The sequence below is a fragment of the Pseudomonas sp. PDM04 genome (assembly GCF_014851765.1).
GTDB lineage: Bacteria > Pseudomonadota > Gammaproteobacteria > Pseudomonadales > Pseudomonadaceae > Aquipseudomonas.
In genome coordinates this window covers 572,485-629,666 of the sequence record NZ_JACVAI010000003.1, presented here as the reverse complement: position 1 = coordinate 629,666, position 57,182 = coordinate 572,485, and the positions used below count along the sequence as shown (strand labels likewise).

Below are 57,182 nucleotides of genomic sequence, written 5' to 3'. Positions count from 1 at the left end.
CAGAACCCGCTTGATCCTGCTGGACCTGCCGAGCCTCGACTGGCGTCTGCAGGAGGACCTGGGCCCGGCGACGCTGGTGCTGCGCATCAGCCGCCTGCAGGCCCGTCAGCGACTGGGAACAACGCAACCGCCACGCTTGAGTCTGCTATGGAGCGACCCACCGCCGCAGCGGCAGTTGCACCTGATCCGCCGCCTGCTGCCTCAAGCCCGGCGGGTCGGCGTGCTGTACGACCATCACAGCGAATTTCTCCTGAACGAACTGCGTCAGGCCGCCCAAGCGCTGAACCTGGATATCGTCACCCAGCGCTGGGACAACACCCATGACAGCCGCCCGTTGCAGGCCCTGCTGAAAAACAGCGACGTGCTGCTGGGCCTCGACGACCCCGACCTGTACAACCCCAGGACCGCGAAAAACCTGCTGCTCAGCAGCTACGCGCGACAAACCGCACTGATCGGCCCGAACGCCGGCTTCGTCAGGGCCGGCAGCCTGGCCAGCAGCTACAGCGACCAGAGCGACTGGCTGGCCATTCTCGACGAATTGCTCGACCGGCCAACGGCCACCTGGCCACGCACGCATTACGCCAATCACTTCAAAGTCTTGAGTAACCCGCAAGTGGCTCGTTCATTAGGTATTGAACAGATCGATGAAGCGCTGGTCGCAACACAGTTGGCTGCAGGAGAAAGCCGCCCATGACTTTCCGTCGTCGTTGGGACATCAACACCCGTACGCAGATCATCAGCCTCGGCCCGGCCCTGTTGCTGACCTTGCTGCTGATCAGCTTCTTCACCTTCGTGCGAATCCAGGACTTGCGCCAGGAGCTGAACCACACCGGTCAACTGATCGCCAATCAACTGGCCCCTGCGGCGGAATACGGGGTGATTTCCGGCAACAACGAAGTGCTCGACAGCTTGCTCAAGGCCACCCTGGCCACACCGAACGTACGCTTTCTGGAGGTCCAGGACAGCGCCAACCGGATTCTGGTGTACGTCGAGCATCCCTCGGAAACCCACACCCGCTCGCAACAGGTCGAAGTGTTCCAGGCACCGGTACGGCTGCAGCGGATCGCGTTGCACAATGATTTCTTCCAGGGCAGCAAGGTCGCCAGCGCGGCGCCCGGCGAGGACTACCTGGGCCGGGTGATCGTCGGCCTGTCCAGCGACGCGTTCAGCAAACGCCAGCAGGAGATCCTGTTCAAGGCCGGCATCCTGGCGCTGTTTGCCCTGCTGTTCACCTACCTGATCGCCCGGCGCCTGGCCGGCAGCCTGTCGCAGCCGATCCGCGACATCGGCAACGCGGTGAAGGCGATCCAGAGCGGCGACTACACGACCCCGTTGCCGATTGTCGACGACACCGAACTGGGCGCGCTGTCGCAGCACATCAACAACCTGGCCAGCGGCCTCGAACAGGCCAGCCGTGAACAGCACCAGGCCATGGCGCAGTTGATCCAGACCCGCGAAGAAGCGGAAAAGGCCAACAACGCCAAATCCGATTTCCTCGCGATGATGAGCCACGAACTGCGCACGCCGATGAATGGCGTGCTCGGTATGTTGCAGTTGCTGGAAACCACCGAGATGACCGAGGAGCAGGTCGAGTATGCGGCGCTGGCCTCGGAGTCCACCGAACACCTGCTCAAAGTCATCAACGACATTCTCGATTTCTCGCGCATCGAACGCTCGGAACTGGAGCTGGAGCACATTGCGTTCAACCTGGCCGACCTGATCAGCAGTTGCGCCCAGTCGTTCCAGCACAGCGCGGCCCAGCGCGGGCTCGACCTGGCGTTGCGGATCCCCGAGGACATGCACGCCTTGCAGGTTCAGGGCGACCCGACGCGCATCCGGCAGATCCTGGTGAACCTGGTGGGCAATGCGCTGAAGTTCACCGAACAGGGCCGGGTGAGCATCGAACCGCAGTGGCAATCGCTGGACCACGAACTGCTGTGGTTCACCTGCACCGTGCGCGACAGCGGCATTGGCATCCCGGCCGACAGCCTGGAGTCGATGTTCAATGCCTTCCAGCAAGCGGACAGCTCGATTTCCAGGCGTTACGGCGGCACCGGGCTCGGATTGCCGATTGCCCGCACCCTGGCCGAACGCATGGGCGGCACGTTGCGTGCCCAGAGTGAAGAAGGTCTCGGCTCGGCGTTCACCCTGGAAATCCCGCTGGCGCTGTATAAACAGTCGTTGCCGGTGCTGACGCCCCGGGCGCAAACCGGCAGCGGCGATGGCGCAGGTCGCAATGTGCTGCTGGTCGAGGACAATCCAGTCAACCAGACCGTCATCGAAGCCATGTTGCGCAGCCTGGGCTTTACCGTGAGCGTCGCCACCGACGGTGCCCAGGCCGTGCGCAGTGCCGAGAGCCTGATTTTCGAAGCCATCCTGATGGACTGCCGGCTGCCGATCATCGATGGCTACGAAGCCACCCGCCAGATTCGCCAACTGCCCGGTTGCGCCGATCTGCCGATCATCGCGTTGACCGCAAACGCCTTGCAGGGCGACCGGGAAACCTGCCTGTCGGCAGGAATGAACGATTACCTGGCCAAGCCGTTCAAACGTGCGGATTTGCAGCAGATTCTCCAACGATGGGTGCAGTAATACAGGCCTTTCGAGCATATGCGACTGGCGTGGAAAGCGAAATTGCGGCAGTCTTAGGCACCCGAACAGGCCCGAAAAGGGGCTTGTATAATAATTTCAGTGCACAAGTGTACTTTCATGTCCTTGGTGCTGTGACTTTCACCACAACGCAATAGTCTATGAGTAGGCTGCCGGCTCGAGGCATGAACGCTTCGATCGGCCGGGAAGATTTGCCCCACCTGCCGCATGGGATTATTGAGGAGCTCGCATGACCAAACAAAACGCCTTTACCCGGGAAGACCTGCTGCGCTGCAGTCGCGGTGAGCTGTTCGGCCCAGGTAACGCGCAACTGCCCGCCCCGAACATGCTGATGGTTGATCGCATCACCCTGATCAGCGAAGAGGGTGGCAAGTACGGCAAAGGTGAATTGGTCGCCGAGCTGGATATCAATCCGGACCTGTGGTTCTTCGCCTGTCACTTCGAAGGTGATCCGGTGATGCCAGGTTGCCTGGGCCTCGACGCCATGTGGCAACTGGTCGGTTTCTTCCTCGGCTGGCAAGGTCTGCCAGGCCGCGGCCGCGCCCTGGGCTCGGGCGAAGTGAAGTTCTTCGGTCAGGTCCTGCCGACCGCCAAGAAAGTCACCTATAACATTCATATCAAGCGCGTCCTGAAGGGCAAGCTGAACCTGGCCATCGCCGACGGTTCGGTGACTGTCGACGGTCGCGAAATCTACACCGCCGAAGGCCTCCGGGTCGGCGTTTTCACCTCCACTGACAACTTCTAAGGGTTATCCGCATGCGCCGCGTCGTTATCACTGGTCTGGGCATCGTTTCGTGCCTGGGCAATGACAAAGAGACCGTCTCCGCTAACCTGCGTGCAAGTCGCCCGGGCATCCGGTTCAACCCGGAATATGCCGAAATGGGTCTGCGTAGCCAGGTTTCCGGCTCCATCGACCTCAACCTTGAAGAACTGATCGATCGCAAGATCTATCGTTTCGTCGGCCACGCGGCGGCTTACGCCTACCTGGCCATGAAAGACGCCATCGCCGACTCCGGCCTGACCGAAGAGCAAGTGTCCAACCCGCGTACCGGCCTGATCGCCGGCTCCGGCGGCGCGTCCACGCTCAACCAGATGGAAGCGCTGGACATCCTGCGCGAGAAAGGCGTGAAGCGCGTTGGCCCATACCGCGTCACGCGGACCATGAGCAGCACCGTTTCCGCCTGCCTGGCCACGCCGTTCAAGATCAAGGGCCTGAACTACTCCATCGCTTCCGCCTGCGCCACCAGTGCTCACTGCATCGGTACCGCCATGGAACAGATCCAGATGGGCAAGCAGGACATCGTGTTCGCTGGCGGCGGTGAAGAAGAACACTGGAGCCAGTCGTTCCTGTTCGACGCCATGGGCGCCCTGTCCAGCAAGCGCAACGACACGCCGGAACAAGCCTCCCGCGCCTACGACGCCGACCGTGACGGTTTCGTCATCGCCGGTGGCGGCGGCATGGTCGTGGTCGAGGAGCTGGAACACGCCCTGGCCCGTGGCGCGAAGATCTACGCGGAAATCGTTGGCTACGGCGCGACGTCCGACGGCTACGACATGGTTGCCCCAAGTGGCGAAGGTGCGATCCGCTGCATGCAGCAGGCGCTGTCCACCGTCGACACCCCGATCGACTACCTGAACACCCACGGCACGTCGACCCCGGTCGGCGACGTCGCGGAAATGAAAGGTGTGCGTGAAGTGTTCGGCGACAAGGCACCGGCCATCAGCTCCACCAAGAGCCTGTCGGGTCACTCCCTGGGCGCCGCCGGCGTTCACGAAGCGATCTACTGCATGCTGATGATGGAAGGCAACTTCATCGCCGGCTCCGCCAACATCGACGAGCTGGACCCGGAAGTGGCTGACTTGCCCGTTCTGACCAAGACCCGCGAAAACGCCAAGATCGACACCGTGATGAGCAACAGCTTCGGTTTCGGTGGCACCAACGCGACGCTGGTCCTCAAGCGCTGGGAAGGCAAGTAATTTCCCGCTGCTGAGCCGTACCTGAAAACGCCCCGACTGGTTCGGGGCGTTTTTTTGCCCGGGAGAAAACTCGAGCCCTGCCCTCCCCGTTGCGCTTCACAAACATGAAGCTTTTGTCATGCAACCAACCGCCCTGCGACCGAATGTCGCGTAATTGGCGGGCTGTAGCACTGTTGCGGTTTTGGCAACAAATCATTACCAAATTCGTCGATTTACTTAGCTCGCTATCAAACTCTATAACAGAGACCTGCACACGCCTTGCTGCAGATAACAGAGATTGGAGCTAGCAGATGACTGTAAAAGTGACTGAACGCGACGATTCACACATGTCCCATGAAGGCGTAGCCGCCGGCGTACGGATCTGGGATGTGCATCAACAGGACTTGCTGGTCGGGATGTTCCATAACGAGATCGATGCTCATAACTACAAGGCCGAGCTGGAACTCCAGGAACGGCAACGGGAATTACGATCAGCCTGAGCCAACGACAGCATTGAAACGACAAACCCCGCCATGAGCGGGGTTTGTCGTTGGACGCGACCGATTACCACATCAGGTCGTCAGGGATCTTGTAGGCCGCGTACGGATCGTCCTCGGCCGCCGCTTCTTCGGTCTGCACGTTCAGCTGCACGATGCGCTGTGGATCGCGCTCCTGGATCTTCAGGGCCGCTTCACGGGGGATCACTTCGTAGCCGCCGGCATGGTGCACGATGGCCAGCGAACCGTTGCTGAGCTTGTTGCGCATCAGCGTGTTGACGCACAGGCGCTTGACCTTCTTGTCGTCGACGAAGTTGTAGTAGTCCTCGGTGGTCAGCTTCGGCAGGCGCGAGACTTCGATCAATTGCTTGACCTGCGCGGCACGGGCCTTGGCCTCTGCCTTCTCCTGCTGCTGACGGTTCAACTCCTGGTCGCGCTTGACCTTCTCGGCCTTGGCTTCCAGGGCAGCGCGCTGCTGCGAGTCATCGAGTTCGATCTGCCCCTTGTGGGCCAGACGCTGCTGTTTCTGCTTCTCTTTGCCGACCTGTTTGGCCTGCTTTTGATTGACCAGCCCTGCTTTGAGCAACTGGTCGCGAAGGGAAATGCTCATGGTGCTTGTTTCTCGCTTGGGCCACTGCTCAACCGCAGTTGGGCAAATTCTTTTCCTGACGTTTGGCTTCGCCCCACAGGGCGTCCAACTCTTCGAGGGTGCAATCTTCCATGGGTCGGTGGGTGTCGCGCAATGCCTGTTCGATAAAACGGAAGCGTCTTTCGAACTTGCCGTTGGCGCCGCGCAAGGCGGCTTCCGGATCGACCTTCAGATGCCGCGCCAGATTGACCACGGAAAACAGCAGATCGCCCACTTCATCGGCAATCGCCGCCGGGTCGTTGTCGGCCATCGCCTCGAGGATTTCGTCGAGCTCTTCGCGCACCTTGTCCAGCACCGGCAACGCATCGGGCCAATCGAACCCCACCTGCCCCGCGCGCTTTTGCAGCTTGGCCGAACGCGACAGGGCCGGCAGTGCGGCAGGCACGTCGTCGAGCAATGACAACTGCTGCGGCGCCTCGGACTTCTCGGCGCGCTCCTCGGCCTTGATCGCTTCCCAGCGCTGCTTGACCTGTTCCTCGCTCAGGCGCGGAACATCCAGCGGCGCATACAGGTCCCCGGTGGGGAACACGTGCGGGTGGCGGCGGATCAGCTTGCGGGTGATGCTGTCGATGACGCCGGCAAATTCGAAGCGCCCCTCCTCGCGGGCCAGCTGGCTGTAGTAAACCACCTGGAACAGCAAATCACCCAGCTCGCCCTGCAGGTGATCGAAATCGCCGCGCTCGATGGCATCGGCCACCTCGTAGGCTTCCTCGAGGGTGTGCGGGACGATGCTGGCGTAGGTTTGCTTGATATCCCAGGGACAGCCGAATTGCGGGTCACGCAGACGGCTCATCAGGTGCAGCAGGTCATCGAGGCTGTACATCATGTATGTCTCACCACAAAAGCCTGTGGGAGCGGGCCTGCTCGCGATGAGGGTGTGTCAGTCAACATTGACAGGACTGACACGCCTTCATCGCGAGCAGGCTCGCTCCCACAGGATGGCCATCTTCAAGGGGTACGGTTACGCCGGGTTTCAATGATGTTCGGCAACTGGGAAATCCTTCCCAGCAACCGCCCCAGCGCATCCAGTCCCGGAATCTCGATGGTCAGGGACATCAACGCCGTGTTGTCCTCCTTGTTCGAGCGGGTATTGACCGCGAGCACGTTGATCCGCTCGTTGAGCAGGACCTGCGAGACGTCACGCAGCAACCCGGAACGGTCGTAGGCACGGATGATGATGTCCACCGGATAGGTGAGCACCGGCACCGGGCCCCAACTGACCTGGATGATCCGCTCAGGCTCGCGCCCGGCCAGTTGCAGCACCGAGGCGCAGTCCTGGCGGTGGATGCTGACGCCGCGACCCTGGGTGATGTAGCCGACGATGGCATCCCCCGGCAGCGGCTGGCAGCAGCCGGCCATCTGCGTCATCAGGTTGCCGACGCCCTGGATCTGGATGTCGCCGCGCTTGCCCGGCTTGTAGCCGCTGGCCTTGCGCGGGATCAGTTCCAGCTGCTCGTTGCCGCGTTCCGGCTCGACCAGTTGCTGCGCCAGGTTCACCAGTTGCGCCAGACGCAAGTCACCAGCGCCCAACGCCGCGTACATGTCTTCAGCCGTCTTCATGTTGGCCTTGTCGGCCAGCTTGTCGAAGTCCACGGCCGGCAGGCCGAGGCGACTGAGTTCACGTTCGAGCAGGGTTTTACCGGCCGCGACGTTCTGGTCGCGCGCCTGGAGTTTGAACCAGTGGACAATCTTCGCCCGTGCCCGCGAGGTGGTGATGTAACCCAGGTTCGGGTTCAACCAGTCGCGGCTCGGCGTGCCGTGCTTGCTGGTGATGATCTCGACCTGCTCACCGGTTTGCAGGCTGTAGTTGAGCGGTACGATACGCCCGTTGATTTTCGCGCCACGGCAGTTGTGACCGATTTCGGTATGCACGCGATAGGCGAAGTCCAGCGGCGTCGCGCCCTTGGGCAGGTCGATGGCGTGTCCGTCCGGGGTGAAAATGTAGACCCGGTCCGGTTCGATATCGACACGCAGCTGTTCGGCCAGCCCGCCGATATCGCCCAACTCTTCATGCCACTCGAGCACCTGACGCAGCCAGGATATTTTCTCTTCGTAATGGTTGGAACTGGACTTGACGTCGGTGCCCTTGTAGCGCCAGTGCGCGCAAACGCCCAGCTCGGCTTCCTCGTGCATGGCGTGGGTGCGGATCTGCACTTCCAGCACTTTGCCTTCGGGACCGATCACGGCGGTGTGCAGCGAGCGGTAGCCGTTCTCTTTCGGGTTGGCGATGTAGTCGTCGAATTCTTTCGGGATGTGTCGCCACAAGGTGTGGACGATGCCGAGTGCGGTGTAGCAATCGCGCATTTCCGGCACCAGCACGCGAACCGCACGCACATCGTAGATCTGGCTGAATTCCAGGCCTTTGCGCTGCATTTTGCGCCAGATCGAATAGATGTGCTTGGCCCGGCCGCTGATATCGGCTTCAACGCCGGTGGCCTGCAATTCGCTCTTGAGCTGGCTCATCACGTCGCTGATGAACCGCTCGCGATCCAGGCGTCGCTCGTGGAGCAGCTTGGCGATCTGCTTGTATTGATCGGGCTCGAGGTAGCGGAAGGACAAGTCCTCCAGCTCCCACTTGATGTGACCGATGCCCAGGCGGTGTGCCAGGGGGGCGTAGATGTCGAAGACTTCACGGGCCACGCGGTTGCGCTTCTCGTCATCGGCATTTTTCACCGCACGGATCGCGCAGGTGCGCTCGGCCAGCTTGATCAGCGCGACACGCACGTCATCGACCATGGCCACGAGCATCTTGCGCAGGTTTTCCACCTGGCCCTGGGTGCCCATCACCATGGATTTGCGCGGGCTCAGGCTGTCGCTGATCGCCGCCATGCGCAACACGCCGTCGATGAGTTTGGCGACCACCGGACCGAAGCGCTGGCTCACGGCGGGCAGCGGGATCTGGCCTTCGCGCACGCCGCGGTACAGGACCGCAGCGACCAGGGAGTCCTGATCGAGTTTGAGGTCGGCGAGAATCTCGGCGATCTCAAGGCCGGTGCTGAAACTCGAGGTCCCTTCGGACCAGAGGTTTTTCGCCGCATTGGCCTGTTGTTCTGACGTGCGAGCGAACTCGCATGCCTCTTTCAAGGCTTCGCGATCCAGTGCCAGATCGACACTGACCGCATGATCGAGCCAAGCCTCGAGATTGATACTGCCGTCGGTGTTGATCGGCTGGTGTGCTCTCACCTGTACCATCTTGCTTTACCTTCCCTACGACGCAGATTCAATGCGTCAAATCGCTGACCTTCGTTGCCGGGTGCACTCGCGGGGCCATGACGAGTGCTGCACGGGCGGGTCAGTCGGACCAGACGAGCCGTCCTAGCTCGCTTCAAATAACGCCATGGCCTCGACATGTGCCGTCTGAGGAAACATATCGAGAATCCCGGCACGTTTTAACCGGTAGCCCTGCTTGATCAATTCGACCGTATCGCGCGCCAGAGTTGCAGGGTTGCACGACACATACACCAACCGTTCGGCGCCTAGCGTCCTGAGCTTGCGCACCACCTCGAAAGCGCCGTCACGCGGTGGGTCCAAGAGTACCGCACAAAAGCCTTCGCGCGCCCATTCGGCATCGGTCAAAGGCTGGGATAAATCGGCCTGAAAAAACGACGCGTTATGCAGATTGTTCCCAGCGGCGTTCGCGGCCGCCCGCTCCACCATCGCCTGCACACCTTCGACCGCCACCACTTCGCGAACGGTTTTGGCCAGCGGCAAGGCGAAGTTGCCCAAACCACAGAATAGATCGAGAACGCGCTCATCCGCTGTTGGTTTCAACCACGCCAGCGCCTGGGCGACCATCGCCTCGTTGACCGCGGCGTTGACCTGGATGAAATCACCCGGCCGGTAGGCCAGCTCCAGGTCCCACTGTTCGAGGCGATAGCCCAGGGGCTGATCGGCGTCTACCGGCTGCGGTTCGCCCTCGCCATGCAGCCACAACTGCGCCTCATGGAACGCGCAGAACTCCTTGAGAATCGTCATGTCGGCGTCGGACAACGGTGCCATGTGCCGCAGCAGGACCGCCAGCTTCGAACCGCTGAACAACTCCACATGCCCCAATGCCTGAGGCTTGCTCAAGCGCCGCAACATCTCCGGCAGGCGCGTCATGATCGGTTGCAAGGGCTGTACCAGCACCGGGCATTCGTCGATCGCCACGATGTCCTGGCTGCCAGCGGCGCGAAAACCGACCTCGAGTTGCTTCGTCTTGATGTCCCAGCGCACCGCCACCCGGGCGCGTCGGCGGTAGGCCAGTTCCGGCCCGCTCAATGGCGCAGCCCACTCTTCGGGCTCGACGCCGGCGACCTTGGACAATTGCTCGGCAAGCATGCGCTGTTTCAGGGCAAGCTGTTCGCCGTGAGGCAGATGCTGAACACTGCAACCACCGCAGCGACCGGCATGGGCGCACGGTGCCGGGCGACGCAGCTCGCTGGCCTGGAACACGCGCTCGGTGCGCGCCTCGACCACCTTGCCATGGGCACCCAACACCCGCGCCTCGACCTCCTCGCCGGCCAGGGCGCCGAGGACGAACCAGGTACGCCCTTCGAAAAACGCGATGCCGCGACCGTCATTGGCCAGGCGCTCGATACGCAGGCGCTGCTTTTTGCCGGTCGGGATTTGCGCGGCCTTGCTGCCACCCGTGGGCTGGAAGCGCAGGCCTCTCTCGTGTCTGGCCATCAGTTGGGCGCGTCGAAAATGCCGGTCGACAGGTAACGGTCGCCACGGTCGCAGATGATCGCGACGATCACCGCGTTTTCAACTTCTTTGGACAGACGCAGCATCCCGGCCACGGCACCGCCGGAGGACACGCCACAGAAGATGCCCTCTTCGCGGGCCAGGCGACGGGTCACGTCCTCGGCCTCGCTTTGCGCCATGTCGATGATGCGATCCACGCGATCGGCCTGGTAGATCTTCGGCAGGTATTCCTGCGGCCAGCGACGGATGCCCGGGATCGATGCGCCTTCCATCGGCTGCAGGCCGAGGATCTGCACGTTGTCATTCTGTTCTTTGAGGTAGCGCGACACGCCCATGATGGTGCCGGTGGTGCCCATCGAGCTGACGAAGTGAGTGATGGTGCCCTCGGTCTGGCGCCAGATTTCCGGGCCGGTGGTGGTGTAGTGCGCTTCGGGGTTGTCACCGTTGGCGAACTGGTCCAGCACCTTGCCGCGACCTTCGGCTTCCATTCGCTGGGCGAGGTCGCGGGCGCCTTCCATGCCTTCTTCCTGAGTGACCAGGATCAGTTCGGCACCATAGGCGGTCATGGCCGCCTTGCGCTCGGCGCTGGAGTTGTCCGGCATGATCAGGATCATCTTGTAACCCTTGATCGCGGCCGCCATCGCCAAAGCGATCCCGGTGTTGCCCGAGGTCGCTTCGATCAGCGTATCGCCGGCGTGAATCTGCCCGCGCAGTTCCGCGCGGGTGATCATCGACAGCGCCGGACGGTCCTTGACCGAACCCGCCGGGTTGTTCCCTTCAAGCTTGAGCAATAGGGTGTTGCTGGTGGCGCCAGGCAGGCGCTGCAAACGGACCAGCGGAGTGTTGCCGACGCAATCGGCGATGGTTGGGTACTGCAAGGTCATGGCGTATTCGCAATCCAGACTGCGGGGGCGCCTATCATACCGGCAAACGTTGACGGGCCATATCACGCAAAGTGCGGTGCTTATGGCTTATGGGAATAAGCGAGGTTCAGAGTCTCCCGAAGGCACTCTCGCTCCCACAGGGATCCGGGTTGATCACACCCATTTTGGGTGGCCCATGTCCAGAGTGGGAGCGATGCTCGCGACAGCGTCATCAGGCACGTCATCGACCTCCGCCACCAGCCGCAGATTCACCCGCAACCCAACCCCGGTGTTCTCGGCCCAAATCTGCCCGCCCTGCCGCTGTACCGCGTTTCGCGCGATGCTCAGGCCCAGGCCGAATCCGCCGTTGCCCGGTCGCGAGCCGTCGAGGCGAATGAACGGTGAGAAGATCCGTTCCAGATCCTTGTCGGCCACCCCGCCCCCTTCATCTTCCAGCCACAGGTGCCAGAAGTGGCCTTCACGTCGCCCGTCCAGTCGCACGATGCCGCCTGTCGGGGAATGCCGGATGGCATTGCGCAGGATGTTTTCCAAGGCCTGGGCCAGTGTGTTGAGGTTGCCGCGAACCCAGCAGGTGGAATCCACCAGGCACTGCAAGCGCCCCACCGGGCAAGCGCTTTCATAGCAGGCGTTTTCCGTGAGCATTTCCCACAGCGCCTGGATCTGGATCGCTTCGTCGGGCAACGGCGCGCGCTCGGTGTCGAGCCAGGCCAGTTGCAGCGTATCTTCGACCAGGCGCTGCATGCCGTCGACTTCGCGGCCGATGCGCTCGCGCAGTTGCGTCAGGTTTTGCTCGCCTTCACTGGCCACGCGCAGACGACTCAGGGGCGTGCGCAGTTCATGGGACAAGTCGCGCAACAGCTGTTGTTGCAGCGCAACGGTGCTTTGCAGACGTTCGGACATGTGGTCGAACGCACGGCCCAGCTCACCCAGTTCATCGGAGCGGTTGGTGGTGCGGCTGGACAGGCGCACGCCCAGTTGATCGGCACGCCAGGCGTTCGCCTGTTCGCGCAGCTGATTGAGGGGCACCACCAGCAGGCGATACAGCCCGACGCACAGCAGCAGGGTGAACAGCCCGGGGATGACGACATTGGTGATCACGCGCCAGAACACCTGATAGCGCCCAGGCTGGAAACGCTGGGGCAGTTGGATCACCAGGCTGCCGGCGGAGGGATCGCCGGGAAACGGCACGCGCATCCACGGCAGGTTTTTCTTGTGGATCGGCCAGTCGAGGCCGCGCAGGAAAGTCAGGCGCTCGATTTGCGAGTCGGTCAGCGCCTCACTGCTCAACGACTGCAAATCGCCGCTGATGACCACCGACCAACCCTGTTCGCGCTGACGCATCACCTGCAGCCAGGCATCGACGCCGGGGCGCTGGCGCTGCCGCCACGCCTGTTCGGCTTCGGCGGCGTAACGGGTCAGGGTGCCCCGGGCTTCATCCGAGAGAAACTGGTTGCGCTCTTCCATGTAGCGCCCCCAGGACCAGCTCAGCCAGATCATCAGCAGACAGAACGCCACCAGCAGGCAGGCAAGTTTCCAGAACAGCGAATGCCGCCCCGGCAGGTCAGCCCACTTCATGGTCGGCCCCCAGGACGTAGCCTTTGCCCCACACCGTGCGCACTTCCCGCTCGGTGTAGCCGATGGCCTTGAGCTTGCGGCGGATCTGGCTGATGTGCATGTCGAGGCTGCGGTCGTGGGCCGCGTACCCGCGCTGCAGCACGTGCTGATAAAGGAAGGCCTTGCTCAACACTTCGTCGCCGTTGCGGTTGAGGGTGTCGAGCAAGCGGTATTCGCTGCGGGTCAGTCCGGCAGCCTGTTCGCCATAGAACACCTCGAAGCGCTCCTCGTCGAATCGCAGGCTGTCCACCGCCGGCACCGGCGGTTCGACCGACGGCCGGCGGTCCAGCGCGACGCGACGCAGGATCGCTTCGATGCGCACGTGCAATTCAGCCATGCTGAAGGGCTTGGGCAGGTAATCATCGGCACCGAGACGAAAACCGCTGATGCGATCCGCCTCGGCCCCCAGCGCCGACATCAGCAGCACCGGGGTGGAATGGTTCTGGCGCAACTCGGTCAACACCGACAAGCCATTCAGGCCCGGCAGCAGGATGTCCATCAGCACCACGTCGAAGGTATTCTCGCGGGCCATCGCCAGGCCTTCCTGCCCGTTCTGGCACCAAGTGACCTGGAAACCGCTGCGCCCCAGTTGCTCGTGCACGTAGGCACCCAGCACCAGGTCGTCTTCGATGGAGAGGATTCGGGGATGGCCAACAGCATTGGGAGTCATGACTATCTGCAAATAATTCTCAGTTGGCGATTATTCAAGATTGCCTCGCCAGGGGCAAGCCGAGCGTTGCCCGCGACCTCCAGACCCCGAGCGGCCCGACGAATGGCGACATCAATTTTACGAGGATTGCCCGCAAGCAAATCGCTACACTGCGCAGGTGGCGCGTGCCGGATGTACGCGCCGGTTCCTAAATGGCTGGATGCAGGAGAGTGGCGTGCTCAAGAAACTGGGAATTAAAGGCCGCGTGCTGTTGCTGACCTTGCTTCCAACCAGCCTGATGGCCCTGGTGCTGGGCGGCTATTTCACCTGGATGCAGCAATCGGACCTGCAAGCCCAACTCATGCAGCGCGGCGAAATGATCGCCGAACAGCTCGCCCCTCTCGTCGCCCCGGCCATGAGCCACAACGACGCCGAACTGCTCGAACGCATCGCGACCCAATCCCTGGAAACCCCTGACGTGCGCGCGGTGACCTTCCTCGCCCCGGACCGCACGCCACTCGCCCATGCCGGCCCGACCATGCTCAATCAGGCCCCCCTGGGCAACGGCTCGCAGATGCTGCGACGCAGCGGCAACGACGCGACCCGTTACCTGCTGCCGGTGTTCGGCAAGCACCGCAACCTCGCCGGCGACCTGATTCCCGAGGAAACCGAGCGCATGCTGGGCTGGGTCGAACTGGAAATCTCGCACAACGGCATGCTACTGCGCGGCTATCGCAGCCTGTTCGCCAGCCTGCTGCTGATCGGCGCAGGCCTGGCAGCCACGGCGCTGCTGGCATTGCGCATGGGCCGCACGATCAACCGGCCGCTGAACCAGATCCAGCAAGCGGTGGCGCAGCTCAAGGACGGTCACCTGGAAACCCGCCTGCCGCCCCTCGGCAGCCAGGAGCTGGATGAACTGGCCTCCGGCATCAACCGCATGGCCGGCACCCTGCAAAACGCCCAGGAAGAGTTGCAGCACAGCATCGACCAGGCCACCGAGGACGTGCGCCAGAACCTGGAAACCATTGAAATCCAGAACATCGAGCTGGACCTGGCGCGCAAGGAAGCCCTGGAGGCGAGCCGGATCAAATCCGAATTCCTGGCCAACATGAGCCATGAGATCCGTACGCCGCTCAATGGCATTCTCGGTTTCACCCACCTGTTGCAGAAAAGCGAACTGACACCGCGCCAGCTCGATTACCTGGGCACCATCGAAAAATCCGCCGACAGCCTGCTGGGCATCATCAACGAGATCCTCGACTTCTCGAAAATCGAGGCCGGCAAGCTGGTGCTCGATCATATTCCGTTCAACCTGCGCGACCTGCTCCAGGACACCCTGACCATCCTCGCTCCCGCCGCCCATGCCAAACAGCTGGAGCTGGTGAGCCTAGTGTATCGCGACACGCCGTTGTCGCTGGTGGGGGATCCGTTGCGGCTCAAGCAGATCCTCACCAACCTGGTGAGCAATGCGATCAAGTTCACCCGCGAAGGCACCATCGTCGCCCGCGCCATGCTCGAAGACGAACACGAAGACAGCGTGCAATTGCGCATCAGCATCCAGGACACCGGCATCGGCTTGTCCAACGAGGATGTGCGCGCCCTTTTCCAGGCCTTCAGCCAGGCCGACAACTCGCTGTCCCGGCAGCCGGGCGGCACGGGCCTGGGTCTGGTGATTTCCAAGCGCCTGATCGAGCAGATGGGCGGCGAGATTGGCGTCGACAGCACGCCCGGCGAAGGTTCGGAGTTCTGGATCAGCCTGAGCCTGCCCAAAACCCGTGACGATGCCGAGGACATGCCCGGTGCGCCGCTGCTCGGACGGCGGGTCGCGGTCCTGGAAAACCACGAACTGGCGCGCCAGGCATTGCAGCATCAACTGGAGGATTGTGGCCTGGAGGTCACGCCGTTCAATACCCTGGAAAGGCTGACCAATGGCGTGATGGGCGCGCACCAGACCGACCAGGCCATCGACCTCGCCGTGCTCGGCATCACCAGCAACGACATGCCGCCGGAGCGCCTCAACCAGCATATCTGGGACCTCGAGCACCTCGGCTGCAAGGTGCTGGTTTTGTGCCCGACCACCGAACAGACGTTGTTCCACCTGTCGGTGCCCAACCCGCACAGTCAGCTTCAGGCCAAACCGGCCTGCACGCGCAAGCTGCGCCGGTCCCTGTCCGACCTGGTCAACCCGCGCCAGCAACGCAGCGAGCCCGGCGAGCCGGTGGCCAGCCGGGCCCCCAAAGTGCTGTGTGTCGACGACAACCCGGCCAACCTGTTGCTGGTGCAAACCCTGCTCGAAGACCTCGGGGCCAAGGTTCTCGCCGTGGAAAGCGGTTATGCCGCGGTCAAGGCCGTGCAGAGCGAGACCTTTGATCTGGTGCTGATGGATGTGCAGATGCCCGGCATGGACGGACGCCAGAGTACCGAGAGCATCCGCCAGTGGGAAAGTGAACGGCACAGCACGCCGATGCCGATCGTGGCCCTCACGGCCCACGCCATGGCCAACGAAAAACGCGCCTTGCTGCAAAGTGGCATGGACGACTACCTGACCAAACCGATCAGTGAAAGACAACTGGCCCAGGTGGTGTTGAAGTGGACCGGCCTGGCGCTGCGCAATCAGGTTCCGGAGCGTTCCAGCGACAGCCACGGCAGCGGCCATGAACTGCAGGTGCTGGATCACGAAGAAGGCTTGCGCCTGGCCGCCGGCAAGCAGGATCTGGCGGCGGACATGCTGGCAATGCTGCTGGCGTCGCTGGAGGCCGACCGCGAAGCGATCCGTGTGGCCCGCGAAACCCAGGATCACACGGCGTTGATCGAACGGGTGCATCGCCTGCATGGCGCGACCCGCTACTGCGGGGTGCCGCAGCTCAGAGCGGCCTGCCAACGCAGCGAAACCCTGCTCAAGCAACAGGACCCGAAAGCCTCCGGCGCCCTGGAAGAACTCGATCGGGCCATCAATCGACTGGCGGCTCAGGCCCGCATAAATGCCTGATGCAGCGCAATGGCGTTGACCACGCTCGGCGCTAGGATAAAAGCGCGAGACCCGCTTTGCGGTGATCGTGGCGTATCAGCCGACATTGCTCGACTGGCACACCCTCGTGGCGAGCGGGCTCGCTCCCACCTCGATCGGCCGAACCGTTTTTGAGTTTCCAGGAGGATGCCATGCGTACGATTCTTTTCAGCAGCCAGACTTACGACCGCGACAGCTTTCTCGGCGCCGACCTCCCCGCCGGCATCGAACTGCACTTCCAGTCGGCACGACTGAGCCTGGACACCGTGGCGTTGGCCGAACACCACGAAGTGGTCTGCGCGTTCATCAACGATGACCTCGGCGCGCCCGTGCTCGAACACCTGGCAGCAGGCGGCACTCGCCTGATCGCCTTGCGCTCGGCCGGCTACAACCATGTCGACCTGGCCGTGGCCAAGCGCCTGGGGCTGACGATCGTACGGGTTCCGGCCTACTCGCCCCATGCGGTGGCCGAACACGCAGTGGCGCTGATCCTGGCGCTCAACCGTCGCTTGCACCGTGCCTACAACCGCACCCGCGAAGGGGATTTCAGCCTGCATGGGCTGACCGGTTTCGACCTGGTGGGCAAGACCGTCGGCGTGGTCGGCACCGGACAGATCGGCGCGACCTTTGCCAAAATCATGAACGGCTTCGGCTGCCAGCTCCTGGCCTACGACCCCTATCCCAATCCGCAGGTGGAAGCGCTGGGCGCGCGCTACCTGGACTTGCCGCAGTTGCTCGCGCAATCGCAGATCATCAGCCTGCACTGCCCGCTCAACGCGCACAGCAAACACCTGATCAACCGCGATTCGCTGGCGCACATGCAACCCGGCGCCATGCTGATCAACACCGGGCGCGGTGGCCTGGTGGACACGCCGGCGCTGATCGATGCCTTGAAGGAGGGCCAATTGGGTTACCTGGGGCTGGACGTGTACGAGGAAGAAGCCCAGCTGTTCTTCGAAGACCGCTCCGACCTGCCGTTGCAGGACGACGTGCTGGCCCGCCTGCTGACCTTCCCCAACGTGATCGTCACCGCGCACCAGGCCTTCCTGACCCGTGAAGCCCTGGGCGCCATCGCCGCGACAACATTGCAGAATATTGCCGCGTGGGCGGCCGGCGACCCGCAAAACCAGGTGGATGTCGGCTGAACCGGATCGAAGGTCGCTTCTGTGCGCAGTGCGGCACCGATGTCCGTGCTAGCATTCCGCGCAGATTTGGAGGACCCATGGTCGAACACGATTTCCGCTATAACCTGATGAACCCGCAACACACCCTCACCGAATGCCGCGCCCTGGTGCCGGGGCGTTATCAAGTCACCGGCAACGGCGGCTCGATTCGCAACAATGACGTGCTGGTCGTCACCCTCAAGGGCGCCAAGGACTTGTCCATGCGCCTGACCGTCGAAACGGTACGCCACCTGATCAACCCGCCCGGTCAATGGGTCGCGGTGGCCAGTGGCCCGGTGTTCGGCGAACTGGCGATCCACACCTGGAAAGTCAATTGCGACAGCTGCGCCAGGGAACTGAGCTTCGAGTTCGCCGTCGACGCCAAGCTGGGCAACAAGGCTGAAAAGCCTGCGGCCACGGCGCGGATCGCCGAACTTGGCTGGCGCAGCGTTGGCGAGAAACACCTGTGCCCGAAATGCCAGGAGCCTGCGTGATGAAACGCCTCGCTCTGAGCGCACTGGTCGGTGCCAGCCTGCTGGGCTGCGCCGCCGAGCCGGTCCAACTGCAACAGAACCGCAGCTACATTCTGGAGTGGATTGGCGAGCGCCCATTGATGGATTACAGCCACCTGACCATCACCCTCGGTGAAGACGGCCGGGCCTATGGCAATGCCGGCTGCAACCACTGGTTTGCGCCCTACACGCTGGACGGCGACAAGCTGAGTTTCGGCAAGGTCGGCAGCACCCGCAAATTGTGTGCACCTGCGCTCATGGAACAGGAAAAGCGTTTCCTCCAGGCGCTGGAAGGCGTGCAGCGCTGGGACGTGTCATCGATCGAGCAGATGCGCTTCTGGCCTGCCGAAGGCAAGCCACTGCGCTGGTGGCTCGAAGAGGGTTGAGCCCTGTGTGAGTATCGGTCCCGCGCTCGCACGCGGGATCGATCATCGCGCTCAGTGGATCGCCTGCAATGCTTGCAGCTTGGCCATGACGCCCGCCGCCGTCTGTTCGCCCATCAGTTGTTCACGCACCTTGCCCTTGTTGTCGATGATGTACGTCACCGGCAACGCCTCGCTGCGCGGCAAGTCGAAAATCTCGCTGGGGTCCTGTGCCAGCACGGTGAACTTGATGCCCAGCTTTTCGCTGGCGCTTTTCAGTTCTTCACCCTGCACGTTGTCGAAGTTGACCCCGAATACGCCGATGTTCTTGCCTTTCAATTGATCGGCCAGGGTGTTCAGCTCCGGGATCTCGGTACGGCACGGCCCACACCACTCCGCCCAGTAATTGAGCACCAGCCACTGCTTGTCCAGACGTTCGGCCGCGACTTTCTGGCCGTTCTGGTCGATCCCGTAATCGTTGCCGCAGCCCCCCAGCATCAGCGCTGCGAAAATCGCGAATGCCGCTGCCAATCGCCTTGTCATGTCGTAATCCTTGTTCAAAATTGAATGCGCCTGCGACCCATCGCCTCCCAAGGTTCTGGATTACGCGCAGCACAGTTAGAATAGCCGCCACCTTACGCCAAATGCGACCCGCACATGACCGATCTGACGCTTTATCACAACCCGCGCTGCTCGAAATCCCGCGGCGCGCTGGAGCTGCTCGAAGCCCGTGGCCTGACCCCGACCGTGGTCCGCTACCTGGATGAACCGCTGGACGCCGCGCAGATCCGGGGCTTGCTGAAAAAGCTCGGCCTCAGCGCCCGACAACTCCTGCGCACCGGCGAAGAGGACTACAAAACCCTCCACCTGGCCGACGCCAGCCTGAGCGAGGCGCAGTTGATCGCGGCAATCGCCGCGCACCCGAAACTGATGGAGCGGCCGATTCTCGAGGTCGGCGACAAAGCCGTGATCGGCCGCCCACCCGAGCAGATCCTGGAACTGTTGCCATGAGTGCGCCGTACATTCTGGTGCTGTATTACAGCCGCAGCGGCTCGACCAACGAAATGGCCCGGCAGATTGCCCGGGGTGTCGAGCAGGCCGGGATGGAAGCGCGCCTGCGCACCGTGCCGGCGATCTCGGCCGAATGTGAAGCCGTGTCGCCGGACATTCCCGACGAAGGTGCGTTGTATGCCAGCCTCGATGACCTGAAAAACTGCGCGGGCCTGGCCCTCGGCAGCCCCACGCGCTTCGGCAACATGGCGGCGCCGCTCAAATACTTCCTCGACGGCACCAGCAACCTGTGGCTGACCGGAGCCCTGGTGGGCAAACCGGCGGGTGTGTTCACCTCCACCGCCAGCCTGCACGGCGGCCAGGAAACCACCCTGCTGTCGATGATGCTGCCCTTGTTGCACCACGGCATGCTGATCACCGGCCTGCCGTACAGCGAATCGGCCCTCCTGGAAACCCAGGGCGGTGGCACGCCGTACGGCGCCAGCCATCACGCCGGTGCCGATGGCAAAAGCGCCCTGGATAGCCACGAAGTGGCGCTGTGCCGCGCCCTGGGCCTGCGCCTGGCCAAGACCGCACAGAAACTGGAGGGCTGAGGGTGGCCAAGAAGCCGAAAGTCCTGCCCGCCATCGAATGGCTCGAGCCGCGCGTGCGGGCCATGCGCGTGATCAGCCTGCTGTGTTTTTTCGGCCTGGTGGGGCTGCTGTGCGTCTACTACCTGTGGGTGGCGGACCTGCACGGCGCCCGACCCTGGGTGATTCTGCTGATCGAGCTGGTGCCGCTGCTGTTATTGGCGCCCGGCATGCTGGTCGGCAGCCCCCGCGGGCATTCGTGGATGTGTTTTGCGGTGAATCTGTATTTCATCAAGGGCGCGTTGGCCGCGTATGACCCGAACCGTCAGGTGTTCGGGTTGCTGGAGATGGGCGCGAGCCTGGCGGTGTTCTGCTCGGCATTGCTGTATGTGCGCTGGCGGCATCAGTTGAACCGCAGGCTGGCGGGCGAAGGCGCAATCGCCGCCGCCTGATCAACCGCTATTGTCGCAACGCGGTCCGGAGCAGGCTCGCTCCCACACCGGACCAGGGTCGCTGCCCTGTGGGAGCGAGATCGGCTTGCCGCCGACGAACTCAACTCGGTGTCAGTGATTGGCGGTGTAAGCCAGCATCATCGAGATCTGGCTCATCGGCCGTCCACCGCTCTCTTCGTGCCACTGGTTGAACACGTCTTGCACCAGGGCCAGGTCGCGCAGGCTGGTCGGCACCTTGTCGATGATCTTCTGCGCATTCAATGCCGCCACCACGTCATAGCTCGGCACGAAGGTGTCCTTGCCGACCATCCGCAGGAACCGGGGCGCCGACAGCCCGCCCAATTGACTGCCGCGCTTTTTCAGGTACGTCCACAAGCCGACGATATCGGTCACCGGCCAATCGGCGATCAACGTGCCGAAGCTACCCTTCTCATGGGCCACGTCCAACACGAACTGCGCGTTGCGCGGCACGCTCTTGAGCTTGCCCAGGTGACGGATGATTCGCGCTTCCTGCATCAGGCGCTCAAGGTGTTCGGCACTCATCAGCACGACCTTTTCCGGGTCGAAGCGGAAAAACACTTCCTCGAAGGCCGGCCACTTGGCGTCCACCAGACTGTGCTTGAGCCCGGCGCGGAAGACACGCAGGGCCATGGTCGAGAGGTAGCGGTCGTCGGTGATGTCGCGCAATTGCGCCGGGGTCTTGGGAACGGGCAGATGGGCTTGCAGTTCAGCCGCCGAACCGAAGCGGTTCAGGCAGTACTCGTTCAGCCACTTGTAATCGCGCATGCCCTCTCCTGGTATCGAAAAACAGAACCTGTTTACAGGTTGACTACGTTGACGAAGCGCGAAGCCGCGGTTTCGTCGATCTTCAGGCTGGTGAAATCGAACAGGTTGCGGTCCGCCAGCTGCGACGGGATCACGTTCTGCAAGCTGCGGAAGATGCTCTCGGTGCGGCCCGGAGTCTTGCGCTCCCAGTCCTGAAGCATTTCCTTGACCACCTGACGTTGCAGGTTTTCCTGCGACCCGCAGAGGTTGCACGGGATGATCGGGAACTGCTTGAAGTCCGAGTAGGCCTGGATGTCTTTTTCGTTGCAGTAGGCCAACGGCCGAATCACCACGTTACGGCCGTCGTCGGCACGCAACTTTGGCGGCATGGCCTTGAGCGAGCCATTGAAGAACATGTTGAGGAAGAAGGTTTCGACGATGTCGTCGCGGTGATGACCGAGGGCCATCTTGGTCGCGCCGATTTCGTCGGCAAAGGTGTAGAGCGTGCCGCGACGCAGGCGCGAGCACAGCGAGCAGGTGGTCTTGCCTTCCGGAATCAGTTCCTTGACCACCGAATAGGTGTCTTTCTCGACGATGTGATACTCGATGCCCAGCGTTTTCAGGTACGCCGGCAGCACGTCCTCGGGAAAGCCCGGCTGCTTCTGGTCCATGTTCACGGCGACGATCTCGAACTTGATCGGCGCTACCTTCTGCAAATGCATCAGCACGTCGAGCATGGTGTAGCTGTCCTTGCCACCGGACAGGCAGACCATGACCTTGTCGCCGTCTTCAATCATGTTGAAATCGGTAACGGCCTCACCGGCCAGTCGGCGAAGGCGCTTTTGCAGTTTGTTCTGGTTGACCGTGAGAGTGCCCATGACGCGAAATCCGTGAGGTGTGACGAAAGGCCGGCATTTTACGCATAAACGCCGGGCTGGCGAAGCGCTCTCTGTCTGCCGGAGGGCTGGCGTTTGACAGAGCTTGCGGCGATTAACAGGCATGTTTACAGCGCGATTTGCTCTAACACCCCTGCACCAACGCCGGTAAGACCTTTCTATACTGCGACATAAGGTCGCAGACATATAAAGACCTTTCTTACCTGGCCACTTTGGCCCGTAAGCGCTCCACTGGGGGGCGACGGTAAAAACAAGAGGAGTGACTGGCATGATCCATCACGTAGTGGGGCTCTTCACCCACCCCGACCAGGAATGGAAAGAAATCCGTGGCGATCAGGAGGAAAGCATCAGCCACATGTACCTGACCCACACGCTGATTCTTGCGGCGATCCCCGCCGTGTCGGCGTTTATCGGCACCACGCAGGTTGGCTGGGTGATCGGCAACCGTGCGCCGGTGATGCTGACGAACGAGAGCGCGCTCTGGATGACGATCATGTCGTACCTGGCGATGCTCGGGGGCGTTGCAGTGATGGGCGCGTTCATTCACTGGATGGCGCGCACCTATGATGCCAACCCGAGCCTGGCTCGCTGCGTGGCGTTTGCGACCTATACCGCGACCCCGCTGTTCGTCGGCGGCCTCGCGGCCCTGTACCCCCACATGTGGCTGGGGATGATCGTCGGGACGGCGGCCATCTGCTACACGGTGTACCTGCTGTATGTGGGGCTGCCGACCTTCATGAATATTCCATCGGATGAGGGCTTCCTGTTTTCGAGTTCAGTGCTTGCCGTCGGCCTGGTAGTGCTGGTGGCCATCATGGCGTTCACGGTCATTGTCTGGGGGCTTGGCGTAGGGCCGGTCTATACCAATTAGCGACACGTCACCCAATAACAACATCTGCCAATACAGGCCGCCGCAAGGCGGCCTTCTATTGTCCAGGACCACCGCAGGCGCGACGACCATTCGGCGCATCGGCGATTCGCAAGGCCCCGGGGTTGCGGCATACTCGACATCTCTGGAGAGCCATCAAGCATGCCCGAGCAACTCAATACCCGCGTCGAAGACTGTTTCCAACAAGCCGAATCCTTTTTCAAACGAACGTTCAAACGCCCGGTGGTCAGCCTCAAGCTGCGCGGGCAAAAAGCCGGTGTCGCGCACCTGCACGAGAACCTGCTGCGGTTCAATCCGCAGCTGTACCGGGAAAACACCGAAGACTTCCTCAAGCAGACCGTGGCCCATGAGGTCGCCCACCTGATTGCCCACCAGTTGTTCGGCGATCGCATCCAGCCCCATGGTGAAGAGTGGCAATTGATCATGCGCGGTGTATACGAACTGCCACCCAATCGCTGCCACACCTATGACGTCAAGCGACGTAGCGTGACCCGCTACATCTACAAGTGCCCGTGCGCCGACAGCGATTTCCCCTTCTCGGCCCAGCGCCACAGCCTGGTGCGCCAGGGGCGGAGGTATCTGTGTCGGCGGTGCCGCAACACCTTGGTGTTCAGTGGGGAGATGCGAGTCGAGTAGCCGGTTTTTGTGGTGACCGGTCTGGCCCCATCGCGAGCAGGCTCGCTCCCACAGGGTCAGATGTAGCAGACAAAATGTATGAACGACGCCGGCTACTGTGGGAGCGAGCCTGCTCGCGATGGCGCCGGGACAAGCGCTAAAGAATCACCTTGGCCCGCCGCAAATCGCTAATCCGCTCCCCACTGAACCCCAAAGCCCCCAACACCTCATCCGTGTGCTCGCCTAACTCAGCGCCAATATGCCTGGCCTCAGGCAACCCACCGGAGAATTTCAGCGGGCACGCCATCTGCGCCTGGCTCGAACCATCGCCCCGTGGAACCTGGGTCACCAATTGCCGTGCCTGCAACTGCGGATGCCTCACCGCCTCCCCCAGACTCAACACCGGCTCGACACAGGCATCCAGTTCGGCAAACAACGCCCACAATTCGGCAAAATCGTGTTTCTCGAATTCGATCTTCAATGCGTCCTTGAGCTGTTTTTGCCGTGCCGGTTGCGGCGACAGGCCCAGGGCTGCCAGTTCTTCGAGGCCCAGTGCCGTGCACAGTTGCTTCATGAATGCCGGCTCCAGACTGCCCACCGACAACCACCGTCCGTCCCGTGAACGGTAATAGTCATAAAAGCTGCCACCGTTGAGCACCTGGGTTTCCCGGCCCGGCTCCTCGCCGCAGGCCAGGTAACCGGCACCGGCCATGGCGTTCAGGCTGAACGCGCAGTCGGTCATGCTCACGTCCAGGTACTGCCCCAGGCCGCTGTGCTGGCGGGCAATCACCGCCGCCAGCAGTCCTGCGACCGCGTGCAACGAGCCACCCGCGACATCCGCCACCTGCATGCCCAGAGGCAACGGCCCGGAGTCGACGCGGCCGGTGTAGCTTGCCTGCCCGGCCAGCGCCAGGTAATTGATGTCATGGCCGGCGCGATCCCGGTAGGGACCGGTCTGCCCGTAACCGGTGATCGACACATAGATCAGTTTCGGATTGATGGCTTTCAACGCTTCGTAGCCCAACCCCAATCGCTCCATCACACCGGGGCGGAACTGTTCCAGGACGATGTCGTGGTCCTGCAGCAACGCCGTGATGATTTCCAGCGCCTCGGGCTGCTTGAGGTCCAGCGCGAGGCTGCGTTTGTTGCGATTGAGGTAGGCGTGGCTCGCCGACACGCCCTGGTCATGGGGCGGCAGCACGCGCAGCAGGTCGGTGCGGGTCGGCGACTCGATACGCAATACCTCGGCGCCCATGTCGGCTAAAAGCAGCGAAGCGAACGGCCCCGGCAACAGGGTCGAGAAATCCAGAATCTTGAGGGATGCCAGTGGACCGGGCATGAATGATCTCCAGTGCGATAGCTCACATGCGATAGCTCCAGCCTAGGCAGCCGATGGCGTTGCGGCAATCACCCGATGTGTCAGCAACTGTGACCGTTATGCTCAAATCGCAGGCATGAAAAAACCCGCCGAAGCGGGTTTTCTCGTTTGCAGCAGGGTTTACTTGACGCTGCTCGGGGTTGGGCCTTCGGCCACACCCAGGTCGTCTTCGGCACGCTCTTCGGCAATGCCGCGACCACCAGAAGCCAGCTCGGCCTGCAGCACGTCGGTGTCCAGTTCCTTGACCCACTTGGCCACAACGACGGTCGCCACCGCGTTACCGACCAGGTTGGTCAGTGCACGGGCTTCGGACATGAAACGGTCAATACCGAGGATCAGCGCCAGGCCGGCGACCGGCAGGTGACCGACTGCGGACAGGGTGGCGGCCAACACGATGAAACCACTGCCGGTCACGCCAGCAGCACCTTTGGAGGACAGCAGCAGCACCACCAGCAGGGTGATCTGGTGAGTAATGTCCATGTGGGTGTCGGTTGCCTGAGCGATGAACACTGCCGCCATGGTCAGGTAGATCGCGGTACCGTCGAGGTTGAACGAGTAACCGGTCGGGATCACCAGACCCACGACGGATTTCTTCGCACCCAGGCGTTCCATCTTGATCAGCATGCGCGGCAGTACCGATTCCGAGGAAGAAGTACCCAGCACGATCAGCAGCTCTTCACGGATGTAGCGGATCAGTTTCAGGACGCTGAAGCCGTGGGCACGAGCGATACCGCCCAGCACGATCAGGATGAACAGCAGGCAGGTGATGTAGAAGCAGGCCATCAATTGACCCAGTTGCACCAGCGAACCGACACCGTAGGCACCGATGGTGAAGGCCATGGCACCGAAGGCACCGATCGGCGCGAGCTTCATGATCATGTTGATGATGTTGAACATCACGTGGGCGAAGCGATCGATGAAGTCCAGGACCGGCTTGCCGTAGGCACCCAGGCGATGCAGGGCGAAACCGAAGATCACCGAGAACATCAGCACTTGCAGGATATCGCCGGTGGCGAATGCGCCAACGATGGTCGAAGGGATCACGTTCAGCAGGAAGCCGACGACGCTCTGATCAGCACCGGCCGAAACGTATTGAGCGACTTTGGAAGCATCCAGCGTGGCCACGTCGATGTGCATGCCGTTGCCCGGCTGGACGATATTGACCACCACCAGGCCGACCAGCAAGGCGATGGTCGAGACGATTTCGAAGTACAGCAGCGCGTAGCCGCCGGTCTTGCCCACCGACTTCATGCTCTGCATGCCGGCGATGCCGCTGACGACGGTGCAGAAGATGATCGGGGCGATGACCATTTTGATCAGTTTGATGAACCCGTCACCCAGTGGCTTTACTGCCACACCGAGCTGCGGGTAGTAGTGACCGAGCAGAATGCCGATAACGATGGCAACGATCACCTGGGCATACAGGGATTTGTACAGTGGCTGACGAGTCGTCATTGCAAAGTTCCTCAAGAGCGTCCCGCGACAACATCCATCTGTTGTCGACGACACCTCATTTGCGAACCCTCCTGCACTGGAGGGATTTGTTTTTTCGAGCTGCACGGAGGCAGGCATCTGCCCGTTCTATCGCAAGTGGCGTGCCACTTTGCTCAAAATGCCTGTAAGCCTTTTGCCATCAGGGGTTACCGATCCACCTTGCCATGAACGTGTTGCAAAACAGTGGCGGATTTCCGCCCATCCGCCAGACCTCGTCCTGCAATTTGGCGGATATCCGCCTTGTTGAAGGCCAGACAGCACGACTACCATTCGTCGTTCAATGACGGATCTGCCTGTTATGCGCGAACGCACCATCGCCAGTCATTTCGCCCGCGCCGCCCTCGGTGGTGCGCGCCGCCTGGGTCGTGACTGCTCGGAACTGCTGAACCAGCTCGGCATCAGCCCCGAGTTGCTGGATGAACCGCGCGCGAGAATCGCGCCTGAACAGTTCACCCGATTGATCCAGGGTTTGTGGCTGGCGCTCGATGACGAATACCTCGGCTTCGGGCCGGTTCCGAGCAAGACCGGCAGTTTTGCGATGATGTGTCATGCCGTGATTCACTGCCGCAATCTCGATCGGGCACTGCACCGTGGCTTATTGTTTTATAGCCTATTCCCGGACGGTCCGCGCCTGACCCTGACCCGCGAAGACCCACTGATCCGCCTGAGCCTCGACGACTCGCAGTTCCACGACCCGGACCACTTCCTCACCGAGAGCCAGTTGATGGTCTGGCATCGGCTCGGCAGTTGGCTGATCGGGCAACGCATCCGGCTGGAGCAGGCGACGTTCAGTTATGCAAAGCCAGCGCATGGGGCCGAATACGACTTGTTGTTCCCCTGCCCATTGGTGTTCGGTGCGCCGCAGAGCAGCCTGTTGTTCCACAGTCGCTACCTGAGCATGCCGTTGCTGCAGGACGAGCGAACCCTCAAGCATTTCCTTGAACGCTCCCCCGCTGACTTGTTGTCGCGCCCGGACGACGGCGACAGCCTGAGCAGTCGACTGCGCCGCCTGCTCAGTAGCGACAGTGCGCGCTGGCCGGACCTGGAAGCCGTGGCCGCGCACCTACACATCAGTCCGCAAACGCTGCGCCGGCACCTGCGCGAAGAGGGTTCGAGTTTTCAGGAGTTGAAGGACCAGTTGCGGCGGGACATCGCCATTTATCACTTGGGCCGCGCAGACCTGTCACTGCAGCAGATTGCCGAGCAACTGGGGTTTTCCGAGCCATCGGCGTTTCATCGGGCGTTCAAGAAGTGGACGGGCCTGACACCGGGCGCCTATCGGGCGCAGGAGAACTGAAGTTCCAGCGCTCGTCAGGCGCCGTGTCCAATGCCATCAGGGGAACCTACCCGTCCATAGGGGTGGAAACTTACTCTAAACGCGGGATGATCAGCGACAAGCCAGGATATATCTTGTCCGGATGTTCCAGCACCGAGCGGTTCGCATTGAAAATCAGCGTAAACCTGGCAGCCTCTCCATAAAACTCGCGGGCGATCTTTGCCAAAGTATCCCCCTTCACAACAACATACATATTCAACTGAGTGACGGGCGGAATCGCCAGTGTTGCGGGTGGCGCAAACTCCACATCACCCAGTTGTTTAATTTGTTCAATGAATGAATCGAGATGATTGGCCGTGGTCGCATGAATATCGTGCATCAAGACAATCGAGTTCTTTTTGTTTCTGATCTGTTCAATACCATGGGTGACCCAGCCTCCCTGTCGATAGTCGGGATTCCAGTCCAAGGTATCCACACTCCAGAGCACCTGCCGATACCCAAGACCGGCTACCGTCCGATCGACCAGCGCGTCGTGGGCGCCGTAAGGCGGGCGCATGATCGGGTCCGGATCTTGAAAGGGCGCCAGCGCCTGTTCGGTCTTCTGGATTTGCTCAATGATGGTGTCCGGGTCCTGGCCGACCAGCCTAAGATGATCGTAAGTGTGATTGCCTATCCGGTGCCCTTCATCGAGGATGCGTCGAATACGGTCGGCCTGTTTGGCAACCAGGTGACCTACCACAAAGAAAGTTGCCTTTATATCGGACTTCGCCAATGTATCGAGTACTGTTTCGGTGTGGGTTTGCCGAGGTCCATCATCAAACGTAAGCCACACTTTTTTATTGTCCATTAGTTCGCTCTCTGGGTGACGTGCAATGAGTTGGCCCATAACAACCTCAAGCCGTAATCCTACGGAGACCTGCAGTTGATAGAGCGTTGCTTATTACCTGTCAGCCAAGCACTTAAAGCCAACAAAACATTGTTGCCGGTCGTTTAATACCCAGTGCGGGAAGCGATAGCACTCCATGCACTATCCCGTCACGCTCAAGGGGTGGGGAAATGGATGCGAAACGCCGCTCCGCCCATTGGCGAATCCCCAAGGGTCAGCCGGGCGCTGTAGCTCTCGATGATGTCCTTGACCACTGCCAAGCCGATGCCCTGCCCCGGGTGCTGACGGTCCAGGCGTTCACCGCGCTCCAGGATCCGCGCACGCTGGTCCGGCGGCACCCCCGGCCCGTCATCCTCGACGCACAACTCAATCGCACTCAGGCTTTCGTGCACGCTGATGCGCACTTCGCCCAGGCACAGGCGATAGGCGTTCTCCAGCAGGTTACCCAGCATTTCCAGCAATGCGCCCTGTTCGATCGGCACGCAGCATTGCTCCGGCAGGTCGAAGGCCACCCGCACGCGCTTGTCGCGGTAGACCTTGTCCAGCGTATCGCACAGGCTTTGCAGCACCGGTTGCAGGCGCACCTGATGGCGCACCAGACCGCTTTTGCGCAGGCTGGCGCGCTGCAATTGATAGCTGATCTGCTGACTCATGCGTTCGATCTGGGTTTGCAGCACCCAGGCCTGGTCCCGGTCCTGGGGGCGCTGGGCCATGTCTTCGCTGACGCCCTGCAACACCGCCAACGGGGTTTTCAGGCTGTGCGCCAGGTCATCCAGGGAGTCGCGATAACGGCTGCGCTGCTCGCGCTCGCTGTGCAACAAACGGTTGAGCGAACCGGTCAGGCGCAACAGTTCGCGCGGGTGCTGTTCGCTGAGGCTTTCGCGAGCGCCGCTTTCGATTTCGTCGAGCTCCTGGCTCAGCCGGCGCAGCGCCTGCAAGCCCCAGGTCAGGCCGATCCACAACAAGGCCAGGAGCACCAGCAGCGCCGCGCCAAACCCCAGGTAGAGATTTTCCCGCAGGCCTTCGAGGGTGACTTCGTACTCGCGCACCGGTTGCAGGGTGACAATGCTGAACGCCGCGCTCTTGCCGCCGAGCAGTTTGACCTCGACGTCATAGACGAAATAATCCTGGCCGTCGGCTTCGCTGATCCGCGCGAATTCGTTGCCGCGCCCGTCATAACGCGGTTTGTAGTTGATGTGTTCTTCGCGGGTGCCTTTCGAGCGCCAGACCAGATGGCCGTCGCGGTCGTAGATGTAGCCGAGCAGGCGGCTGTCGGTCAGGTTGAAACGCTCATCGGGCAACTGCGCCGGCATCTGCAGGCGATTGCCCTCGACCCGCGCGGCCGAGATCAACGTGGTGACGTCCGACGCCAGGCGTTGCTCGATGGAGTCCTGCAACGCCAGGCTGAACGCCCCCTGCATCGCCGGCAACAGTGCCAGCATGAACAACACCGCCAGCAGGGTGGCGGCCAGCATCAAACGGACACGAAGCGAACGGATCAAGTGCAGCGCTCATTGAACAGGTAGCCGAGGCCACGCACGGTGTCGATCGGCTTGAACCCCGCCGGGCCTTCGAGTTTGCGGCGCAGACGGCCGACCAGCACTTCGATCACGTTCGGATCGCGCTCGTCGTCATCCGGATAGAGCTGTTCCATCAAGCGGTCCTTGGCCACCACTTGCTGGTGATGGCGCATCAGGTACTCGAGGATCCGGTATTCATACGCGGTCAGCGCCAGCGGCTGTTCGTCGAGCGTCGCCTGCTTGCGATTGAGGTCGAGCAGCAGCGGCCCGGCGACGATGGTCGACTGGGTGAAACCGCTGGAACGGCGCAGCAGGGCATTGAGGCGCGCGTCGAGTTCCTCGAACTGGAACGGCTTGACCACGTAGTCGTCGGCACCGGCGGCAAGGCCTTCGACCTTGTCCTGCCAGTTGCCGCGCGCGGTGAGGATCAGGATGGGAAAGGTCTTGCCGCCCGAGCGCAACTGGCGAATCAGGTCGAGCCCGCCCATTCCCGGCAGGCCGAGATCGATCACCGCCAGGTCATGGTTGAACTGCTCGGTCTGGTACAGCGCATCGACGGCATTGCCCACCGATTCGACGACATGACCGCTGTCTGTCAGGCGGGTTTGCAGGTGATGGCGCAACAGCGCTTCATCTTCGACGACCAGCAATTTCATAACGCTCTCCCGGGCAAATCAACCTCTCCAGAGGTGCACCCACCTCGATGGCTAACATGGCGACGCCGGATCAGCCGCGGGGCGGATCCGGTGTCGGTCTTGCGCTACGCTGTTCAGAAAGCGTAGTTGGCGGACAAGTAAGTCTGGGCGCTGCTGGTCAAGTCCAGCGACCCCTGTTTGCTGCCACCGCTCTGGCTCATCTCGGTGCTGGCATTGCTGCGCAGGTAACGGTAACCCAGTTCCACCGAGGTGTTTTGCGAAACCTGCTGCAACACACCCAATTGGCCACCGACGGCGTAACCGATATCGCTGTCGCGGCTGTAGCCCGGCGAGTCCTGGGTCAGCTTGGTCAGGCCGGCGGTGGCGCCGCCAAACAATTTCGTGCTGCCGCCCACCGGATAGAACAGGTCGTAGCTGCCCAGCAGGTTTTCCTGACGCAGTTTAATGCCATTGTGCGAACCCGACACGTTGTCGTAGGTGGCGTAGTAACGACCCTGGCTGTTTTGCTGACCCAGACGCACACCCCAGGTGTTGTCCTTGCCGATCACGCCGTCGGCGTTCGGGTGATTGAGGTTGGCGTCCAGGGCGTTGGATTTCTTGACCTTGTCGCTGGTCTGTCCAAAAGTTAGGCTGGCAAAGTTATCGTCGGTCGCGTGAGCCGCTACGCTTGCGCCCATCACCGTGAAAGCCAGCAGCAGTTTTTTTAAGGTCGTCATTGGCGTGTTTCCTCGAGTGCGATGTGCTTTTCGGGTATGGCGCAAGGTTACTGACCCCGCCCTGAACTGCCCCTGAACGCACTCTGAACCTGAGCTGAACCAGATCGAACCGGCTGTTTAACCCCTTCCTTGCAGGAGATTCGAGCATGCGCGTATTCCTCGCTGTCCTTTTGCTGGCCTTGAGCGGGCTTGGCCACGCCGCGATCAAGACCCAGGAAATTCCCTATAAAAGCGCCGACGGCACAGCCTTGATCGGTTACTACGCCTACGACGATGCCATCCAGGGCAAACGCCCGGGCGTGGTGGTGGTGCACGAATGGTGGGGGCTCAACGACTACACCAAGCGCCGCGCCCGTGACCTTGCGGCCCTGGGCTACAGCGCGCTGGCCATCGACATGTACGGCGATGGCAAGAACACCGAGCACCCCAAGGACGCCCTGGCCTTCATGCAGGCGGCCTTGAAGGACAGCGCCGCTTCCAGCGCACGCTTCAAGGCCGGTCTCGACCTGTTGAAGCAACAGGCACAGACCGATCCGGACAAAGTGGCGGCGATCGGCTATTGCTTCGGCGGCGCGGTGGTACTGAATGCGGCCCGCCAGGGCGTACCGCTGGCCGGCGTGGTGAGCTTCCACGGCGCGCTGGCGACCCAGACACCGGCCGAGCCTGGCAAGGTGAAGGCGAAAATCCTGGTCGAGCATGGGGCGCTGGACAGCATGGTCACGGCAGAAAACGTGGCGGCGTTCAAGAACGAGATGGACAAGGCCGGGGCCGACTACACCTTCGTCAGCCTTGACGGGGCCAAGCACGGCTTCAGCAACCCGGATGCGGATCGCCTGGGCCATGGCGATCATGGCGGGCCGGACATTGGTTACAACAAGGCGGCGGATGAAAAGTCCTGGGCGGACATGCAGGCGTTTTTCAAGAAGATCTTTGGTTGATCAGCCAGGCCGGGGTGGCCTCATCGCGAGCGGGCTCGTTCCCCCATTGAAATGCGTTCAATGGGGGAGCGAGCCCGCGCGGATGGTGTCCTTCGGTCCAACGCCGGACTACCCTCCAACGAGCCAACCCGGCAAAATGCCCCCATGAACGCCCTTCCCGCCCTGCCCGCCTGTTGCACCCCGCTCGATGCCGACTGGCCGCTGCCGTTTATGCTGCCCGAGACCGTGCTGCTGAGCACGCATTTCAACAGCTCGAAACTGACCGGCGATGATTTCCGCCACAGCGCCATCGAGCCGCCGACGACCATCCAGCGCTCGGTGGCCAAGCGTCAGGCCGAGTTTCTTGCCGGGCGTATTTGCGCGCGGGCTGCACTGCAACAACTGGAGGGGCTGAACGTGGTCCCGGCCATAGGCGACGACCGGGCGCCGGTCTGGCCGGCGCACATCAGTGGTTCGATCACCCACAGCACTGGCCGGGCAGCGGCGATCGTCGCGCGCAAAAGCCATTGGCGCGGCCTGGGCATGGACCTGGAAAACCTGCTCGATTCCGAACGGGCAGAACGCCTGGCCGGGGAAATCCTCACCCCGGCCGAGCTGCAGCGCATGGCCGCCGGCCGCTACGATCAACTGGCGCTGCTGGTGACCCTCACCTTCTCAGTGAAGGAAAGCCTGTTCAAAGCGCTGTACCCGATCGTGCAACAGCGCTTTTACTTCGAGCACGCCGAGGTGCTGGAGTGGAGCGAGGCCGGGACCGTGCGCCTGCGCCTGCTGACCGACCTGTCCAGTGAATGGCGCCATGGCACCGAGCTGGATGCGCAGTTCGGGGTGAAGGATGGACAGCTGTTGAGCCTGGTCAGTATCCAGGCCTGAAGGTTTTTTTGTTCGGGCCTCATCGCCAGCAGGCTCGCCACCACAGGGTGGAGCGCGTTGTCCTGTTCGCGACAAGCTCTGCAGACAACGACGATGTCAGTGTTTCTCCTGATTGCGCGGCCAGCTCAAGCTGAAACACGCCCCGCCCAGGCTCTTGCTCTTGCTGATCAACGCCCGGCCGTCATGCCAGTGGATGATGCGCCGCACGATGGACAACCCCAGGCCATGCCCACCCGAGGCGCGGGTCCGGCTGTCATCGAGGCGCAGGAATGGCGTGAAGATTTTCTCCCACGCCGACTCGGGAACCCCCGGTCCGTCGTCCTCGATATCCACCCGACACCGCTGCTGCCCCACCTGGTAGCTGACGGTCACCCGCGATTGCGCGTGGCGCATGGCGTTGCTCACCAGGTTTTGAATGGCCCGGTGCAGGTAACGCGGCTCCGCCTCGACCCAGGCATCGTCGCAATCGGCCGCCGACAGGCATAAACCGCGCTGTACCGTGACGTCGGCGCGCAACGGCGCCAACTCCTCGATCACCTGATTGACCAAGGCGTCGAGGTCGATGCGCTGGAAATTCAGCGCCGGCGACCCTTGCTCCAATCGCGCATAGGTGAGCATCTCGTCCACCAACCGATCGAGGTCCTCGATGTCGTGGTCCATGCCTTCGCAATATTTTTCCAGGGCCTGCGGGGTGGTGGCCGAGCCGATCATCTCCAGACCGAAGCGCAGGCGCGCCACCGGCGTGCGCAACTCGTGCGACACGGCGCGCACCAGCTCGCGCTGGACCGCCAGCAACTGCTGCAAGTGTTCGGCCATGCCGTTGAAGGCCGACGCCAGGCGCCCAACCGAATCCGCACCGCGGGCCGGCACACGGGTTTCCAGGCTGCCCTTGGCAATGCGCGTGGCGGCAGCCTCGAGGCCGCGCAAACGGCGCTCCAGTTGCCGCACCAGCAAATAGACGATCAGGCCGATCAGGCTCAAACCCAGCGCCGCAATCAGCACCAGCCATTCCGGCGGATAGGGATTCATCTGGTACAACGGGCCGATTTCCAGCACCCATGGCGTGCCGACCATGCCGGCAAACACCCGGATCGAATCGCCCTCCTTGCCCAAGGCCATCACCGTGTCACCTTCCGACACGCGGCGACTCTGGTCTTCGTCCATGTCGGCCTGATCGACCGTGACCAGCCGCAGATCGAAACCGAAACCCTTTTCTTCCTTTATCTGCGCCAGGCGCCTGGGCTGCTCGGCCACCGGCACGCGCACCAGTTCGTCGGCCAGCAGGTAAATCGTCGCCCGGGCCAGTTGCTCGCTGATCTGCTGCACTTCCCCCATGAGCATCAACTGTTCGTGTTCGCTGACCAGCCGATACACCTTGGCCGCATGGGGGCCGGTCTGCTCCACCAGGGCCTGGCCGCGCAGCACGCGGGTGCGCTGGGTCAAGTCGAGGTCGGTCTGGGCGAAGGTCTTCAGCGCCAGCGGAATCCCGAGCAGGCGCTCCCACACCAGCAAGGCACGGTGACGCTGGGTTTCGTTCATCGGTTGCAGGTTGTCGGCCATCAGTGAAAACGTGCCGTGGGCCAGGCGCTCGCGGTACTGCTCGCTGCGCACCTGATTGAGCATGTGCAAAGCGAGCACGCCGAGCACCGCCACCAGGATCAGCGCCGCGCACATGCCGCCGTAAATGCGCAGGAAGATCGAGTTCACAGGGAAGGGTCTACACAGGCTTCGGGCACGAACAGATAGCCTTTGCTGCGGATGGTCTTGATCAGCCGTGGATGGTCGGGGTCGTCACCGATTTTCGGGCGAATGCGCGAGATGCGCACATCGATGGAGCGATCCTGGCCGTCATAACCGATGCCGCGCAACGCGGTGAAAATCTCCTCACGCGACAGGATTCGCCCGGCATTGGCCACCAGCAGCCACAGCAGGTCGAACTCGGCGCTGGTCAGTTCGATGCCATTGTCATGCAGCCAGGCTTCGCGCAAGGCGTTGTCCACCACCAGCGGGCCGAACTGCAGGCGACGGAGTTTTTCCGGCACCGGCTCCGGGGACTCACTGCGCCGCAGCAACGCCTGGATACGGGCGAGCAACAGGCGCGGACGCACCGGCTTGCACACGTAGTCGTCGGCGCCCAGGTCCAGGCCGAGAATCTGATCGGTGTCGTCGGTACGGGCGGTGAGCATCAGGATCGGGCCGTCATACTGGTTGCGCACCTTGCGGCAGATGCTCAGGCCATCTTCGCCGGGCAGCATCAGGTCGAGGATCACCAAGTCCGGTTTCTCCTTGATGATACGGGCGGCGGCCAGAGCGCCATTGCCCTCGATCGACACGCGCAGGCCATTGGCTTGCAGGTAATCGCGGGTCAGTTCGGCCAGACGCTGGTCGTCTTCCACAATCAGTACCTGCCAGGCTTCTTGCTCCACGGTGACCTCTGCTTGCCAACAATAAGGAAGGATCCGCCCGTCTTTTTGTAATGATTGGGGAGGATAAGAATGCGTACGTTCCGGCCGATTGTATAAACGCCACTCGTCCAGAACACAAGCCGGCAAATGCGTTCGGACAGCCCGGTTTTTTGTGATACGGTTCGCGCCCTTCGAAATCCGGACAGCTCTTTTCGCTCATTGAAAATCAGTGAAAATTCGCTCGATCCAGCAGTCTCGCGGCCTACACGAGGATTGAACCCTTCACACACAATTTACGCACAGGGTTATCCACAGGTAGTACGTTGCAACACCCCCCAAAACGCATTATCTTGTAGCACGGCGCTAAAAAAACCCTACATGTAGGGTTTTCCCTTAGAAGCCCAACCACATTTCAGACCGGGAACTCAAGCGCTTTATTGCCTGTTGCCGGTTGAACCAAGCGTCATTTTACAAGCCCAAACCGCTCCCGCGGATGGCACCGTTTTCTTCAGGCCGGTAGGGCCACGACGGTACGGGTGTTGCAGACATGACTGCCACCCGGAATGGAATCCGGCGACGAGCCCAGGCTCGCTGCCAAAGACTTCGGCAAGGACGCGGCATCATTGGCCTTTTTCCTACTGTCCCGAAGTTGTTATGCCCGACGCCTGTCGGTTGTAGTGCTTCAGGACAGAACGGTGGGCACCGTGATGGTGCTCAAACAAACATAGAGAATGTGGAGACACCCCCCCATGCAAACCGACACAACTCGCGAGAACCCGCAAGGCACCTTGCCGCAGGCTGTGGATTCGAATTCGGATCTGTCCGCCACCGCGCCTGGCCAGTTGCGCGTGATCAAGCGTAACGGCACTGTCGTGGCTTACACCGATGACAAAATCACCGTCGCCATCACCAAGGCGTTCCTCGCAGTTGAGGGCGGCACCGCCGCCGCCTCGTCGCGAATCCATGACACCGTGGCCCGCCTGACCGAACAGGTCACCGCGACCTTCAAGCGTCGCATGCCATCGGGCGGCACCATCCACATCGAAGAAATCCAGGACCAGGTCGAACTGGCCCTGATGCGTGCCGGCGAGCAGAAAGTCGCCCGAGACTACGTGATCTACCGTGATTCGCGTGCCAAGGAGCGTGCGGCGCACACCCCGGCCGAAGCGGCCGTCAACGCTCACCCTTCGATCCGCATCACCCGTGCCGACGGTAGCCTGGCGCCGCTGGACATGGGCCGCCTGAACACCATCGTTACCGAAGCGTGCGAAGGCCTGGAAGAAGTCGACGGCGACCTGATCCAGCGCGAAACCCTGAAAAACCTGTACGACGGCGTGGCCCTGAACGACGTCAACACCGCCCTGGTGATGACTGCCCGTACCCTGGTCGAGCGTGAGCCGAACTACTCGTTCGTCACCGCCCGCCTGCTGATGGACACCCTGCGTGCCGAAGGCCTGGGCTTCCTCGGTGTCGCCGAGAGCGCCACCCACCACGAAATGGCCGACCTGTACGCCAAGGCCCTGCCTGCCTACGTCGCCAAGGGTATCGAATACGAGCTGCTGAACCCTGAGCTGGCCAGCTTCGACCTGGAAAAACTCGGCAAGGCGATCAATCACGAACGCGACCAGCAGTTTACTTACCTGGGCCTGCAAACCCTGTACGACCGCTACTTCATCCACAAGGATGGCGTGCGTTTCGAACTGCCGCAGATCTTCTTCATGCGCGTGGCCATGGGCCTGGCGATCGAAGAGAAAGACCGCGAAGCCCGTGCGATCGAGTTCTACAACCTGTTGTCGTCCTTCGACTACATGGCGTCGACCCCGACCCTGTTCAACGCCGGCACCCTGCGCCCGCAGTTGTCCAGCTGCTACCTGACCACCGTGCCGGATGACCTGTCGGGCATCTATCACGCGATCCACGACAACGCCATGCTGTCGAAATTCGCCGGCGGCCTGGGCAACGACTGGACCCCGGTGCGTGCGCTCGGTTCGTACATCAAGGGCACCAACGGCAAGTCCCAGGGCGTGGTTCCGTTCCTCAAAGTGGTGAACGACACCGCCGTCGCCGTCAACCAGGGTGGCAAGCGCAAAGGCGCTGTCTGTGCCTACCTGGAAACCTGGCACATGGACATCGAAGAGTTCATCGAGCTGCGCAAGAACACCGGTGATGATCGTCGTCGTACCCACGACATGAACACCGCCAACTGGATCCCTGACCTGTTCATGAAGCGTGTCTTCGACGACGGCAAGTGGACCCTGTTCTCGCCGTCCGAAGTACCGGACCTGCACGACCTGACCGGCAAGGCCTTCGAAGAGCGTTACGAGTACTACGAAGCCCTGACCGAGTACCCGGGCAAGGTCAAGCTGTTCAAGACCATCCAGGCCAAAGACCTGTGGCGCAAAATGCTGTCCATGCTGTTTGAAACCGGCCACCCATGGCTGACCTTCAAGGACCCGTGCAACCTGCGCAGCCCGCAGCAGCACGTGGGCGTGGTGCACAGCTCGAACCTGTGCACCGAGATCACCTTGAACACCAACAAGGACGAGATCGCTGTCTGCAACCTGGGTTCGATCAACCTGCCGAACCACATCGTGGACGGCAAGCTCGACACCGCCAAGCTGCAACGCACCGTGAACACTGCCGTGCGCATGCTCGACAACGTGATCGACATCAACTACTACTCGGTGCCACAAGCGAAGAACTCCAACTTCAAGCACCGTCCGGTCGGCCTGGGCATCATGGGCTTCCAGGATGCGCTGTACCTGCAGCACATTCCTTACGGTTCCGATGCTGCCGTGCAGTTCGCCGACACCTCCATGGAAGCGGTCAGCTACTTCGCGATCCAGGCGTCCTGCGACCTGGCTGACGAGCGCGGCGCCTACGAGACATTCCAGGGTTCGCTGTGGTCCAAGGGCATCCTGCCGCTGGATTCGCAACAGATCCTGATCGAAGCCCGTGGCCAGAAGTACATCGATGTCGACCTGAAGGAAACCCTGGACTGGGCACCGGTTCGCGCCCGTGTACAGAAAGGCATCCGTAACTCGAACATCATGGCCATCGCACCGACCGCGACCATCGCCAACATCACCGGCGTGTCGCAGTCGATCGAACCGACCTATCAGAACCTCTACGTGAAATCGAACCTGTCGGGCGAATTCACCGTGATCAACCCGTACCTGGTTCGCGACCTCAAGGCTCGCGGCCTGTGGGACTCGGTCATGATCAATGACCTGAAGTACTACGACGGTTCGGTGCAGCAGATCGAGCGCATCCCGCAAGAGCTCAAAGAGCTCTATGCCACGGCGTTCGAAGTGGACACCAAGTGGATCGTCGACGCGGCCAGCCGTCGTCAGAAGTGGATCGACCAGGCTCAGTCGCTGAACCTGTACATCGCTGGCGCTTCGGGCAAGAAGCTGGACGTGACCTACCGCATGGCCTGGTACCGTGGTCTGAAAACCACCTACTACCTCCGTGCCCTGGCCGCGACCAGCACCGAGAAGTCGACCATCAACACCGGCAAGCTGAACGCTGTTTCCAGCGGCGGCAACCACGGTGACGACTCGGTCCTGGCCGCTCCGGCAGGTCCTGCTCCAGTGCCGAAGGCCTGCGCCATCGACGAGCCGGATTGCGAAGCTTGCCAATAAGCTGAGCCGGCAGGCGCCGCAAGGCGCCCGTCCCGAACCCCCGATCAGTCCTCTGGATTGTCGGGGGTTTTCTTTTGTCTGCCTTATTCCGCAGGAGAGAACGTGTTCGCATGGTCGTCAGCGATAACGTTCGCGGCCTGACAGCCCGCGGCGCCTGAATGTTCTTCGTCGGAACGCCGCCCGGAGCAAACTTGCCCCTGCAGTGAGGTGCGTCGCCGCAGGCCCTGTGGGGGCGAGCCCGCTCGCGATGGAAGCGAGAGCGCTGCGGTGCATCAGCCTGCCCGCGTCATCGTTGACGACCCTCTCGATCAGGCTCGATCCCCCCGGTTCAAGTCAAACCCCGGCCATAAAAAAACCCCTCTTTCGAGGGGTTTTTCAGGCCACGCTGTCCAGCATCAGGTCATCTGAATGATGGTCTGCATGATGGTGCTCTGGGTCGAGATGGTCTTGGCGTTCGCCTGGTAGTTGCTCTGCGCCTTGATCAGGTCGACCAGTTCGCTGGTCAGGTTGACGTTGGACTCTTCCAGCGAGTTGGAGTTGATCGAGCCCAGGGTGCCGGTTTGCGGAGCATCGTAACCCGGGATACCCGACGCGTAGGTCTCTTTCCAGCTGGTGCCGCCCACGGGCTGCAGGCCTTGTTCGTTGGTGAAGCTGGCCAGCGCGATCTGACCGATCGGCTTGCTCTTGCTGTTGCTGAAGTTGGCCAGCATGACGCCGCTGCCGTCGATGGTCAGACTGGTGATCTGGCCCGTGGCGTAACCGTCCTGGACCGGGATCGAACGTGCGGTATCGGCGTTGAACTGCGTGGTGTTGGACATGGACACCGAAATCGGTCCGGCGGAAGCGCCGTTGGCCTTCCACACGCCGTTGGTCACGGTGCCAGGCACCCAACCGGTGATGTTCAGGTCAGGGCTGACGATCGGCGTCGGGGTGGCCGGAGTGGTGACGGAAGTCAGCTTGCCGGTCTGGTCGAACGCCATGGTCGAAGCCACCGGAGGCGTCAGCGGATCGGTAGGATCGCTGCCATTGGGGTTGCGACCATCGATCAGGGTGTAGACCTTCCAGGTGTTCGGGGCCGTCTTCACCATGTATTGATCCATGGTGTGCTCGTTACCCTGGGCGTCGTAGACCTTGGTGCCGAATTGCTTGGTGAAGGATTCGGATTTGCTCGGGTCGAACGGGTTGGTCGTCTCGTTGATTTCCACCGCGGTGGAGTTCAGGTTGATCGTCGACGAAATGGAGCTGGTATTTTTGGGTGCCAGGTTCGAGGTGTCGATGCGCAGGTCGGTCAACACGCCGTTCTGGATCTTGCCATTGGCATCCACGCCGTAGCCTTGCAGGCGCGCGGTGCCGTCGGAGTTGGTGACGTAACCGTCCTTGTCGACCTTGAACGTACCGGCACGGGTGTAGGACAGCGAGCCGTTTTCGTTCAGCACGAAGAAGCCCGAACCGTTGATCCCCATGTCCAACACGTTACCGGTGTTGTTGATATCACCCTGGGTGAACTGCTGGGAAACGTTGGCCAGGCGCACACCGTTGCCGATGGTCTTGCTGCCGGTGCCCAGGCGAGTCGCCGAGTACACGTCTTCGAATTCTGCACGGGACGATTTGAAACCGACGGTCGCGACGTTGGCGATGTTGTTGCCGGTCACGTCCAGTTGTTTGTTGGCTGCATAGAGACCGCTAAGGCCGATGTTAAAAGACATGTTCCACTCCTTTGTGCCGGGTTAGTCGGCTCTTACATACCAATGGTTTGTACTTTGGACAGGGCAACGCTGCCCAGGCCGGCCAAGTTGAGCATCAACTCACCGCCGGTCTGACTGATAGTCACGCTGGTGACGGTGGCCGGCAGGTAGGTGACCAGCGAAGTCGCCTTGTTGTCGTAGGTCGCGCTGGCGGCGAAGGTGTAAGTACCCGCTGCGGCCACTTCGCCCGCCTCGTTCTTGCCATCCCAGATGAAGCTGGCGTTGCCGGCTTTCTGGCTGCCCAGGTCGATGGTGCGGATCACCTTGCCATCGGCATCGGTGATCTTGACCTTGACCGGATCGGCCGCCGCCGGTACGGCGACGGTGCCGGTGAAACTCTTGGAGGTGTCGACCACCGCCTTGTCGCCCGGTGCGATGACCGAACGGCCCACCAGCGACGACGCCTGCAACGCCTGGGACGAGCTCAGGCTGCCCGCCAGGTTGGTTGCCAGGCCGCCGACGGTGTCGTTGAGCGTGGTGATGCCTTCCAGGCTGCTGAATTGCGCCAACTGGGCAACGAACTCGCCGTTGTCCTGCGGCTCCAGCGGGTTCTGGTTTTTCAGCTGGGTCACCAGCAACTGCAGGAACGCGTCCTTGCCCAGGGCCTTATTGCCGGTGGCACTGTTCGTGGCCGCTGCCAGACCGTCGGCGCTGGTGTTGGTCTTGACCGAAGAGTTGGCCAGGATGTCATTCATGCTCAGGCTGCTGGTGGTATCAGTAACACTCATCTGCGTCGCCCCTTATCACTGACCGAGGGTCAGGACCTTCTGCATCATGGCTTTGGCGGTGTTCATCATTTCCGCGTTGGTCTGGAACGAACGGCTGGCGGAAATCATGTCGGCCATTTCTTCCACGACATTGACGTTCGGGTAGTAGACATAACCCTTGGCGTCGGCCGCCGGATGATTCGGTTCGTAGCGAGCTTCCAGATTGCTCTGGTCCTCGACCACGCCCAGCACCTGCACGCCCTGGCCTGCCGCGTCCTGGTTCTGGAACAGCGAATCGCTGCCGCCACTCTGCCCACCCTGGAACATGGTGGCGAATACCGGGTGACGCGCGCGGTAGGTCTGGTCGATGCTCGACGAGACGGTTTCGGCGTTGGCGATGTTCGAGGCCACGGTGTTCAAACGGGTGGTCTGGGCGCTCATGCCGCTACCGGCAATGTTGAAAACGCTGGCTAGCGACATGACTTATTCTCCACGCAGGGCTGAGACCAGCCCTTTGAATTTGCTGTTGAGCAGAGTGAAACTGGCCTGGAAGTTGACCGAGTTTTCCGCGTAGTTCGACTGCTCCAGCTGGGCGTCGACGGTGTTCTGGTCGATCGACGGCTGCATCGGCGTGCGGTACATCAGCGACTCGTCGCCATTGCCCAGGCCTTCGGCTTCGATATGACGGCTGTTGGTCCTGTTCAAGGCGAAAGTGCCGTTCTTGGCCTTCTCGCTCTGCTCGGCGAGCACTTTCGAGAAGTCCAGGTCCCGAGCCTTATAGTTCGGGGTGTCGGCGTTGGCGATGTTGTTGGCCAGGACTTCGGCACGCTGGGCGCGGAAGCCCAGGGCTTGTTCGTGGATACCGAGCGCTTTATCGAAGCTGATGCTCATGTCGGGAAACCTTCGGGTGACCTGATTTTTCGTACGATGGAGATAGCAAGCGCCGTGCCAACTCATCAAGCCCCCTGTTTCCGGGGCTTTGCGTGCGCTGCCCCGACGGCAATGCCAGAAAAGCGGCAACGGGTTTCCGCCGCCTGCCGCTTTTCTGCCGCTTTGCGACAGGCCACCTTCCCTGTGGGGACGGGCTTTCATCAGGCATAAAAAAACGGGAGCCCCTGAGGACTCCCGTTTTTTTTGCTCGACAGACCACCCGTCACTTCGCCTGGTAGATGATCCCCGGGCTGCACTGGACCATCTGGTAATGATCCGGCAGACCATTCAGCGCTTCGGAAGCACCGAGGAACAGGTAACCGCCAGGCTTGAGCGTGCTGTGGATGCGCAACAGGATGTCTTTCTTCACCTCGGCGGAAAAGTAGATCAATACGTTGCGGCAGAACACGATGTCGAACTTGCCGAGGCTCGCGTAACTGTCCAGCAGGTTGAAGGCCCGGAACTCCACCCGGCTCTTGATCGGCGCCTTGACCGCCCAGCGCCCGGGACCTTTCGGGTCGAAATAGCGTTGCAGGCGTTCCGGCGACAAACCTCGTCCGATCGCCAGGCTGTCGTACTCGCCGGTCTTGCAGTTGATCAGCATGGAACCCGACAGGTCGGTGGCAACGATCTGCACCCCCATTTTCAACTGCCCCAGGTTGACCCGCTCGAACTCGTCGATGGCCATCGACAGCGAATACGGTTCCTGCCCCGACGAACAGGCTGCCGACCAGATGCGCAACCGCTGGCCGGGAGCCGCCTTGATCGCCTCCGGCAGCACCTTGTTCTTCAACACTTCAAACGGATAGGTGTCACGAAACCACAGGGTTTCGTTGGTCGTCATGGCATCGACCACCATTTCGCGCAAACCGCTGCGCGGCTGGCTCTGGATGCGCTGAACCAGCTCACCCAGGGACTTGATGCCTTGCTGCTCCATCAGTTTGTTGAGACGGCTTGAGACGAGGTACTGCTTGTTTTCACCCAGCAAGATGCCACAGGCTTTTTCCAGGAAGACCCGGAACTGTTCGAAATCCAAATTACCCGTAGACAATGATGCCGCCTCTTAAATCGTGTGAACCGCCAGGGGCAACAGGCCCCTAGCTGATATCTGCTGCTTTGATCCGGTCAACCACCCGGGATGCCAGGTCGTCAGGACGGAATTTGGCCAGGAAGTCATCGGCACCGACCTTCTTGACCATCGCCTGATTGAACACCCCCGACAATGAAGTATGCAGGATGATATGAAGCTTTTGCATGCGTGGGTCGTTGCGGATCTCGGCCGTCAGGGTATACCCGTCCATTTCCGGCATCTCGATGTCGGAAATCATCATCAGGAATTCCTCTTCCGGCTTCTTGCCCTCGTCGACCAGCTTGCGCAGGTAGTCCAGCGCTTGCCGCCCGTCGTTCAACGCCACCACTTCGACACCGACCGTCTGCAGGCAACGCGTCACCTGCTTGCGCGCCACCGAGGAATCATCAACGGTCAATACCCGCAACGATAACGCCTTGTGCTGGGTCTCGTGATCGACCACACCGACGGAAATCGCTTCCGGTGTCGGCGACACTTCCGCCAGCACTTTCTCGACGTCGATGATTTCGACTAACTGATTGTCGACCCGAGTCACAGCGGTCAGGTAATGATCGCGTCCGGTGCCCTTGGGCGGCGGATGGATCTCTTCCCAGTTCATGTTGACGATGCGCTCCACCGAGCGCACCAGGAAGCCCTGGGTCTTGGTGTTGTACTCCGTGATGATGACGAAGGGATTGCTTTGATCTTTCAACGCTCCGGAACCGGTCGCCATCGCCAGATCGAGGATCGGAATGGTCGCCCCCCGGATATTTGCCACACCGCACACCACAGGACTGGACTTGGGCATCAGGGTCAGCGCTGGGCATTGCAGCACTTCGCGAACCTTGAACACATTGATCCCGTACAGCTGCTGGCCGTCAAGACGGAACAACAACAGCTCCAGGCGATTCTGCCCCACCAGTTGCGTGCGCTGGTTCACCGAATCCATTACACCCGCCATGCACTGACTCCTACACCAACGCTAGTTGTGTTGCGACGCACATTCATCACTAAACGGCACGGCGCTTGCTTTTTAACTCTTATGAACACAGAACCGACATTTTTCCGACGCCTGACATCCATCGCCCGCAGATTGCTCTGCGGGATGTCGGCCGCCTGCCTGTTCAACGCTGGCACCCCTGCCCTTGCTGACGAAGTTACCTTGCCTGACATGCTTATCGGCGTCACTCAGGGCTTTCTTGAATTCACCGTAGAGGACTACCTGGCCACCAGTCAAACGGAAGGTCGCTACGAAATCCAGGTCAACAAGCTCGATCCACGCCTGCGCATGCCCATGTGCGACAAGGAATTGACAGCCTCCCTCGAGAGCCCGGCCAAGCCGCTGGGCCGGGTAACGGTCAAGGTTCGCTGCGAAGGCAGTTCCCCGTGGACGGTGTTCGTACCCGCTCAAGTCCGCCTGTTCCGCGACGTCGTGACCACCACCCGTCCCTTGCGTCGGGCCGACATTGTCGAGCCCGCCGACGTGATTCTGCGCGAACGAGACATCAGCGTGATCACCCAGGGCTACCTGACGGCCCCGGACCAGGCGATCGGGCAGCGACTGACCCGACCAATGGTCGCCGACCAGGTGATTACCCTGGTCAATCTCGAACAGACGGAAGTCATTCGCAAGGGCGATCAGGTAGTGATTACCGCCCGCAGCGGCACGCTGAGCGTACGAATGCCCGGCGAAGCGCTGTCCAACGGCGGCATGAACGAACAGATTCGCGTGAAAAACCTCAACTCTCGACGGGTCATCAAGGCGCAAGTGACCGCGCCAGGGCAGGTGGAAGTGGCCATGTAGGGACCTGAAGAGGTGGCATTGCCCGGGGCTGTTCCCTAAACTGTGGCGCAGGCAGCAGACGTGCTGGCGCTTGCGGGCTCATTGATAAAATGAGTCTAAAGTTTTCACAGGGATGGCCGAAAACATGGCAAGCGTCCAAATACTCAGAGGTTTTTTACCATGGTCATCGATTTCAGCCGTTTGAACAGCTCCTCGCCACTGACGGGCAGTACACGTACCAGTGCCGCCAAGGACACCGCCGAAGCCGGCCAGTCCGCAGCGCTGAATACCCCGGCCGAACAGGCCACCGTTAAAAGCGGGGAATCGGTACACCTCAGCAATGAGGCTCAGCAGTTGCAACAGGTCACTGACAAGCTGCGCGATCAGCCTGCCGTCGACAAAGCCCGCGTGGCGGAGTTGAAAGCAGCGATTGCCGATGGCAGCTATAAAGTCGACAGCAACCGTGTAGCCAGCAAACTGCTTAACTTCGAAGCCCAGCGCTAGGCCTCGGCCTGCGCCAGGCTTTTGGACGCTTAAAACCCAAGGCCAGCCATGCACGACACTAATTTATTGCAACTGATCAACGACGACTTTGCTCCCGCTCAATACTTGCTGGAGTTACTGCAAACCGAGTCCATCGCCTTGCACGGTCGTGACATGCCACTGCTCGAAGACATTCTGGCGCAGAAGCAGGCAATGATCATTCTGCTCGAACAGCATGGCCGCAAGCGCAGTGAAATCCTCGCCAGTCTGAACCTGCCGATCAATCGCAGCGGCCTGGAGCAACTGGCCAGCCAATCGAGTGTCGGCACGCAACTGCTGGAGCAGAGCGATGCCCTGACCGCTCTTCTGGCCCAATGCCAGGCGGCGAATGCCAATAATGGCCAGTCGATTCTGGTTCAGCAGGCCGCCACGGCCAACCAGCTGAAAATCCTCACAGGCGGCGAACCGCCAGCACTTTATGATGCACGCGGATCAACCGCGAAGCTTGCGAAGCCGCGTCCGCTCAGTCAGGCTTGAGCCTGCAAATGCTCACGCCCTATCAAGACTCGCAACATGCTGGCAATATACTGGCCAGCCGTAGTCATATTTTGTCTGGAGATTGATTAACCGTGTCCAATGCCTTAAACGCGGAAGATGCCCCGCAACCACCCAAGGTGCTTAGCACGCCTTTGGAGATCTCCGGCAACCTGCGCCAATTGCAAGACAGCCATGATCCGCTGATCATCACTTTCCACGAACGCACCCAGCGCTTCCAGAGCTATCTGGTCGACGTTGATCGCGAACGCGGCACGATCAAGCTCGACGAAATGATCCCGCGCGACGGCGAACGCTTCATGCTGGCCGGCGAACCGTTCCGGGTCGAAGGTTTTCATGAAGGCGTGCGTATCGCCTGGGAAAGCAACGGCCAACCGACCATCGACGAGTCGGGTGACAACCGCTGCTACCTGGCCCCTCTGCCCGACGAGGTGGTTTACCACCAGCGCCGCAACGCCTTTCGCGCAGCCCTGAAGCTGGCACAACTGGTCGACATCGACCTCGACGGCGAAAAGCTCAAGGCGCCTATCCGTGGCAAGCTGCTGGACATTTCCGCCACGGGCTGCAAGTTGCGTTTCGATGGCGACATCACCGGCAACCTGCAACTGGGCCAGGTCTACGACCGTTTTGCCGCCGCCCTGCCCTTCGGCAAAATGACCGCGCCGGTCGAACTGCGCTACCTGCATTTCGAAGAGAAAATCTCCACCACCTTCGCCGGTATCCGCTTCCATAACATGAGCGGGCTGGTGCAGCGTCAGGTCGAACGATTCGTCTATCAGCTTCAACGTGAAGCGCGGCGCTTCGACAAAGACGACCTGTAACAGCAGGCGCCAACGAAAACGGGCAGCCCCTTGCGGTGACTGCCCGTTTTTTATACCCGTCTTTTATGCCAGGTTTTCAAGGAATGGCATCAGGGATGTTTTTTTCACGCTCTGCGTCCGCCCCTTCTGCTGGCGGCGCGGTACGCGCTTCGGCCTGTGGCTCGGATTCAGGCTCCGGTTCAGGCTCAGGCTCAGGCTCAGGCTCAGGCTCAGGCTCAGGATTGACTGGACTCTGCATCTGCTCCTGCACCGACTGCTCATCGACCCGGGGATCAAGCGCAGCCACCAATGGCGAGCTCGACATGCTGTCCGGCATCGCCACGTGATGCAGCGGTGCATCGTCCACCTGGTGCAGGTTGGTGACCGCTTTCGGACGAATCCGCCACACCAGCACCAAGGCAAAGAAGCTGAAGAATGCGTAAAGCATGTGGCTGCCGAACATCTTCATCAGCACACCGGCAACCAGCGGCCCGATACTGGCGCCGACCCCGTAGGTCACCAGCAGCATGGCCGTCAGCGACACCCGCCGGTCCGCTTCAACGTGGTCATTGGAGAACGCGACCGCCAGCGGGTACAGGCAGAACTTCACCAGCGAGCAGATGAACCCCATGATGAACAGCACTTCCAACGGTACCTGCGGGATGATCGCCAGCGGCAATCCGGCCACCACCAGCACCATGGCGAAGCAGCGGATCAACAGCGCCCGGTCATAACGGTCGGACAACCAGCCCAGCGGCCACTGCACCAACAGGCCGGCAAAAATGCAGCTACCCATGAACAGACCGACCTGCTCCGTGGATAAACCCTGCTGCGAGGCATACAGGGGTGCCAGGCCGTAGAACGAACCGATGATCAAGCCCGCGCCCAGCACCGTACTCAACGACTGCGGCACGCGTTTGATGAAGAACCGCGGCTCCATCGGCGCCGGGCGCAGGGGTGCCGGGTGAATGCGCCGGGTCAGGGCCACCGGCACCAGGCACAGGGCGAAGCACAGGGCAACCAGCATCAACAGCTCCGGACCGAGCGCCGGGTGCATGACCAGAATCAATTGGCCCAGCACCAGCCCCAGGTAGGACGCGATCATGTAGCCGCTGAACACCGTTCCGCGCTGGGAGGCGTCGGCCTGTTCGTTGAGCCAGCTCTCGATCACCATGTACTGGCACATCATGCCGAGGCCGACGATGATCCGCAGGAAGATCCACGCCGGCAGCCAGTCCACCAGGCCATGGCCCAGCACCGCCGCGCCGACGATCCCGGCACAGGCCGAATAGGCCCGGATATGCCCGACCCGGGCGATCAGCCGGTGTCCGATCTTGCCCCCCAGCACCAGGCCGAAGTAGTTGGCCGCCATCAACGCACCGACCCACAGGCTGTCGACGTTGTCAGCCGCCAGGCGCAAGCCCAGATAAGTACTCAGCAGGCCGGAGCCGATCAACATCATCAGCGAGGCGAAATACAGTGCTCGAAAGGCTTTCCAGATTTGGCGCATCGGCGTTCCGAGCGGCTCCTTGCGGTGAGAAACGGGCTAGCGCAAAGATAGCCCGAAGACGAAGGTTCGTCAGGCCTGGGCAGCCAGGACGCGGCGCTCCCAGGGGGTAATTTCATTAAAGAAGCTGGTCAATTCCAGGGTCTTCGAAGCCACGTAGCCTTCGATGAATTCCTTGCCGAACAGTTCCTTGGCCAATTGGCTACGGTTCAGACGCTCGAGAGCGGCGTGCAAGGTACAGGGCAACGAAAGATTATCCGGCACCTCGAACTCACCCTGGATCGCCGCACTGGGCTCCAGCCGGTTCTCAATCCCATGCAAACCCGCTGCCAGGCTGGCGGCAATCGCCAGATACGGGTTGGCATCCGCGCCCGGCAAGCGATTCTCGACCCGACGCGCAACCGGCGAGCTGGCCGGGATGCGCAAGCCGGCCGCACGGTTGTCGTGGGACCAGCAGGCATTATTGGGAGACGCGAAGGGGTGGCACAAGCGCTGGTAGGAATTCACGTTCGGCGCAAACAACGCGGTGAAGTCCGCCATCGCGGCCTGCTGCCCGCCGATGAAATGACGGAAGGTCGCGGTCGGCTCTCCCGCCTCGTCGCTGAACACGTTCCGACCACTGCCGATCTCGACGATACTCTGGTGGATGTGCATCGAACTGCCCGGCGTATGCGCCAGTGGCTTGGCCATGCAGACCACGGTCAGGCCATGCTTGAGCGCGACTTCCTTGAGCAGATGCTTGAACAGGAACGTCTGGTCGGCCAGCAGCAGCGCATCGCCGTGCAGCAGGTTGATCTCGAACTGGCTGACGCCCATCTCATGCATGAAGGTGTCGCGGGGCAGGCCCAGCGCCGCCATCGCGTCATAGACTTCCTTGAAGAACGGGCGCAAGCCGTTGTTGGAGCTGACACTGAATGCCGACTGGCCATCTTCGCGACGGCCGTCCAGGCCCAGCGGCGGCTGGAAGGATTGTGTCGGGTCGGGGTTGGGCGCGAAGACAAAGAACTCCAGCTCGGTGGCCACCACCGGTGCCAGGCCGAGCGCTGCATAGCGTGCGATCACGGCTTTGAGCTGGCCTCGTGTCGACAGGCGCGAGCTTTCGCCCGTCAGCTCATCGGCATCGCAGATCGCGAAGGCCCGTGGCGGCTGGCTCCAGGGCAAGCGATGAATCTGCGCGGGATCGGCCACCAGCGCCAGGTCGCCGTCATCGCTGCCATAAAAACGGGCGGGCGGGTAACCGCCCATGATGCATTGCAGCAGCACGCCACGCGCCATCTGCAAACGCCGCCCTTCGAGAAACCCTTCGGCGGTCATGACCTTGCCGCGCGGCACGCCATTGAGATCTGGCGTCACACACTCAATTTCATCAATGCCGGTCAATCGCTGTGCGAGTGAACCCTGGCCATCGGTCGTCATGACGCATTCCCTTGTAGTGCAAGCCGCGAACGGCGACCGTACAAAATAGGCTGCACCTGTTCGGAATATCAAGCAGCGAAAAACAAAAACATCACGGCAGATAGAGGCTGAACACACCGCCGCCCAACGGACCACCATTGCTGATCCGCGTGTACCCGCCCACGCCGTTGCGCTGGTGCAACGCCGCAATCCGTCCGGCGAAATACAGGCCCAGGCCGGTACTGCCACTGCTGTGGTTGATGCCCTGCACGTAGTCTGCCTGACGCTCGATCATCTCGGTCGGATACCCGTCGCCATCGTCATTGATCGTCAGCACCAGTTGCCCGGCTTCATCGCTGACACTGATCAACACCGCGTGGCGAGCGTAACGAACGGCGTTATTGATGCAGTTGCCCAGCACCGACGCGATCAGCTCCCGGTCGAAAAAGCCCAACGGGCTCAGCGGGTCCACTTCATAAGTGGCCATGATGCCGCGACTGGCGAACACGTCCTGATGACAGGCCAGCTGCGCCTCGATGAAATCGTCCAGTTCGTGATAGGCCGGTTGCAACGGCATCTGGTTGACGCCGAGCTTGTACAGCCCCAGCAGCTGCACGAGCATGCCGTTGAGGTGGGCGAACTCGAACTCGATCACGCCCTGCTCCGGCGTCTGCCCCTGTGGGTCGGGCAAACGTTCCAGCCATTGGCTGTGGGCCTGCATCAGCAAGGTCAGGGAGTTCTTCATGTCGTGCACGGTGGAGGCAATCACCGTGGAAAAATCCAGTGACGGGTCGTCCTTGTTCATTCGCCAAACGCCTTGATTTTCAGTTTCTGGTAACGCGGGAAGCGCGCATCGGTGTCCGGCATCAGGCCGACCATTTTCAGGCAGGCCCGACACTCTTCCAGTTCCGCCGACGGCACACTGGTGTCCGTGCCATGCAGCAGCGACTGCGCCATGTTCAGCGCGATACTGATGTTCTTTGGCTGCATCGCCAGGGCTTTGCGGAACACGGTCCGTGCTTCCGCCAGGTTGCCGGTCTTGTACACCCGCACGCCCTGTCGGTTGAGATCGGCTGCCGCATTGCTGGAGTTGAGGATGTTGGGGTCATCGGTCAGCTTGGCGATGCCTTTCATCACGTTCGGGTCGTCGCCGTAGATTTCGGCGCAGTTTTTCAGCATCGACGCCCCCGCATCGGCCTGGCCGAGCATCTGCAACTGCTTGGCCACCAGCAGCGCAGCTTCGGCGCTCATGAACTGCTCCATGCCATCGAGGCGCAGCATGGCTTGTTCGGTGAGTTTGTCCGCGGTTTCGGCATCGTTGAGCAACAGGCTGGTGGCCTTCATCAGCCGTGCACGAATCTGCAGGCCCGGGTCACCGGGGTTTTCCTTGGCCACGGCGCTCAGGGTGGTGTTGATCTCCAGGCGCGTGCGGGTATCCAGCCCCCTGTCACTGCCTTTGCTGATCAGGGCATGGGCCAGGCCGAGGTTGCTTTCGGCATCCTTGAAACGCGATTGTGCGCCCTGGCTGACCGCCTGCCGGTACGCCCGAGACGCCGTGTCGAAATCTTCGTTGGCCATCGCCAGCTTGCCCAGCAGCGCCTGGCGGCGCACGGCCAGCGGCGACAAACGAATCGCCTCCTCCAACACCTGCTGCGCGCCCTTGGTGTCACCTTCGGCGACCAGCACATCCGCCATGCCGTCGTACAGCGCCGGCATCATCGGGAACACCTTCAGGGCTTTTTCATAGACGCCCTTGGCCTGGGCGACTTGTCCGCGCTTGAACAGCAGTTGACCCAACCCGGCAAAAGCCCAAGGCAACGGCCGGTCGGCAATGATGCTGTCGTACAGGCGCTCCAACGCTTCATTCTGATTCAGGTCTCGCAGGGCATCGGCGCGGTAGCGCAGGCACAGTGGCGAATAGCGGATGTCCTGCTTGCACAGGGCGATGCAGGCATTGAGCACTTCGGCCGGTTTGCCACGGTCGAGGGCCTGCAAAATCGGCTTGAGCAAGGTCTTGCGCTGCTCCAGGCGCTCCAGGCGCTGGGCCAGGCCCGAGCGGTTGAACGGCTTGGTCAGATAAGCGTCGGGCTCGTGCTCCAGGGCGCTGAGCACCATGGCCTGGCTGGTCTCGGCGGTGACCATGACGAACACGGCTTCATGGCTGATCAATTTTTCGGACATCAGGTCTTCGAGCACCTGCTGTCCATTTTTCTTGCCGTCGCCGAGATGGAAGTCCTGCAGGATGAAATCGTAGGCTTTCTGCGAACACATCTTCAGCGCCTGCTCGCCGGTGTCGGCCGTGTCGACGTCCTTGACCCCCAGTTCGCGCAGCATGGAGCGGACCGAGCTACGGAAATCGGAGAAATCATCGACGATCAGAAAACGCTTTTGGTGATACGACAGCATCGAAGATTTCCAGGCAATTTTAAGTAGAAGATCATGGCTGTCCACGTTATCGGCCAGCAAGGCCGTTCACTTGAAGGAATGGGCACGCAAATGTCTTCCACCGCCAAAAATCATCGGATGCTCTACAGCGCGACCGGCGTCACCCGTCTTGCGCGGTCGAAATAGCCCTCCAGATTTTCGAAGACCAGATCCGCCATCGCCTGGCGCGTCACCTGCGCACCCGTGACGGGTGTGCTCAGCACGAGCCATAAACGGTCGCCCGCTGCGCCACGACAGCGAACGACCGACGGTGGGTCACGGACGCGTGCCGACCTCGGCTGCCTGCGCCGTCCAGGGTTTGACCTGCTCGCTGAGGGTCAGCCCCAGGCCCGGCCGGGTCGGCACCAGCATGCGGCCGTCGCGGGTTTCCAGGCGTTCGTTGAACAGCGGCTCGAGCCATTCGAAGTGCTCGACCCACGGCTCGGTCGGATAAGCCGCCGCCAAGTGCACGTGCAGCTCCATGGCGAAATGCGGCGCCAGCATCAAACCGGCCTGCTCGGCCATGGCCGCGACCTTCAGGTACGGTGTGATGCCGCCTACCCGTGGCGCATCGGGCATCAGGAAATCGGCGCCGCGCAACTTGATGAACTCGGCATGCTCGGCGACGCTGGTGAGCATTTCACCGGTGGCAATCGGCGTATCGAATTGCTGCGCCAGCGCGGCGTGGCCTTCGGCGTCGTAGCAATCCAACGGTTCCTCGATCCAGATCAGGTTGTACGCTTCGAACTGACGGCACATGCGCTGGGCCGTTGGGCGATCCCACTGCTGATTGGCATCGACCATCAGCGGGAATTGGTCGCCCAGGTGCTTGCGCACGGTGCTGACGCGCTGGATGTCGATGGCGCAATCCGGTTGTCCGACTTTCAACTTGATCCCGCCAATGCCCTTTTCCCGGGACAGGTCGGTGTTCTTCAACAGTTGATCCAGCGGGGTGTGCAGGAATCCACCGGAGGTGTTGTAGCAGCGCACCGAATCACGCTGGGCACCCAGCAGGCGCGCCAGCGACAGGTTGGCGCGCTTGGCCTTCAAGTCCCACAGCGCCACATCGAACGCGCCGATGGCCTGGGTCGACATACCGCTGCGCCCTACCGAGGCGCCGGCCCAGCACAGCTTGGTCCAGAGCTTGGCGATGTCGCTGGGGTTTTCACCGATCAAAGCGGGGGCAATTTCCTGGGCGTGGGCGAATTGCCCTGGACCGCCTGCACGTTTCGAGTAGCTGAAGCCCAGGCCGCGATGGCCGTCGATGGTTTCGATTTCCGCGAACAGAATGGCGATCTCGGTCATCGGCTTCTGCCGACCGGTCAGAACCTTGGCATCACTGATCGGGTTGGCCAGCGGCAGGATGACCGACGACACGCGCACCCAGGCGATACGGTCGTCATCGGAGGACTTGATGGAAGGTTGTTGTGCGAGCATGGGGCTCTCCTTGGATTGAAAAGGCTCAGGAACGGGACGGTTCGGAATTCAACGAGGCGTTTTCGACGGGCTGCGCCGCCGGGTCTTCAAAGTCATCGAGCTCCAGGCGCTTGAGTGGGCCGACGATGAACAGGTAGGCGAACGCGCCCAGCAACCCCATCCCCGCCACGTACATCAGCGCGACGTCGAAGGAGCCCAGCTGGTTGATCATCACGCCGATGGCGATTGGGGTGACGATGCTGGCCAGGTTGCCGCAGAAGTTGAACATCGCCCCGCTCACGCCCATGGCCCGGGCCGGGGAAACATCGCCGACGATGCACCAGCCCAGGTTGCCGACGCCCTTGGCAAAAAAGGCAATCGACATCACCAGAATGACCAGGGCAATCGACTGGGTGTAGTTGGCGATCACGATGCTGCTGGAGAGCAGCAGCCCGCAGATGATCGGGGTCTTGCGTGCGGCAGTGAGGCTGAACCCCTTGCGCAGCATCCAGTCCGACCAGCCCCCGCCGATCATGCCGCCCAGGCATCCGGCGATGGGTGGAATGGCCGCTACCAGACCGACCTTGAGCATGGTCATGCCCTTGGCTTCGATCAGGTAGGTGGGGAACCAGGTCAGGAAAAACCAGGTGATGGACGTCAGGCAGAACTGGCCCAGGTAGATCCCCGCCATCATCCGGTTGCCGCCGATGGCCTTCATTCTTTTCCAACTGAAGGGGGTCTTCACGTCACCGAGGGTGGGCAGGCCGCCGCCGGCTTCGATGTAGTCGATTTCCGCCTGGTTGACGCGCTTGTCCTTGCGCGGCTCGTGGACCATGCGAAACCACAGCAGGCCAATCAGAATGCCCGCGCCGCCGGTGACCCAGAACACATGCTGCCAACCCCAGGTACTGACCAGCCAGACCATCAGGGGGGTGAACGCGGCCAGGGCAAAATACTGGGCCGACTGAAACACCGCCGTGGCCAGGCCACGCTCGTGACGCGGGAACCACATCACCGTCAGGCGGTTGTTGGCCGGGAACGCTGGCGCTTCGGCAATTCCCATCATGAAGCGCAGGACAAAGAGTGCGAGGAAGGCCGAGCTGAACAGGTCGACGTAACCCTGCAGAAACGTGAAGACCGACCAGATGATCAGGCTCATGCCCAGCACAAGCCGGGAGCCGAAGCGGTCGAGAATGATGCCGCCCGGGAGCTGCATCGAGGTGTACGCCCAGCCGAATGCCGAGAAGGCAATGCCCATGGTCATGGCGTCGAAGCCAAGATCGGTGCGCATGCTGGGGGCGGCAATCGACAGCGTTGCCCGGTCAACGTAGTTGAACACCGTGACGATGAAAATCATCACAAGGATGAGATAGCGGACGTTGGTCTTCGCTATCGACTGCGTGGGATTGATCACTGTTGTTTTCCTTATTGTGAGTTGCAGCGGTGAATCCGTATGGCCCTTGAAGCTCCCGTGAACAGCTGATGATTGCGCAATCATTATTGGTTTTTAAAAAGGTCACCCTCGGCAAAACAAGGCGACCTTCGAATCGATACTACACTGATTGCGCAATCATTCAACCCTGCACCTGTCGCCAAACCGATTTTCGGTTCAGGTGCTGGCGCGGTCGATGAGGGTGAAACCGGTGTCGATGCGCACCGGATCATGCTGGGACGTCGGGTTTTCGAAGCGCTCCAGAAGCGCCTGGGCCACACGCAGGCCAATGGTTTTGCCGTCGACGCTGACGGTGGACAGCGCCGGGTAAACATGTGCCGCACTGCTCAGGTCGCCGAAGCCCATGACGGCGAGATCTTGCGGCACCTTCAATCCGCGACTGGCGGCCTCGGCCAACACGCCTTGGGCGACGGTGTCGGAACTGCAGACGACGATCTCAGGTTGCGTGGGCTGATCCAGCAGCCGTTGCAGACCTTCGCGTCCGACTTCCAGCGTTGCCGGTGGCGCCAGGACTTCCATGGGCACCTCGCCAACGCCCAGTCGCTTGAGCTCGGCGATCAGGCTGTGGCAACGACGCAAGCCCCGGGGGTCGCTGATGCTGACCACGGAGAAGCGCTTGTAGCCCTTGGCGACCAGATGCCGAGCGGTCTGCTCCCCCACTTTCTCATGGGAAAAACCCACCAGCATGTCCAGGGGATCTTCACTCAGGTCCCAGGCCTCCACCACCGGAATACCGGCTTGCGCGAGGCGCAGGCGACTGGATTCGGTGTGCAGGGTGCCGGTCAGCACGATGCCATCGGGGCGTCGTCCGAGGACGGCTTCGAGCAGTTTCTCTTCCTGTTCCGCCGAATAACCGGTCAGGCCCAGCAGCGTCTGGTAGCCCGCCTGGGTCAGACGGTCCATCAGCGCTTGCACGGTGTCGGCAAAAATGGAGTTGGCGATGGTCGGCAGGAAAATAGCCACCAGGCGGCTTTTGTTACTGGCCAGGCCACCGGCCAGCATATTGGGCACATAACCGGTCTGACGCACCGCTTCACGGACTTTTTCGCGAGTGTTTTCGGAAACCAGTTCCGGCCGGTGCAACGCCCTGGACACGGTCATCGGCGAAACCCCGGCGACCTTGGCCACATCGATCAGGGTCAGGCTGGAAGGCGTCCTGGAGGCTGATGGGTCAGTGGAGAGCGCTGCGGGTTTCTTGGCCATGAACAGTTCCGAATGCGCGGCGCAGTTTCCTGGCGTCGCAAAAAAGCAGTAGGTGAAGGCGCCCAACTTAACAAAGCCGGGCTGATTATTCACGATACTGCTTTTATTTCGAACGCACGGGACAACCCGCGAGTCAGACCTCG

The 57,182-nt window shown here is 61.5% G+C and carries 54 protein-coding genes (2 of these 54 only partly in view); 22 read left to right on the top strand and 32 right to left on the bottom strand.

Going from position 1 to position 57,182, the window contains the following annotated elements; translation table 11 throughout:
• The 5 genes from IB249_RS14875 to IB249_RS14855 form a co-directional block, all read left to right on the top strand.
• Positions 1–694 carry the 3' portion of an ABC transporter substrate-binding protein gene (locus tag IB249_RS14875; protein WP_192305925.1) on the top strand. It extends 239 nt beyond the left edge of the window, so the window shows 694 of its 933 coding nt (coding positions 240–933); its start codon lies beyond the left edge, outside the window; the stop codon is at positions 692–694.
• A complete protein-coding gene (locus tag IB249_RS14870; protein WP_192305923.1) occupies positions 691–2,592 on the top strand; it encodes an ATP-binding protein in 1,902 nt (633 codons plus the stop codon). Before IB249_RS14875 ends, IB249_RS14870 begins: the two co-directional genes overlap by 4 nt.
• Before the next feature lie 247 nt (positions 2,593–2,839).
• Positions 2,840–3,355, top strand: a complete 516-nt coding sequence (gene fabA, locus IB249_RS14865; protein WP_003227150.1) for a 3-hydroxyacyl-[acyl-carrier-protein] dehydratase FabA — start codon at positions 2,840–2,842, stop codon at positions 3,353–3,355.
• A gap of 11 nt (positions 3,356–3,366) precedes the next feature.
• A complete protein-coding gene (gene fabB / locus IB249_RS14860; RefSeq protein WP_192305921.1) occupies positions 3,367–4,587 on the top strand; it encodes a beta-ketoacyl-ACP synthase I in 1,221 nt (406 codons plus the stop codon).
• A gap of 290 nt (positions 4,588–4,877) precedes the next feature.
• Positions 4,878–5,066, top strand: a complete 189-nt coding sequence (locus IB249_RS14855) for a hypothetical protein (protein ID WP_192305919.1) — start codon at positions 4,878–4,880, stop codon at positions 5,064–5,066.
• A 64-nt stretch (positions 5,067–5,130) separates the two neighbouring features.
• Here the strand turns inward: IB249_RS14855 and IB249_RS14850 are convergent, their stop codons facing one another.
• The 7 genes from IB249_RS14850 to IB249_RS14820 form a co-directional block, all read right to left on the bottom strand.
• Positions 5,131–5,673: a DUF2058 domain-containing protein gene (locus IB249_RS14850; RefSeq protein ID WP_192305917.1), complete on the bottom strand. Its 543-nt coding sequence runs from the start codon at positions 5,671–5,673 to the stop codon at positions 5,131–5,133.
• 28 nt (positions 5,674–5,701) lie between these two features.
• Complete coding sequence (mazG, locus tag IB249_RS14845; protein ID WP_192306405.1) at positions 5,702–6,535, bottom strand: nucleoside triphosphate pyrophosphohydrolase; 834 nt, start codon at positions 6,533–6,535, stop codon at positions 5,702–5,704.
• A 125-nt stretch (positions 6,536–6,660) separates the two neighbouring features.
• Entirely contained in the window at positions 6,661–8,904 is a 2,244-nt protein-coding gene (gene relA / locus IB249_RS14840; protein WP_192305915.1) for a GTP diphosphokinase, read from the bottom strand.
• A gap of 123 nt (positions 8,905–9,027) precedes the next feature.
• Positions 9,028–10,380 carry a 23S rRNA (uracil(1939)-C(5))-methyltransferase RlmD gene (gene rlmD, locus IB249_RS14835; RefSeq protein WP_192305914.1) on the bottom strand — a complete coding sequence of 451 codons (1,353 nt, stop codon included), beginning with the start codon at positions 10,378–10,380 and terminating at the stop codon, positions 9,028–9,030.
• Positions 10,380–11,282: a cysteine synthase CysM gene (gene cysM / locus IB249_RS14830; RefSeq protein WP_192305911.1), complete on the bottom strand. Its 903-nt coding sequence runs from the start codon at positions 11,280–11,282 to the stop codon at positions 10,380–10,382. Before cysM ends, rlmD begins: the two co-directional genes overlap by 1 nt.
• A 153-nt stretch (positions 11,283–11,435) precedes the next feature.
• On the bottom strand, positions 11,436–12,857 hold the full coding sequence (locus tag IB249_RS14825; RefSeq protein ID WP_192305909.1) for a histidine kinase sensor domain-containing protein: 1,422 nt from the start codon (positions 12,855–12,857) through the stop codon (positions 11,436–11,438).
• A complete protein-coding gene (locus tag IB249_RS14820) occupies positions 12,844–13,566 on the bottom strand; it encodes a response regulator transcription factor (RefSeq protein WP_192305907.1) in 723 nt (240 codons plus the stop codon). The genes IB249_RS14825 and IB249_RS14820 overlap by 14 nt, the downstream gene beginning before the upstream one ends.
• Positions 13,567–13,780: 214 nt before the next feature.
• Here IB249_RS14820 and IB249_RS14815 point away from each other — a divergent pair, with 214 nt between their 5' ends.
• The 4 genes from IB249_RS14815 (at position 13,781) to IB249_RS14800 (ending at position 18,613) form a co-directional block, all read left to right on the top strand.
• Complete coding sequence (locus tag IB249_RS14815) at positions 13,781–16,534, top strand: response regulator (RefSeq protein WP_192305906.1); 2,754 nt, start codon at positions 13,781–13,783, stop codon at positions 16,532–16,534.
• Between the two features lie 170 nt (positions 16,535–16,704).
• Positions 16,705–17,697, top strand: a complete 993-nt coding sequence (locus IB249_RS14810; RefSeq protein WP_192305903.1) for a 2-hydroxyacid dehydrogenase — start codon at positions 16,705–16,707, stop codon at positions 17,695–17,697.
• A 77-nt stretch (positions 17,698–17,774) separates the two neighbouring features.
• Entirely contained in the window at positions 17,775–18,209 is a 435-nt protein-coding gene (locus IB249_RS14805; protein ID WP_192305901.1) for a hypothetical protein, read from the top strand.
• On the top strand, positions 18,209–18,613 hold the full coding sequence (locus tag IB249_RS14800) for an META domain-containing protein (protein WP_192305899.1): 405 nt from the start codon (positions 18,209–18,211) through the stop codon (positions 18,611–18,613). The genes IB249_RS14805 and IB249_RS14800 overlap by 1 nt, the downstream gene beginning before the upstream one ends.
• 51 nt (positions 18,614–18,664) lie before the next feature.
• Here IB249_RS14800 and IB249_RS14795 read toward each other — a convergent pair whose 3' ends face one another.
• Positions 18,665–19,132: a TlpA disulfide reductase family protein gene (locus IB249_RS14795; protein WP_192305897.1), complete on the bottom strand. Its 468-nt coding sequence runs from the start codon at positions 19,130–19,132 to the stop codon at positions 18,665–18,667.
• 114 nt (positions 19,133–19,246) lie between these two features.
• Between IB249_RS14795 and arsC the strand changes: the two genes are divergently transcribed.
• Genes arsC through IB249_RS14780 form a run of 3 tightly spaced genes read left to right on the top strand, consistent with a single transcriptional unit; the run spans position 19,247 to position 20,621 of the window.
• On the top strand, positions 19,247–19,600 hold the full coding sequence (gene arsC / locus IB249_RS14790; RefSeq protein ID WP_192305895.1) for an arsenate reductase (glutaredoxin): 354 nt from the start codon (positions 19,247–19,249) through the stop codon (positions 19,598–19,600).
• On the top strand, positions 19,597–20,193 hold the full coding sequence (gene wrbA / locus IB249_RS14785; RefSeq protein WP_192305893.1) for an NAD(P)H:quinone oxidoreductase: 597 nt from the start codon (positions 19,597–19,599) through the stop codon (positions 20,191–20,193). The genes arsC and wrbA overlap by 4 nt, the downstream gene beginning before the upstream one ends.
• A 2-nt stretch (positions 20,194–20,195) precedes the next feature.
• The gene (locus tag IB249_RS14780) at positions 20,196–20,621 is read left to right on the top strand and encodes a DUF2069 domain-containing protein (protein WP_192305891.1); all 426 of its coding nucleotides are present in this window, start codon (positions 20,196–20,198) and stop codon (positions 20,619–20,621) included.
• 111 nt (positions 20,622–20,732) lie between these two features.
• Here the strand turns inward: IB249_RS14780 and IB249_RS14775 are convergent, their stop codons facing one another.
• Together IB249_RS14775 and ttcA are read right to left on the bottom strand one after the other, a co-directional pair.
• A complete protein-coding gene (locus IB249_RS14775) occupies positions 20,733–21,407 on the bottom strand; it encodes a DNA-3-methyladenine glycosylase I (protein ID WP_192305889.1) in 675 nt (224 codons plus the stop codon).
• 32 nt (positions 21,408–21,439) lie between these two features.
• Positions 21,440–22,264 (bottom strand): tRNA 2-thiocytidine(32) synthetase TtcA, encoded by an 825-nt coding sequence (ttcA, locus tag IB249_RS14770; RefSeq protein WP_192305887.1) that lies wholly within the window; start codon positions 22,262–22,264, stop codon positions 21,440–21,442.
• A gap of 286 nt (positions 22,265–22,550) precedes the next feature.
• Here ttcA and IB249_RS14765 point away from each other — a divergent pair, with 286 nt between their 5' ends.
• Together IB249_RS14765 and IB249_RS14760 are read left to right on the top strand one after the other, a co-directional pair.
• Positions 22,551–23,153, top strand: a complete 603-nt coding sequence (locus IB249_RS14765; RefSeq protein WP_192305885.1) for a Yip1 family protein — start codon at positions 22,551–22,553, stop codon at positions 23,151–23,153.
• Positions 23,154–23,312: 159 nt separating this feature from the next.
• Positions 23,313–23,807, top strand: a complete 495-nt coding sequence (locus IB249_RS14760; protein ID WP_192305883.1) for a SprT family zinc-dependent metalloprotease — start codon at positions 23,313–23,315, stop codon at positions 23,805–23,807.
• Between the two features lie 136 nt (positions 23,808–23,943).
• Here IB249_RS14760 and IB249_RS14755 read toward each other — a convergent pair whose 3' ends face one another.
• A complete protein-coding gene (locus IB249_RS14755) occupies positions 23,944–25,125 on the bottom strand; it encodes a CaiB/BaiF CoA transferase family protein (RefSeq protein WP_192305881.1) in 1,182 nt (393 codons plus the stop codon).
• 159 nt (positions 25,126–25,284) lie between these two features.
• Entirely contained in the window at positions 25,285–26,619 is a 1,335-nt protein-coding gene (locus tag IB249_RS14750) for a dicarboxylate/amino acid:cation symporter (RefSeq protein ID WP_192305879.1), read from the bottom strand.
• Positions 26,620–26,956: 337 nt separating this feature from the next.
• Here IB249_RS14750 and IB249_RS14745 point away from each other — a divergent pair, with 337 nt between their 5' ends.
• A complete protein-coding gene (locus tag IB249_RS14745) occupies positions 26,957–27,955 on the top strand; it encodes an AraC family transcriptional regulator (protein WP_192305877.1) in 999 nt (332 codons plus the stop codon).
• A gap of 70 nt (positions 27,956–28,025) precedes the next feature.
• Here the strand turns inward: IB249_RS14745 and IB249_RS14740 are convergent, their stop codons facing one another.
• The 4 genes from IB249_RS14740 to IB249_RS14725 all read right to left on the bottom strand — a co-directional run bounded on the left by IB249_RS14740 (position 28,026) and on the right by IB249_RS14725 (position 31,712).
• Positions 28,026–28,820 (bottom strand): polysaccharide deacetylase family protein, encoded by a 795-nt coding sequence (locus IB249_RS14740; RefSeq protein WP_192305875.1) that lies wholly within the window; start codon positions 28,818–28,820, stop codon positions 28,026–28,028.
• Positions 28,821–28,975: 155 nt separating this feature from the next.
• Complete coding sequence (locus tag IB249_RS14735; RefSeq protein WP_192305873.1) at positions 28,976–30,322, bottom strand: ATP-binding protein; 1,347 nt, start codon at positions 30,320–30,322, stop codon at positions 28,976–28,978.
• Positions 30,319–30,996 carry a response regulator gene (locus tag IB249_RS14730; protein WP_192305871.1) on the bottom strand — a complete coding sequence of 226 codons (678 nt, stop codon included), beginning with the start codon at positions 30,994–30,996 and terminating at the stop codon, positions 30,319–30,321. The genes IB249_RS14735 and IB249_RS14730 overlap by 4 nt, the downstream gene beginning before the upstream one ends.
• Before the next feature lie 113 nt (positions 30,997–31,109).
• On the bottom strand, positions 31,110–31,712 hold the full coding sequence (locus IB249_RS14725; protein WP_192305869.1) for a hypothetical protein: 603 nt from the start codon (positions 31,710–31,712) through the stop codon (positions 31,110–31,112).
• Positions 31,713–31,858: 146 nt separating this feature from the next.
• On the opposite strand from IB249_RS14725, the gene IB249_RS14720 reads away from it, so the two are divergent.
• Complete coding sequence (locus IB249_RS14720; protein ID WP_192305867.1) at positions 31,859–32,650, top strand: dienelactone hydrolase family protein; 792 nt, start codon at positions 31,859–31,861, stop codon at positions 32,648–32,650.
• A 144-nt stretch (positions 32,651–32,794) separates the two neighbouring features.
• Positions 32,795–33,520: a 4'-phosphopantetheinyl transferase family protein gene (locus tag IB249_RS14715; RefSeq protein WP_192305865.1), complete on the top strand. Its 726-nt coding sequence runs from the start codon at positions 32,795–32,797 to the stop codon at positions 33,518–33,520.
• Between the two features lie 96 nt (positions 33,521–33,616).
• Here the strand turns inward: IB249_RS14715 and IB249_RS14710 are convergent, their stop codons facing one another.
• On the bottom strand, positions 33,617–35,227 hold the full coding sequence (locus IB249_RS14710; protein ID WP_192305863.1) for an ATP-binding protein: 1,611 nt from the start codon (positions 35,225–35,227) through the stop codon (positions 33,617–33,619).
• Positions 35,224–35,946: a response regulator gene (locus tag IB249_RS14705; RefSeq protein ID WP_192305861.1), complete on the bottom strand. Its 723-nt coding sequence runs from the start codon at positions 35,944–35,946 to the stop codon at positions 35,224–35,226. The genes IB249_RS14710 and IB249_RS14705 overlap by 4 nt, the downstream gene beginning before the upstream one ends.
• A 728-nt stretch (positions 35,947–36,674) precedes the next feature.
• On the opposite strand from IB249_RS14705, the gene IB249_RS14700 reads away from it, so the two are divergent.
• Positions 36,675–39,569, top strand: a complete 2,895-nt coding sequence (locus tag IB249_RS14700) for a ribonucleoside-diphosphate reductase subunit alpha (RefSeq protein ID WP_192305859.1) — start codon at positions 36,675–36,677, stop codon at positions 39,567–39,569.
• Between the two features lie 395 nt (positions 39,570–39,964).
• On the opposite strand, the gene flgE is transcribed toward IB249_RS14700, so the two are convergent.
• From flgE to IB249_RS14670, 6 genes are all read right to left on the bottom strand, one after another.
• Positions 39,965–41,275, bottom strand: a complete 1,311-nt coding sequence (flgE, locus tag IB249_RS14695; protein ID WP_192305857.1) for a flagellar hook protein FlgE — start codon at positions 41,273–41,275, stop codon at positions 39,965–39,967.
• 32 nt (positions 41,276–41,307) lie between these two features.
• Positions 41,308–42,042 carry a flagellar hook assembly protein FlgD gene (gene flgD / locus IB249_RS14690; RefSeq protein WP_192305855.1) on the bottom strand — a complete coding sequence of 245 codons (735 nt, stop codon included), beginning with the start codon at positions 42,040–42,042 and terminating at the stop codon, positions 41,308–41,310.
• Between the two features lie 15 nt (positions 42,043–42,057).
• Entirely contained in the window at positions 42,058–42,501 is a 444-nt protein-coding gene (gene flgC / locus IB249_RS14685; protein WP_192305853.1) for a flagellar basal body rod protein FlgC, read from the bottom strand.
• A 3-nt stretch (positions 42,502–42,504) separates the two neighbouring features.
• Positions 42,505–42,912 (bottom strand): flagellar basal body rod protein FlgB, encoded by a 408-nt coding sequence (gene flgB / locus IB249_RS14680; protein ID WP_192305851.1) that lies wholly within the window; start codon positions 42,910–42,912, stop codon positions 42,505–42,507.
• A gap of 262 nt (positions 42,913–43,174) precedes the next feature.
• Entirely contained in the window at positions 43,175–44,002 is an 828-nt protein-coding gene (gene cheR, locus IB249_RS14675) for a protein-glutamate O-methyltransferase CheR (RefSeq protein ID WP_192305849.1), read from the bottom strand.
• 46 nt (positions 44,003–44,048) lie between these two features.
• Positions 44,049–44,981, bottom strand: coding sequence for a chemotaxis protein CheV (locus tag IB249_RS14670; protein ID WP_192305847.1), 933 nt, complete (start codon positions 44,979–44,981; stop codon positions 44,049–44,051).
• A gap of 81 nt (positions 44,982–45,062) precedes the next feature.
• Here IB249_RS14670 and flgA point away from each other — a divergent pair, with 81 nt between their 5' ends.
• The 4 genes from flgA (at position 45,063) to IB249_RS14650 (ending at position 47,662) form a co-directional block, all read left to right on the top strand.
• The gene (gene flgA, locus IB249_RS14665) at positions 45,063–45,824 is read left to right on the top strand and encodes a flagellar basal body P-ring formation chaperone FlgA (protein WP_192305845.1); all 762 of its coding nucleotides are present in this window, start codon (positions 45,063–45,065) and stop codon (positions 45,822–45,824) included.
• Positions 45,825–45,983: 159 nt separating this feature from the next.
• Positions 45,984–46,307: a flagellar biosynthesis anti-sigma factor FlgM gene (gene flgM / locus IB249_RS14660; protein WP_192305843.1), complete on the top strand. Its 324-nt coding sequence runs from the start codon at positions 45,984–45,986 to the stop codon at positions 46,305–46,307.
• Between the two features lie 48 nt (positions 46,308–46,355).
• Positions 46,356–46,823 (top strand): flagella synthesis protein FlgN, encoded by a 468-nt coding sequence (locus tag IB249_RS14655; RefSeq protein ID WP_192305841.1) that lies wholly within the window; start codon positions 46,356–46,358, stop codon positions 46,821–46,823.
• A gap of 92 nt (positions 46,824–46,915) precedes the next feature.
• Positions 46,916–47,662, top strand: a complete 747-nt coding sequence (locus IB249_RS14650) for a flagellar brake protein (RefSeq protein ID WP_192305839.1) — start codon at positions 46,916–46,918, stop codon at positions 47,660–47,662.
• Positions 47,663–47,738: 76 nt separating this feature from the next.
• Here IB249_RS14650 and IB249_RS14645 read toward each other — a convergent pair whose 3' ends face one another.
• The 8 genes from IB249_RS14645 to IB249_RS14610 form a co-directional block, all read right to left on the bottom strand.
• Entirely contained in the window at positions 47,739–49,151 is a 1,413-nt protein-coding gene (locus IB249_RS14645) for an MFS transporter (protein WP_192305837.1), read from the bottom strand.
• A gap of 69 nt (positions 49,152–49,220) precedes the next feature.
• Positions 49,221–50,462, bottom strand: coding sequence for a glutamine synthetase family protein (locus IB249_RS14640; protein ID WP_192306403.1), 1,242 nt, complete (start codon positions 50,460–50,462; stop codon positions 49,221–49,223).
• A 193-nt stretch (positions 50,463–50,655) separates the two neighbouring features.
• Positions 50,656–51,348: a sensor histidine kinase gene (locus IB249_RS14635; RefSeq protein WP_192305835.1), complete on the bottom strand. Its 693-nt coding sequence runs from the start codon at positions 51,346–51,348 to the stop codon at positions 50,656–50,658.
• Positions 51,345–52,949, bottom strand: coding sequence for a tetratricopeptide repeat-containing response regulator (locus IB249_RS14630; protein ID WP_192305833.1), 1,605 nt, complete (start codon positions 52,947–52,949; stop codon positions 51,345–51,347). The genes IB249_RS14635 and IB249_RS14630 overlap by 4 nt, the downstream gene beginning before the upstream one ends.
• A 294-nt stretch (positions 52,950–53,243) precedes the next feature.
• Positions 53,244–54,404 carry an L-talarate/galactarate dehydratase gene (locus IB249_RS14625; RefSeq protein WP_192305830.1) on the bottom strand — a complete coding sequence of 387 codons (1,161 nt, stop codon included), beginning with the start codon at positions 54,402–54,404 and terminating at the stop codon, positions 53,244–53,246.
• 25 nt (positions 54,405–54,429) lie between these two features.
• Complete coding sequence (locus IB249_RS14620; protein WP_192305828.1) at positions 54,430–55,797, bottom strand: MFS transporter; 1,368 nt, start codon at positions 55,795–55,797, stop codon at positions 54,430–54,432.
• A gap of 195 nt (positions 55,798–55,992) precedes the next feature.
• Positions 55,993–57,039 carry a LacI family DNA-binding transcriptional regulator gene (locus IB249_RS14615; protein ID WP_192305826.1) on the bottom strand — a complete coding sequence of 349 codons (1,047 nt, stop codon included), beginning with the start codon at positions 57,037–57,039 and terminating at the stop codon, positions 55,993–55,995.
• Positions 57,040–57,172: 133 nt separating this feature from the next.
• Positions 57,173–57,182 carry the end of a GMC family oxidoreductase gene (locus IB249_RS14610; RefSeq protein WP_192305824.1) on the bottom strand. 1,625 nt of this gene lie beyond the right edge of the window, so 10 of the gene's 1,635 nt are visible here — the last part of the coding sequence; its start codon lies beyond the right edge, outside the window — the gene reads right to left on this strand; its stop codon occupies positions 57,173–57,175.

Bases quoted from the DNA above. Each gene is read 5' to 3' on its own strand.
- IB249_RS14870 (WP_192305923.1), top strand. From the start codon at position 691: ATGACTTTCCGTCGTCGTTGGGACATCAACACCCGTACGCAGATCATC.
- fabA (WP_003227150.1), top strand. From the start codon at position 2,840: ATGACCAAACAAAACGCCTTTACCCGGGAAGACCTGCTGCGCTGCAGT.
- fabB (WP_192305921.1), top strand. From the start codon at position 3,367: ATGCGCCGCGTCGTTATCACTGGTCTGGGCATCGTTTCGTGCCTGGGC.
- IB249_RS14855 (WP_192305919.1), top strand. From the start codon at position 4,878: ATGACTGTAAAAGTGACTGAACGCGACGATTCACACATGTCCCATGAA.
- IB249_RS14850 (WP_192305917.1), bottom strand. From the start codon at position 5,673: ATGAGCATTTCCCTTCGCGACCAGTTGCTCAAAGCAGGGCTGGTCAAT.
- mazG (WP_192306405.1), bottom strand. From the start codon at position 6,535: ATGTACAGCCTCGATGACCTGCTGCACCTGATGAGCCGTCTGCGTGAC.
- relA (WP_192305915.1), bottom strand. From the start codon at position 8,904: ATGGTACAGGTGAGAGCACACCAGCCGATCAACACCGACGGCAGTATC.
- rlmD (WP_192305914.1), bottom strand. From the start codon at position 10,380: ATGGCCAGACACGAGAGAGGCCTGCGCTTCCAGCCCACGGGTGGCAGC.
- cysM (WP_192305911.1), bottom strand. From the start codon at position 11,282: ATGACCTTGCAGTACCCAACCATCGCCGATTGCGTCGGCAACACTCCG.
- IB249_RS14825 (WP_192305909.1), bottom strand. From the start codon at position 12,857: ATGAAGTGGGCTGACCTGCCGGGGCGGCATTCGCTGTTCTGGAAACTT.
- IB249_RS14820 (WP_192305907.1), bottom strand. From the start codon at position 13,566: ATGACTCCCAATGCTGTTGGCCATCCCCGAATCCTCTCCATCGAAGAC.
- IB249_RS14810 (WP_192305903.1), top strand. From the start codon at position 16,705: ATGCGTACGATTCTTTTCAGCAGCCAGACTTACGACCGCGACAGCTTT.
- IB249_RS14805 (WP_192305901.1), top strand. From the start codon at position 17,775: ATGGTCGAACACGATTTCCGCTATAACCTGATGAACCCGCAACACACC.
- IB249_RS14800 (WP_192305899.1), top strand. From the start codon at position 18,209: ATGAAACGCCTCGCTCTGAGCGCACTGGTCGGTGCCAGCCTGCTGGGC.
- IB249_RS14795 (WP_192305897.1), bottom strand. From the start codon at position 19,132: ATGACAAGGCGATTGGCAGCGGCATTCGCGATTTTCGCAGCGCTGATG.
- arsC (WP_192305895.1), top strand. From the start codon at position 19,247: ATGACCGATCTGACGCTTTATCACAACCCGCGCTGCTCGAAATCCCGC.
- wrbA (WP_192305893.1), top strand. From the start codon at position 19,597: ATGAGTGCGCCGTACATTCTGGTGCTGTATTACAGCCGCAGCGGCTCG.
- IB249_RS14775 (WP_192305889.1), bottom strand. From the start codon at position 21,407: ATGCGCGATTACAAGTGGCTGAACGAGTACTGCCTGAACCGCTTCGGT.
- ttcA (WP_192305887.1), bottom strand. From the start codon at position 22,264: ATGGGCACTCTCACGGTCAACCAGAACAAACTGCAAAAGCGCCTTCGC.
- IB249_RS14765 (WP_192305885.1), top strand. From the start codon at position 22,551: ATGATCCATCACGTAGTGGGGCTCTTCACCCACCCCGACCAGGAATGG.
- IB249_RS14760 (WP_192305883.1), top strand. From the start codon at position 23,313: ATGCCCGAGCAACTCAATACCCGCGTCGAAGACTGTTTCCAACAAGCC.
- IB249_RS14755 (WP_192305881.1), bottom strand. From the start codon at position 25,125: ATGCCCGGTCCACTGGCATCCCTCAAGATTCTGGATTTCTCGACCCTG.
- IB249_RS14750 (WP_192305879.1), bottom strand. From the start codon at position 26,619: ATGACGACTCGTCAGCCACTGTACAAATCCCTGTATGCCCAGGTGATC.
- IB249_RS14745 (WP_192305877.1), top strand. From the start codon at position 26,957: ATGCGCGAACGCACCATCGCCAGTCATTTCGCCCGCGCCGCCCTCGGT.
- IB249_RS14740 (WP_192305875.1), bottom strand. From the start codon at position 28,820: ATGGGCCAACTCATTGCACGTCACCCAGAGAGCGAACTAATGGACAAT.
- IB249_RS14730 (WP_192305871.1), bottom strand. From the start codon at position 30,996: ATGAAATTGCTGGTCGTCGAAGATGAAGCGCTGTTGCGCCATCACCTG.
- IB249_RS14725 (WP_192305869.1), bottom strand. From the start codon at position 31,712: ATGACGACCTTAAAAAAACTGCTGCTGGCTTTCACGGTGATGGGCGCA.
- IB249_RS14720 (WP_192305867.1), top strand. From the start codon at position 31,859: ATGCGCGTATTCCTCGCTGTCCTTTTGCTGGCCTTGAGCGGGCTTGGC.
- IB249_RS14715 (WP_192305865.1), top strand. From the start codon at position 32,795: ATGAACGCCCTTCCCGCCCTGCCCGCCTGTTGCACCCCGCTCGATGCC.
- IB249_RS14700 (WP_192305859.1), top strand. From the start codon at position 36,675: ATGCAAACCGACACAACTCGCGAGAACCCGCAAGGCACCTTGCCGCAG.
- flgE (WP_192305857.1), bottom strand. From the start codon at position 41,275: ATGTCTTTTAACATCGGCCTTAGCGGTCTCTATGCAGCCAACAAACAA.
- flgD (WP_192305855.1), bottom strand. From the start codon at position 42,042: ATGAGTGTTACTGATACCACCAGCAGCCTGAGCATGAATGACATCCTG.
- flgC (WP_192305853.1), bottom strand. From the start codon at position 42,501: ATGTCGCTAGCCAGCGTTTTCAACATTGCCGGTAGCGGCATGAGCGCC.
- flgB (WP_192305851.1), bottom strand. From the start codon at position 42,912: ATGAGCATCAGCTTCGATAAAGCGCTCGGTATCCACGAACAAGCCCTG.
- IB249_RS14670 (WP_192305847.1), bottom strand. From the start codon at position 44,981: ATGGCGGGTGTAATGGATTCGGTGAACCAGCGCACGCAACTGGTGGGG.
- flgA (WP_192305845.1), top strand. From the start codon at position 45,063: ATGAACACAGAACCGACATTTTTCCGACGCCTGACATCCATCGCCCGC.
- flgM (WP_192305843.1), top strand. From the start codon at position 45,984: ATGGTCATCGATTTCAGCCGTTTGAACAGCTCCTCGCCACTGACGGGC.
- IB249_RS14655 (WP_192305841.1), top strand. From the start codon at position 46,356: ATGCACGACACTAATTTATTGCAACTGATCAACGACGACTTTGCTCCC.
- IB249_RS14645 (WP_192305837.1), bottom strand. From the start codon at position 49,151: ATGCGCCAAATCTGGAAAGCCTTTCGAGCACTGTATTTCGCCTCGCTG.
- IB249_RS14640 (WP_192306403.1), bottom strand. From the start codon at position 50,462: ATGACCGCCGAAGGGTTTCTCGAAGGGCGGCGTTTGCAGATGGCGCGT.
- IB249_RS14635 (WP_192305835.1), bottom strand. From the start codon at position 51,348: ATGAACAAGGACGACCCGTCACTGGATTTTTCCACGGTGATTGCCTCC.
- IB249_RS14630 (WP_192305833.1), bottom strand. From the start codon at position 52,949: ATGCTGTCGTATCACCAAAAGCGTTTTCTGATCGTCGATGATTTCTCC.
- IB249_RS14625 (WP_192305830.1), bottom strand. From the start codon at position 54,404: ATGCTCGCACAACAACCTTCCATCAAGTCCTCCGATGACGACCGTATC.
- IB249_RS14615 (WP_192305826.1), bottom strand. From the start codon at position 57,039: ATGGCCAAGAAACCCGCAGCGCTCTCCACTGACCCATCAGCCTCCAGG.